This window comes from Micromonospora sp. NPDC049204 (genome assembly GCF_040647935.1).
GTDB lineage: Bacteria > Actinomycetota > Actinomycetes > Mycobacteriales > Micromonosporaceae > Micromonospora.
The window spans coordinates 166843-207382 of sequence record NZ_JBEZDC010000004.1 but is presented as its reverse complement, the minus strand read 5'-3'; the positions used below and the strand labels follow the sequence as shown (position 1 = coordinate 207382).

31 protein-coding genes and 1 pseudogene (1 of these 32 cut by a window edge) are annotated in these 40540 nt (G+C 71.3%); 6 read left to right on the top strand and 26 right to left on the bottom strand.

The genetic code is table 11. The annotated features are described in order from the left end of the window. Positions 1 to 167 precede the first annotated feature (167 nt). From AB0A90_RS10060 to AB0A90_RS09965, 20 genes are all read right to left on the bottom strand, one after another. Complete coding sequence (locus tag AB0A90_RS10060; RefSeq protein WP_357244694.1) at positions 168 to 2273, bottom strand: ThuA domain-containing protein; 2106 nt, start codon at positions 2271 to 2273, stop codon at positions 168 to 170. A 75-nt stretch (positions 2274 to 2348) separates the two neighbouring features. Continuing rightward, entirely contained in the window at positions 2349 to 5201 is a 2853-nt protein-coding gene (locus tag AB0A90_RS10055) for a PQQ-dependent sugar dehydrogenase (protein WP_357244691.1), read from the bottom strand. Between the two features lie 216 nt (positions 5202 to 5417). Continuing rightward, entirely contained in the window at positions 5418 to 6485 is a 1068-nt protein-coding gene (locus AB0A90_RS10050) for a polyprenyl synthetase family protein (protein ID WP_357244689.1), read from the bottom strand. Beyond that, positions 6482 to 7888, bottom strand: coding sequence for a nucleotide pyrophosphatase/phosphodiesterase family protein (locus AB0A90_RS10045; RefSeq protein WP_357244686.1), 1407 nt, complete (start codon positions 7886 to 7888; stop codon positions 6482 to 6484). The genes AB0A90_RS10050 and AB0A90_RS10045 overlap by 4 nt, the downstream gene beginning before the upstream one ends. Next, on the bottom strand, positions 7885 to 9084 hold the full coding sequence (gene eboE / locus AB0A90_RS10040) for a metabolite traffic protein EboE (RefSeq protein WP_357244683.1): 1200 nt from the start codon (positions 9082 to 9084) through the stop codon (positions 7885 to 7887). Before eboE ends, AB0A90_RS10045 begins: the two co-directional genes overlap by 4 nt. After that, positions 9084 to 9941 carry a TatD family hydrolase gene (locus AB0A90_RS10035; RefSeq protein ID WP_357244680.1) on the bottom strand — a complete coding sequence of 286 codons (858 nt, stop codon included), beginning with the start codon at positions 9939 to 9941 and terminating at the stop codon, positions 9084 to 9086. Before AB0A90_RS10035 ends, eboE begins: the two co-directional genes overlap by 1 nt. A 1-nt stretch (position 9942) precedes the next feature. After that, positions 9943 to 10551, bottom strand: a complete 609-nt coding sequence (locus AB0A90_RS10030; protein ID WP_357244677.1) for an EboA domain-containing protein — start codon at positions 10549 to 10551, stop codon at positions 9943 to 9945. Positions 10552 to 10615: 64 nt separating this feature from the next. After that, positions 10616 to 11593 (bottom strand): sugar phosphate isomerase/epimerase family protein, encoded by a 978-nt coding sequence (locus tag AB0A90_RS10025; RefSeq protein ID WP_357244674.1) that lies wholly within the window; start codon positions 11591 to 11593, stop codon positions 10616 to 10618. Beyond that, on the bottom strand, positions 11590 to 12543 hold the full coding sequence (locus AB0A90_RS10020; protein ID WP_357244671.1) for an SCO3242 family prenyltransferase: 954 nt from the start codon (positions 12541 to 12543) through the stop codon (positions 11590 to 11592). Before AB0A90_RS10020 ends, AB0A90_RS10025 begins: the two co-directional genes overlap by 4 nt. Continuing rightward, the gene (locus AB0A90_RS10015; RefSeq protein ID WP_357244668.1) at positions 12527 to 13693 is read right to left on the bottom strand and encodes an inositol-3-phosphate synthase; all 1167 of its coding nucleotides are present in this window, start codon (positions 13691 to 13693) and stop codon (positions 12527 to 12529) included. Before AB0A90_RS10015 ends, AB0A90_RS10020 begins: the two co-directional genes overlap by 17 nt. Positions 13694 to 14317: 624 nt before the next feature. Then, positions 14318 to 15526 carry a Gfo/Idh/MocA family oxidoreductase gene (locus AB0A90_RS10010; protein ID WP_357244665.1) on the bottom strand — a complete coding sequence of 403 codons (1209 nt, stop codon included), beginning with the start codon at positions 15524 to 15526 and terminating at the stop codon, positions 14318 to 14320. Positions 15527 to 15546: 20 nt separating this feature from the next. After that, positions 15547 to 16599, bottom strand: coding sequence for a substrate-binding domain-containing protein (locus AB0A90_RS10005; RefSeq protein ID WP_357244662.1), 1053 nt, complete (start codon positions 16597 to 16599; stop codon positions 15547 to 15549). 98 nt (positions 16600 to 16697) lie between these two features. Then, on the bottom strand, positions 16698 to 17825 hold the full coding sequence (locus tag AB0A90_RS10000) for an ABC transporter permease (protein WP_357244658.1): 1128 nt from the start codon (positions 17823 to 17825) through the stop codon (positions 16698 to 16700). Beyond that, entirely contained in the window at positions 17822 to 19330 is a 1509-nt protein-coding gene (locus AB0A90_RS09995) for a sugar ABC transporter ATP-binding protein (RefSeq protein ID WP_357245185.1), read from the bottom strand. The genes AB0A90_RS10000 and AB0A90_RS09995 overlap by 4 nt, the downstream gene beginning before the upstream one ends. 134 nt (positions 19331 to 19464) lie before the next feature. Further along, a complete protein-coding gene (locus AB0A90_RS09990; protein WP_357244655.1) occupies positions 19465 to 20643 on the bottom strand; it encodes an ROK family protein in 1179 nt (392 codons plus the stop codon). 271 nt (positions 20644 to 20914) lie between these two features. Beyond that, positions 20915 to 21934, bottom strand: coding sequence for a YihY/virulence factor BrkB family protein (locus AB0A90_RS09985; RefSeq protein WP_357244651.1), 1020 nt, complete (start codon positions 21932 to 21934; stop codon positions 20915 to 20917). 69 nt (positions 21935 to 22003) lie between these two features. Continuing rightward, complete coding sequence (locus tag AB0A90_RS09980; RefSeq protein ID WP_357244648.1) at positions 22004 to 22813, bottom strand: ABC transporter permease; 810 nt, start codon at positions 22811 to 22813, stop codon at positions 22004 to 22006. 9 nt (positions 22814 to 22822) lie between these two features. Beyond that, the gene (locus AB0A90_RS09975) at positions 22823 to 23620 is read right to left on the bottom strand and encodes an ABC transporter permease (protein ID WP_357244645.1); all 798 of its coding nucleotides are present in this window, start codon (positions 23618 to 23620) and stop codon (positions 22823 to 22825) included. A 405-nt stretch (positions 23621 to 24025) separates the two neighbouring features. Further along, positions 24026 to 24217, bottom strand: coding sequence for a DUF397 domain-containing protein (locus AB0A90_RS09970; RefSeq protein WP_357244642.1), 192 nt, complete (start codon positions 24215 to 24217; stop codon positions 24026 to 24028). After that, complete coding sequence (locus tag AB0A90_RS09965) at positions 24208 to 25011, bottom strand: helix-turn-helix transcriptional regulator (RefSeq protein WP_357244639.1); 804 nt, start codon at positions 25009 to 25011, stop codon at positions 24208 to 24210. Before AB0A90_RS09965 ends, AB0A90_RS09970 begins: the two co-directional genes overlap by 10 nt. 302 nt (positions 25012 to 25313) lie before the next feature. On the opposite strand from AB0A90_RS09965, the gene AB0A90_RS09960 reads away from it, so the two are divergent. Then, entirely contained in the window at positions 25314 to 25529 is a 216-nt protein-coding gene (locus tag AB0A90_RS09960) for a flavin reductase (protein WP_357244636.1), read from the top strand. Positions 25530 to 25592: 63 nt separating this feature from the next. Here AB0A90_RS09960 and AB0A90_RS09955 read toward each other — a convergent pair whose 3' ends face one another. Beyond that, entirely contained in the window at positions 25593 to 26132 is a 540-nt protein-coding gene (locus AB0A90_RS09955) for a hypothetical protein (protein ID WP_357244633.1), read from the bottom strand. Positions 26133 to 26315: 183 nt separating this feature from the next. Then, entirely contained in the window at positions 26316 to 27248 is a 933-nt protein-coding gene (locus AB0A90_RS09950; RefSeq protein ID WP_357244630.1) for an ABC transporter ATP-binding protein, read from the bottom strand. A 782-nt stretch (positions 27249 to 28030) separates the two neighbouring features. Between AB0A90_RS09950 and AB0A90_RS09945 the strand changes: the two genes are divergently transcribed. The 5 genes from AB0A90_RS09945 to AB0A90_RS09925 all read left to right on the top strand — a co-directional run bounded on the left by AB0A90_RS09945 (position 28031) and on the right by AB0A90_RS09925 (position 34909). Beyond that, positions 28031 to 30121 carry a TRAP transporter fused permease subunit gene (locus tag AB0A90_RS09945; protein WP_357245183.1) on the top strand — a complete coding sequence of 697 codons (2091 nt, stop codon included), beginning with the start codon at positions 28031 to 28033 and terminating at the stop codon, positions 30119 to 30121. After that, entirely contained in the window at positions 30118 to 31140 is a 1023-nt protein-coding gene (locus AB0A90_RS09940; protein WP_357244627.1) for a TAXI family TRAP transporter solute-binding subunit, read from the top strand. Before AB0A90_RS09945 ends, AB0A90_RS09940 begins: the two co-directional genes overlap by 4 nt. Before the next feature lie 63 nt (positions 31141 to 31203). Beyond that, on the top strand, positions 31204 to 33555 hold the full coding sequence (locus tag AB0A90_RS09935) for a nitrate- and nitrite sensing domain-containing protein (RefSeq protein WP_357244625.1): 2352 nt from the start codon (positions 31204 to 31206) through the stop codon (positions 33553 to 33555). Next, positions 33552 to 33944, top strand: coding sequence for a roadblock/LC7 domain-containing protein (locus AB0A90_RS09930; RefSeq protein ID WP_357244622.1), 393 nt, complete (start codon positions 33552 to 33554; stop codon positions 33942 to 33944). The genes AB0A90_RS09935 and AB0A90_RS09930 overlap by 4 nt, the downstream gene beginning before the upstream one ends. After that, a complete protein-coding gene (locus tag AB0A90_RS09925; protein ID WP_357244619.1) occupies positions 33941 to 34909 on the top strand; it encodes a TAXI family TRAP transporter solute-binding subunit in 969 nt (322 codons plus the stop codon). Before AB0A90_RS09930 ends, AB0A90_RS09925 begins: the two co-directional genes overlap by 4 nt. A gap of 16 nt (positions 34910 to 34925) precedes the next feature. On the opposite strand, the gene AB0A90_RS09920 is transcribed toward AB0A90_RS09925, so the two are convergent. The 4 genes and pseudogenes from AB0A90_RS09920 to AB0A90_RS09905 all read right to left on the bottom strand — a co-directional run. Beyond that, positions 34926 to 35462 (bottom strand): hypothetical protein, encoded by a 537-nt coding sequence (locus AB0A90_RS09920; protein WP_357244616.1) that lies wholly within the window; start codon positions 35460 to 35462, stop codon positions 34926 to 34928. Then, positions 35463 to 37386 (bottom strand): annotated as a pseudogene (dnaG, locus tag AB0A90_RS09915) (DNA primase). A 101-nt stretch (positions 37387 to 37487) separates the two neighbouring features. Then, a complete protein-coding gene (locus tag AB0A90_RS09910) occupies positions 37488 to 38087 on the bottom strand; it encodes a hypothetical protein (RefSeq protein ID WP_357244613.1) in 600 nt (199 codons plus the stop codon). Positions 38088 to 38204: 117 nt separating this feature from the next. After that, on the bottom strand, positions 38205 to 40540 hold the 3' portion of the coding sequence (locus AB0A90_RS09905) for a BTAD domain-containing putative transcriptional regulator (RefSeq protein ID WP_357244610.1). The gene runs 829 nt beyond the window's last position; the window shows 2336 of its 3165 coding nt (coding positions 830–3165); the start codon falls outside the window, past its right edge — the gene reads right to left on this strand; its stop codon occupies positions 38205 to 38207.

Below are 40540 nucleotides of genomic sequence, written 5' to 3'. Positions count from 1 at the left end.
CGGCTACGTGGTTCGTGTGGTAGGCCTGTAGTCGCTGCTGGTGGTGTTTGTCGGCCCGCTTACACACGACCGGGGGCCCGGGCGGGGGTGGGGGTGGGGGTGGGGGTGGGGGTGAGCCGGGAGGGGGCCGACGCCTGTGGGCGTCGGCCCCCTCCCGTTCTAGCTGGTTAGGGCAGGGTCCACTTCTGGTTGGCCGCGCCGAGGCAGGTCCAGAGGTGTACGGCGGTGCTGTCCGCCGAGTTGTTTCCGGAGACGTCGAGGCACTTGCCCGACGACGGGTTGCGCAGGCTGCTGTCGGAGGACTGGGCCGCCCAGTTCTGCGCGGCGCTGCCGTTGCAGGTCCAGAGCTGGATCTTGGTGCCGTTGGCGGTGGCACCACCGTTGACGTCCAGGCACTTGCCGAGCGCCTTGATGGTCGAGCCGGACACGGTCCAGTTCTGTGCCGTGCCGCCGTTGCAGGTGTAGAGCTGGATCTGGGTGCCGTCGGCGGTACCGCCGCCGCGCACGTCCAGGCACTTGCCCGCCAGGCCCTTGATCGGGCCGACGCCGGGGGTGCCGCCGCCCTTGACCAGGGTGAAGTCGTCCAGGTCGAAGAGCCCCGTGCCGCTACCGGTGAAGGTGAGGTAGAGGTTCTGGGTGCTGGACGGGACGTTGGCGAGCGCGGTGGTGACGTTGGCGTACGTGGACCAGCTGCCGGTGTTGGGCACCGCGACAGTGCCGAGCACCGGGCCGGTGGCCGAGCCGGTACGCACCTGGATGGCGCCACCCGCCCCGCCGGAGACGACCCGGGCCGTGAACGAGGTGACCCCGGTCAGGTTGACCCCGTTGTACGCGGCCCAGTCACCCGGCTCGATGTAGCCGAGGGTCTGCCCACCGTTGGCGCCCTCCTTGGTGAACGCGGAGACGCCGTTGGCCGAGCTGAACGCCTCGGCCTGGATCGTGCCGGTGGGCGTCGGGGTGGTGCCCAGCTCCTTGATCCGGATGTTGCGGAACGCGACGTCGTCACCGGTGCCGTGGTTCTGGATGCCGATGTGGCCGGCGAGGGAGCGGACCGGGTCGGTGTTGGTGAAGTCGTTGATCTTCACCCCGTTGAGCAGGACCTGTAGCCGCTCGCCCTCGACCAGCAGCTCGTAGGTGTTCCACTCCCCCGGCGCGTTCAGCGCCGCGTCACGGGCGGCGGTGTCGGCGGCCTTGTACGTGTAGACCGCGCCGGTGGTGCGGTCGACCGCGTCGGTGGCGTCGATCTGGACCTCGTAGCCGTTGTTGATCGCCGACTGCGGGTCACTCGACGGCGGGAAGCCGATGAAGATGCCGGAGTTGTCGTCCCCGGCCATCTTCCAGTCGAGCTTCAGCGAGTAGTTGGTGAACTGCTTCGCGTTGTACCAGAACAACCCCATGCCGCCCACCGAGGTCAGGGTGGCGTCGGAGTTGGCAAAGTTACCTGGGCCGGCCTGCGACCAGCCGGTCGTCGAGCCGTTGTAGAGCGGGGTGTAACCGGTCTCCGGCCGGCAGTCGGCCTTGCTCCGACCGGAGGCGTACCGGATGCCACCGAGCAGGTGGGTCCGGAACGCCGGCTCCGCGTACGACGCCTGGGTGTGCCCGGCCCCGGTGTAGAAGGACCGGCCGCCGTTGTAGCTCTTGCACCAGCTCAACGGGTGGTCGGCGCCCATGCCGCCGCCGGAGTACGAGGACTCGTCGAGCGTGGCGAGCACGTGGGCGGTCGAGCGGGCGTTGGTCCGGTAGTTGTACCACTCGTCGGTGCGGGTCCAGGTCTGCGGCAGGTGGCCGGTCGCGGCGTGCCCCCGGTCCTCCACCTTGACGTTGGCCTGCTGGATCGCCGGGTGCGAGGCGAACCACGCGCCCACCAGGTTGCCGTAGAACGGCCAGTCGTACTCGGTGTCCGAGGCCGCGTGCACGCCCACGTAACCGCGACCGGAGGCGATGTACGACTCGAAGGCGGTCTGCTGGCTGGCGTTCAGCACGTCGCCGGTGGTGTTGAGGAAGACGACCGCCTCGTACTGGGCGAGGTTGGCGGTGGTGAACGTGTTCGCGTCCTCCGTGGCGGTGACCGTGAAGTTGTTCGCCGCGCCCAGGTCCCGGATGGTCTGGATGCCGACCGGGATCGCGTCGTGCCGGAACCCGGCGGTCTTGGAGAAGACCAGCACGTCGTACGGGGCGTCGGCGGCGCTGGCCGGGCTGGCCGGGGTGGTGCAGGCGATGACGGCGAGTGCGGCCAGGGCCGCACCGAGGACGGGTCGCAGGCGTCTGCGCATATCGCTCTCCTAACTGTGGTTAGGAAGGGCCCCTCGCCCTACCGTAGGCGGTGACGAGGGGCCCCACCACTCAGCTCAGGGCAGGATCCACTTTTGGTTGGCCGCGCCGAGGCAGGTCCACAGGTGGACCGCCGTGCTGTCGGCGGAGCTGTTGCCGGAGACGTCGAGGCACTTGCCCGACGCCGCGTTGCGTAGCGTGCCGTCGGCCTGGGCGGCCCAGTTCTGCGCGCCGGTCCCGTTGCAGGTGTACAGCTGGATCTTGGTGCCGTCGGCGGTGCCGGCGCCGGCGACATCCAGGCACTTACCCAACGACTTGATCGTGGAGTTCGGCGTGACCGCCCAGGTCTGCGCCGCACTGCCGTTGCAGGTGTAGATCTGGATCTGCGTGCCGTCGGCGGAGGACGCGTTGCGGACGTCCAGGCACTTGCCACCCAGACCCTTGATCGGGCCACTGCCGCTGGTGGCGGTGCCGGTGACGAACGTGAACGCGTCCAGGTCGTAGAGCGCCCCGGTGCCCGACCCGGCGAAGGTCAGGTACAGCGTGGTCGTACCGGTCGGTGGGCTGGTGATCGTGCCGGTCACGGTGGCGAAGGTTTCCCAGCCGCCGGTCACCGGGACCGTGGCCGAGCCGAGCACCGTGCCGGTGGCCGAGCCGGCCCGGACCTGGAGGGTGCCACCGGCACCCGCCGAGGAGACCCGGGCGGTGAACGAGGTCACGTTGCCCAGCCGGTACGGCTGGAACGCGATCCAGTCGCCGTTGTTGATGTCACCGACGGTCTTGCCGCCCTCGGCCGTGGCCTTGCTGAACACGTTGACCCCGGACGAGGTGCCGAAGAACTCGGCCTGCCGGTGCCGCGGCGGCAGCGTGTGCTGGGTGTGCGTGGTCAGGCCACCGGCATCGGTGTACTCGGCGTCGAAGATCGCGAAGATGTTCGCCGCGTCGTCGTGCTCACCGTCGACCGGGATGGTGATCGAGCCGGAGCACCCGGTCTTCGAGGTGATCTGGTGCCCGTGCTGGTCGTGCCCGAGCACGTAGGTCATCTTGACCTTCGTGCAGTCGATCGTGCCGTCCTCCGGGTCGGTGACCGTGATGCTGTAGGGCACCGTGTCACCGAAGCTGAACAGTTGGCCGTTGCCGGGGTTGTTGATGGTGACCGTGGGCGCGGTGTTGCCGACACTGATCCGTACGCTGCTGCTGCCGGTGGCGCCCTGCGGGTCCCGCACGGTCAGCGTGGCGGTGTAGGTGCCGTTCGTGGAGTACGTCTTCGTCGGGTTGGCGGCGGTCGAGCTGGTCCCGTCACCGAAGGCCCACGAGTACGTCAGCGTGCCGCCCTCGGGGTCGGACGAGCCCGCCGAGGAGAACGTCACCGCGAGCGGTGCCGCACCGGAGGTCCGGTTGGCGTTGGCGACCGCGGTCGGTGCCCGGTTCCCGCTGCCGACGTAGTCGAAGCGGTAGAGCGCCGAGTTGGCGTCGCCGTTGAAGTAGCCGGTGCCGTAGTCGAGCACGTAGTACGCGCCGTCCGGGCCGAACGCCGAGTCCATCACCTGCTTGCCGACCCAGGGGAAGGTGTCGATGGCACCCCGGGAGCCGTCGGAGTTGACGTGGATCGGCTTGATCCAGCCCCGGCCGAACTCGGTGGCGAAGAACTGCCCGTCGAACGACTGCGGGAACTTGGTGGTGGAGGTCGACGAGGCGTTGTACCGGTAGACCGGGCCACCCATCGGCGACTCGGAGCCGCCGCCGAACTCGGTCGGGGTGCCGGCGTCGCCCGCGTACCGGATCCAGGCGGGCTGGGCCGGCGGCAGGGTGGTCAGGCCGGTGTTGCGGAACGAGTTGTTCGTCGGCCCGCTGGCGCAGTTGTACTTCGCCCCGCTGGCGTTGCTGGCGAAGTCCCACTCGTTGTACGTCTCGGTGGAGGTGTTGGTGCCGGTGCAGTACGGCCAGCCGTAGTTGCCCGGCGCGGCGACCCGGTTGAACTCCACCTGGCCGGACGGCCCGCGGGTGGAACTGGTGGTGCCGGCGTCCGGCCCGTAGTCACCGACGTAGACGACTCCGGTGGCCTTGTCCACGCTGATCCGGAACGGGTTGCGGAACCCCATCGCGTAGATCTCCGGCCGGGTCCTGGCCGTGCCGGGCGCGAACAGGTTGCCCGAGGGGATGGAGTACGAGCCGTTGGCGTTCACCTTGATCCGCAGGATCTTGCCGCGCAGGTCGTTGGTGTTGCCGGCGCTGCGCTGCGCGTCGTACCCCGGGTTGCGGTTGGTGCGCTCGTCCAGCGGCGAGTAGCCGGCGGACTCGAACGGGTTGGTGTCGTCACCCGTGGACAGGAAGAGGTTGCCGGCGGCGTCGAAGTCGATGTCCCCACCGACGTGGCAGCACAGCCCACGGTCGGCCGGCACGTCGAGCACGTCGACCTTGCTCGACTGGTTGATCGTGAAGTCGGCGTTGAGGGTGAACCGGGAGAGGCGGTTCACTCCCTGCCAGGCGGAGAAGTCGGTGCCGGTGGCCGGCGCGTCGCCGCCGGGGGTGGAGAGCGGCGGCGCGTAGTAGAGGAAGATCTGCCGGTTGCTGGCGAAGTTGGGGTCGACCCCGACGCCCTGCAACCCCTCCTCGTCGTGGTTGTAGACCGGCAGGGTGCCGACCACTGAGGTGGTGCCGCTCGCGTCGGTGCGGCGCAGGGTGCCGTTGCGGGCGGTGTGCAGGACCGAGCGGTCCGGCAGCACGGCCAGCGACATCGGCTCACCCATGTCGGTGACGCCGCGGGCGAGTTCGACCTGCTGGAAGTCGGTGGCGACGATCGTGTGCGCCTGCGCGGGGGCCGAGCCGGCGGCGAATGCGACAGTGCCGGCGGCGACCGCCAGCAGCAGCGCCGATCCGGCGGAGGACCATCGTCGAGATCGATGGTGTGGAGCGTCCTTGATGGACATGTGTGCTGCCCCTTCCTGACGAGTGACTGCCAGGCGGGCGCGCGCCGTCGCGCCGGATGCCGTAGCGGTGAGGGTGGTCGATGGGTTACCGCGCCGCCGGTTCACCTCGACGAAACATTGTCGTGTTGGTCACGACACTAAGTTGCGAGTGTCGATGTGTCCATACCTTCCGGTGGTTCTACGCCAACTTTCGTCGATCCGTTCGAAAGTCGGCGATCACGCGTGGCGGTCGATCGCCTGTCCGGCCAGCGCAATCAGCGCCGCGCGCGCCTCGTCCACCACCAGGGCGCTCTCCAGGGCACCGAGCGCGGCCTCGGTCCGGACCCGGATCATCTGCTCGATCCGGGTCCGGGCACCGGTCTCCTCGATGATCCCGCGCAGTTCCGCAGCACCCTCGGCGTCCAACGCCGGGTTGCCGAACAGCTCCCGCAGCCGGACGGTCTGCGAGCGGTCGGCCGCACTGCGGGCCAACGCCATCATCACGGTCGGCTTGCCCTCACGCAGGTCGTCCAGGATCGACTTGCCGGTGATCGCCGGGTCCCCGAAGACGCCCAGCACGTCGTCGCGGAGTTGGAAGGCGTCACCCAACGGGTCACCGAACTCACCCAGCGCGGCGATCAACTCCGGCCCCGCGCCGGCCAGGGCCGCCCCGATCTGCAACGGCCGGGTCACCGTGTAGCGGGCCGCCTTCATCCGGATCACGGTGAGCGCGCTGGCCACCGAGCCGTCACCCACACCCGAGACCAGGTCCAGGTACTCCCCCGCGATCACCTCGGTGCGCATCAGCGCGAACACGCCGTACCCGCGGTGCACCTGTTCGGTGCTCAGCCCGCACTCGTGGAACATCTGATCCGACCAGGCCGCACAGAGGTCCCCGCAGAGCAGGGCGGTGTTGCGCCCGTACGCCTCGGGGTCACCGCGCCACGCCGAGCGGGCGTGCAGGTCGGCGAAGAGCCGGTGCACCGACGGCTCGCCCCGGCGGCGGTCGCTGCCGTCCAGGATGTCGTCGTGGATCAGCGCGAACGCGTGGAACAGCTCCAGCGCGGCGGCGGCCACCACGATCGGGGTGCCGTCGGGCGCCCCCGCCCCGCGCCAGCCCCAGTAGCAGAACAGCGGGCGGATCCGCTTCCCGCCGGCCAGCACGAACCGTTGCAGGGCGGTGAACACCCCGCGGGGCGCGCCGTCGGGCCAGTCCGGACCCTGCCGTTCGAGGAACCCGGCCAGCTCGGCGTCGAAGCGTGCCCGCAGCCCGCTGGCGTCGGCGGGCGCGACGGTAACCGTCACGACCCCTCCCCCGGCCCGCCGTCACGCAGCCCGGCCAGCTCCAGCAGCAGCTCCTTGACCTCGGTCGCGGCGATCTTGTCCCGGGCCGCCGCCGGGTCGGAGCAGAGCAGCACCGGGGCGTCCGCCGGGTCGTCCGGCAACCGGCCGTGTGAGCCCTTCACCGCCCGCGCACCGGCGTCCAGGCCGACCGCGCTCATCAGGTACCGCATGCCGAGCTTCTTGCGGGCCAGGGCCACCCCGGCGCGGGCCTTCGCGGCACCGGGGTTGGCCGGGTCGAAGAACAACTCGGCCGGGTCGTAACCCGGCTTGCGGTGGATCTCCACCAGCCGGGCGAAGTCCGGTGCCCGGTCGTCGTCCAGCCAGTAGTAGTAGGTGAACCAGGCGTCCGGCTCGGCCACCAGCACCAGCTCACCGGCGCGCGGATGGTCCAGCCCGTGTGCGGCCTTGCCGTCGGCGTCGAGCACCTCGGCCACGCCGGGCAGGCCGGCGCAGAGCTTCGCCACCGCCGGCACGTCGGCCGGGTCCTTGACGTAGACGTGCGCGATCTGGTGGTCGGCGACCGCGAACGCCTTCGACGTCCACGGGTCGAGGTACTCCATGCCGGCCTGCGTGTGCACCCGCAGCAGCCCCTCGGAGCGCAGCAACCGGTTGACGTCCACCGGCCGGGACACGTCGGTGATGCCGTACTCGGACAGCACCACCACTGTGGCGTCCCGGGCGCGGGCGGCGTCCAGCAGGGGACCGAGCACCGCGTCCAGCTCGGCCGCGGCGGCGGCGGCCTGGGCCGACGACGGGCCGAACCGTTGCAGGTCGTAGTCCAGGTGCGGGACGTAGACCAGGGTCAGGTCGGGTGACACGTCGGCGAGGATCTGCTCGGCCGCCTGGCAGATCCACCGCGACGACGGCAGCCCGGCGGTCGGTCCCCAGTAGGTGAACAGCGGGAACGTGCCCAGCCGCCCGGTGAGCGCGTCGTGCAGCTCCGGCGGGTCGGTGTAGCAGTCCGGCTCCTTGCGCCCGTCGGCGTAGTAGACCGGTCGGGGCGTCACCGTCCAGTTGACGTCCGCGCCCATGGCGTACCACCAGCAGACGTTGGCCACGGTGTAGCCGGGCTCGGCCTTGCGGGCCGCCTGCCAGAGCTTCTCCCCGCCGACCAGCGCGTTGTGTTGCCGCCACAGCAGCACCTCGCCCAGCTCCCGGAAATACCACCCGTTGCCGACGATCCCGTGCCCGCTGGGCGGCTCGCCGGTGAGGAAGGTGGACTGCACCGAGCAGGTCACCGCGGGCAGCACGGTGCCCAGCTCGGCCCGGAAGCCGCCGTCGGCGACCCCGCGCAGCCGGGGCATGTGCGCCAGTAACCGTGGGGTCAACCCCACCACGTCGAGGACCACCAGTCGCCGGCTCATCGCGTCACCCCCATGCTCACGGTTCGCTCTGCGGTCAGGCCGAGGCCGACCAACTCGTCTCGGGCGAAGGCCAGCTCCGCGGCGATGCCGGCGGCCAGCTCCGCGTCGGTGCCGGGCCGTCGCGCGGCGGGCAGCACCCCCCAGGTGTACGTCTCGACGTCGAGGTGGTCACAGCCGGCGGTCGGCGCGTCGAAGAGCGCTCTCAGGGCCGTGCGGAGCACCGGCAGGGTCGAGCCGAGCGGCTCCTCGGGTGGGGCGTGCAGGGGCACGTGATAGTGCACCCGCCACGGGCCGGGCAACTCCCGGTCCAGTGCCTCGTCCAGGTCGTCGGCCGCGTACGCCGGGTCGGCCGGGTCGGCCCCGCCCGCGCAGCCGGCGCCCCGGGTCTGGTGCAGGAACCGCGGCTCCACCCAGCGGCGCAGCGCGTCGGCCCCGCCGGCCGGGTCGGCCGCCTCGACGGCGGCGGAGACCTGCACCTTCACCACCGGCAGCCCCGCCGCCCGCAGACGCTCCAGGGCCTCGGCCGGCTCCTCCCAGGCGCAGGCCAGGTGGGCCAGGTCGACGCAGACGCCCAACCGCTCGGTGTCCATCCCGGACAGCAACTCGGCGGCCTGGGCCGTGCTCTCCACCACGCAGCCCGGCTCCGGCTCGAAGGCGACCCGCACCTCGCGGCCGGTGTCGCGCTGCACGGCGGCCAGGCCGGCGGCCAACTGGTCCAGCCGGCCGCGGGCCGCGTCGGCCCGAGCGGTGTCCCAGGGTTGACGCCAGGCCAGTGGCAGCGTGGAGATCGAGCCCCGGGCCGCGTCGTCGGGCAACAGGTCGGCGAGCACCCGGGCCAGGTTCAGGGTGTACGTCAGGCGCTGCTCGGTGGTCCAGTCCGGGTGGTAGACGTCCTGCTTGACCACCGGGGCCTGGAAGGCCGCGTACGGGAAGCCGTTGAGGGTGACCACCTCCAGCCCGCGCGCGTCCAGCTCGGTGCGTAGCCGGCGGCGCAGCGTCGGGTCGGCGGCCAACTCGGCGGCGACCGGGGCGGCCAGCCACAGGCCGAGCCCGAGCAGGTCACTGCCGAGCGCCTCGCGCACCGGCACGGCGTAGGTGTCCAGTTGACCGAGGATGCCGGCGAGGTCCTCGGCGGGGTGCACGTTCGTGCAGTAACTGAGGTGGACCGTGTCGCCACCAGCGTGTCGCAGCCGCATCAGCTGCCGCCGCGCAGGATCGAGTTGCCCGTCTGCGGGTCCACCTTCTCGGCGACGTCCAGGTCGCTGAGGTCGAGCCGGCCGGACTGCCCGTAGAACTCCACCGGGTTGCGCCACAGCACCGCGTCGACCTCGTCGTCGCTGAACCCGGCCAACAGCATCGCCTCACCGGTGGCCCGGGTCAGCAGCGGGTCGGAGCGTCCCCAGTCGGCCGCCGAGTTGACCAGCATCCGGTCCGTGCCGTACTCGCGCAGCAGCTCGACCATCCGCTGCGGCGTCATCTTGGTGTCCGGGTAGATGGAGAAACCCAACCAGCAGCCGCTGTCCCGGACCAGCTTGACGGTCACCTCGTTGAGGTGGTCGACCACCACCCGACCGGGCTCGATGCCGGATTCGGCGACCACGGCGAGGGTCCGTTCGCATCCGCGCGCCTTGTCCCGGTGCGGGGTGTGCACGAGCGCCGGCAGGTCGTACGCCACCGCGAGGGCGAGCTGCGCGGCGAACGCCTCGTCCTCCTCCGGCGTCATCGAGTCGTACCCGATCTCACCGACCGCCACCACCGCGTCCTTATCCAGGTAACGGGGCAGCAGGTCGAGGACGGGACGGCAGCGCGGGTCGTTGGCCTCCTTGGGGTTCAGGGCCACGGTGGCGAAGTGCCGCACCCCGAACTGCCCGGCCCGGAACGGCTCCCAGCCGATCAGCGAGTCGAAGTAGTCGGTGAACGAGGCGGCGCTGGTGCGTGGCTGACCCAGCCAGAACGACGGCTCCACCACGGCGCGTACACCGGCGGCGGCCATCCGTTCGTAGTCGTCGGTGGTGCGCGAGGTCATGTGGATGTGCGGGTCGAAGATACGCATGTCACGCCTCTCGGGGCAGTGCGGCGGTGAGCCGGTCGAGCAGTTCGGTGGCGTCGGCGGGCAGGTCCCGGCCGGCGGCGTGCCGCTCGGCGGCGAGCGCCGCCAGCATCGCGGCCAACTCCCCGTCGGCTCGGGTCTCCAGGTCGGCGACCACCGCCAACGGCACACCGCTGAACACGCACTTGAGCACGGCCTGGCGCCAGGCGGCCGGGTCGAGGTGCCGGGCGTACGGGCCGAGGGCCGCACCCACCAGCCGGGTGTCGTTGGTGCGGATCGCGTCGTGCAGCAGCGGCACCCCGGCGGCGCCGATCGGCAGCAGCGGCAGGGCCCGCAGCACGGCTCGCCGTTCGGCCGCGTCACCGTGCTGGTAGAGGCTTTCGGCGTACGCCGCGTGGTCGCCGGGCAGGCTGGTGAGCAGCAGCACGCGGGCCGCGTCGTCGGCGGTCCAGCCGGGGGCGTCGGGCAGCGCGGCCCGACCGCAGCGTCGTCCGGCGGCGGGGAAGAGCCGGGTGATCGCGGTGGGCTCGGTCGTGACCCGGCGCAGCGCCGTGTCCAGCCAATCAGGATCCGGTACGCCTCGCAGCGCGGCCCGTAGTGAATCCGGTGTCATCCCGTCTCCTCCCTCGTGCTGCTGTGCAGCTCCGCAGGTGCCCGACCGCGTCCTTTGCTCTGCTTCACTCCACGCGACGGTCGGTGTCCGGATCTGTCGCGTCCGTTGGTGCAGAGCTGAGGGCCTTGGCAGGCACCTCCTGTCGCCGGCGGTCACCGCCTGTCGAGGTGGCCGCCGCGGCGCGCAGGAAATCGATGGACCGGGCGGCCACGTCCGGTGCGGCGTGCGAGTCGCGGGGCAACTCGACGGCGACCAGGCCGCGGTAGCCGGCCTCGGCCAGGGCGGCCAGCACCGGCGGGAAGTCGATCTCGCCGGTGCCGAACTCCAGGTGCTCGTGCACGCCCCGGCGCATGTCGTCGATCTGCACGTTGACCAGGTGGTCGGCCACCTCCGCGACGCACTGCGGCACGGGCCACGGCTCCAGGCAGCGGCAGTGGCCGATGTCGAGGGTGATGCCGAACCGGGCCGGGTCGCCGAGGGCCGCGCGCAGCCGACGCCAGTCGGCGATGTCCTGCACCAACATCCCCGGCTCGGGCTCGAAGCCGAGGGTGACGCCGGCGGTGTCGGCCGCGTCGACCACCGTGGCGCAGCCGGCGACCAACCGGTCCCAGGCGCACTGCGGCGACACCGTGTCGGGTCGGACGCCGGCCCAGAACGAGACCGCCTCCGCGCCCAGGTCGGCGCCGATCCGGACGGCCCGGCGCAGGAATTCGATCCGCCGGGTCGGGTCGTCGTGCAGCAACGTCGGGGCGTGTTTGTGCCACGGGTCGAGCAGGTACCGGGCTCCGGTCTCGATCACCACCGCCAGACCCAGCTCCTCCAACCGCCGACCGAGGACGGCGACCCGGCGTGCGAGCCCGGGCGCGAACGGGTCCAGGTGGTCGTGGTCGAGGGTGAGTGCCACCCCGTCGTACCCGAGCTCGGCGAGGACGGCGAGCGCGTCGTCGAGTCGGTGGTTGGCGAAGCCGTTCGTGCCGTACCCGAGGCGCAGCGTCGTGGCGTCGGCCGTCGGCGGTGCGGGTCGGGGGTGGGGAACGGTCATGTCGGGGAGACTTTCCGGGCCAGGCGTCGACCCAGCGGCGCGGCCGCCGCGACCGCCAACCCGAGCAGGCCGGCGCCGCCGCGGGCGGTGAGCGCTCCCTGGAGGGCGGGAAGTCCGGTGATCCCCGCGCCGACCGCGGCGCGAACCCGCCCGGCCGACGGGTCCCGGATCACCTCGGCCTGGGCCGCGCCGTAGCGGGCGGCATACCACCCGGCCAGCACGACGGGCAGCACGGCCGCGACCCCGGCCGATCGGGTGCGACTCACGCGCGCGCCGACCTCGTCGGTGGCCCGACCCTGGACGGTGGCACCGCTGTGGTCGGCGGCTCGGGCAGCCGCACGCCGGGCCTGCGGGATGGCGGCGCTGGCGGCGACGAGCGCGGTGCCCGCGAGGGTGCGCATCGGCAGGGCCGCGTCGGCGCCACTGACCTCCCGGCGGGACAGCGCGGTGACCGTCCAGGTGTGCGCGGCGACGGTGACCGCCGCCGGCAACGCCCTGGTCATCCGGCCGCCGGACGCGCCGAGCAGCACATCCAGCCCCCGGCAGGCGGCCATCACGGCCGGCCCGGCGGCGGTGTTCTTGGCCAGCAGGTCGTACCCCCAGATGGTGGCGGCCAGCGGCACGGCGAGCGCGGCGGCGCGGCGACCGCCCACGGCGGCGGCCAGGCCCACGCCGGCGGCCGTGAGGCCCGCCGCGAGACCGACCGCGGCGGCCGGGGTGACCCGCCCGCTGGGGATCGGCCGCTCGGGCCGCTCCACGGCGTCCAGGCCCCGGTCGGCCCAGTCGTTGGCGGCCATGCCGGCCCAGTAGAGCAGCACCGAAGCGCCGGCCAGGGCGGGGGTACGCGAACCCAACGCGCCGGCTGCCGCCGCTCCGGCGACCACGTCACCGGGTACGGAGAGCGCCGCCGGCGCCCGGACCAGCTCGGCGAGGTCAGCCAGCGTGGTCATCGGCACCGTCCGCGCCGGCGTGCAGCAGCCGCGTGAAGTCGGTCAGCCGGGCCCACTGCTCGCCCAGTGAGTGGCTGGGCGTGCCGAGCGGGTCCTTGAAGAAGAAGCCCAGCTCGGTCAGCGGACCCACGTGCCCGGCGGCGTGCGCGGCGGCGGTGAGCCGGGCCAGGTCGAGCACCAGCGGCGCGGCCAACGCGGAGTCGCAGCCGTGCCAGGTGAACTCCATCCGCATGCCGGTGCCGAGGAAGCCGGCGAAGGTGATCAGATCCCAGGCGGTCTTGAAGTCGCCGAGCTCTTCGACGTACTCGATGCGGGTGCCGCCCTGCGGGACGTAGCCCAGCGTCTCGCCGAGCACCCGCTGCTTGCTCTGCACCTTCGCGGCGTTCGCGGCCGGGTCGGCGAGGGTGGCGCCGTCGCCACCGCCGAGCAGGTTGAACCCGGACCAGGAGCGCACGTCCAGGTTGCGCATCGCGAACATCGGCGCGAGCACCGACTTGACCAGGGTCTCCCCGGTCTTGCCGTCGTGCCCGGCGTACGGCAGGCGAGCCTCGTCGGCCAGCGCGGCGAGCGCCGGCAGGCGCAGCCCGGTGGACGGGGTGAAGTCGACGTACGAGCAGCCGGCCAGCAGTGCCGCGTACGCGTAGAGGGAGCTGGGTGGCAGCACCTCGTCCGGACCGGTGAGCGCGGCGCGCAGCGCGTCGGGGTCGGCGTGCCCGGGATGCGGTGGCGGGGTGGCTTCGGTGGCGGAGACGTTGACGACCACCACCCGGTCCAGCCCGTGCCGCTCGCGGAAGCTGGTGAGGTCGCGGACCACGGCTTCGGCCCGGTCGGCCTGGGTGTCGCCGACCGGGGCGGGGCGCAGCTCCTGCTCGACCACGCCCAGCTCGTCGCGGAGCGCGGCGACCAACCGCCAGGGGATGACGCCGCTGTCGGCCAGCGCCTCGGCGCGCTTGCCCAACGGGGTGGTGGCCAGGTCGTGTCCGCCGAAGACCAGATCGGCGAAGGCCGGCAGGGCCGGGCCGCGCAGCTCGGGAAGCTCGGTGACGCAGCCGGTGGGTCCGGCCAGACCTGCTCGCAGCGCGAGCCCTCCGACGATGCTGGTGGTCGCGACTGAACCACGCGCTCCTATCAGCCAGACACCTGTTCGCATGGTGCTCCTTCCCCGTTCTCGAGGAATCGTCGGTACCGCTAAATATAGGGATATCAGAATATTGTTCGGAAAGATATGGGCCGTGGCTGGATGGGCCCCGCCCGCCCGCCCCGCACCGGAACGACACCGGTTTCCGACGTCGGCGTCGGCGGCGACGACGCCGGACCGGCTCCCGGTACGGGTGCGGGCAGACGGGGCTGGTAGGCAGGGTCGGGTCGGCGTCTCGACCCTGCCTCCCCCGCATCCGACCGACCGGGGCGTTGGCAAGCCCCGACCGGGCGTCTCAGGCCGCCGTGCCCACCTGGTGACCGACCGCGGCACGACCCGCCGGAGACCGGCGAGCGGATGCGGTACGGGTGGGGGCAGCAGCGGGCGGTGCGATCAGGTTCTGGATTTCCACAAATGGTGGCGGTCCTCCGGTGCGGCCGGGGAATCCCGGTCCGGCCACACCGGACGACCGTCCTGCTCGTGCGCCACCGGGCCGTACGGTCCGGCTGCACGCTCTCCGTTGCCAACCTCGTCCCGGCCGCGGGGCGCAATCCGCGGTCGGTCCCTCGCCGGTCGGCGTCGGAAAGCCGGTTGGGCGACGGCGGTGCGAACACCGCCATCGCGGATGGTCAACTGTCAGGCGGCGGCTGTGACCAGCGCCGTTTCCACCTCGGTCCAGGAGGAGCCGAGCTCCGCCGAGCGGGTCACCGCGTCCAGCACCAACTGGACCTGCAACGCGTCGGCGAAGGAGGGAGTCGGGTCGACGCCGGTGGCGACCGCCTCGATGAAGTCGCGCATCTCGTGGGTGAACGAGTGCTCGTAGCCGATGATGTGGCCCGGAGGCCACCACGCCGACATGTACGGGTGGTCGCCCTCGGTCACCAGGATGCGGGTGAAACCCTGTTCCACGCTGGGCCGGGTGGCGTCGTAGAACTCCAGCTCGTTGAGCCGCTCCAGATCGAAGATCACACTGCCCAGCGAGCCGTTGATCTCGACGCGCAGCGCGTTCTTGCGACCGGTGGCGAACCGGCTCGCCTCGTACGTGGCCAGGGCGCCACCGTCGAGCCGGGCCACGAAGACCGCGGCGTCGTCGACGGTGACCAGTCCGGTGGGCGCCGAACCGCCGTCCACACTGGCCGCCAGCCCGCTCGACTCGGCCGGCAACGGCCGCTCCTTGACGAAGGTCTCGGTGACCGCGCTGACCCCACTGATCCGCTGACCGGTGACGAACTGGGTCAGATCGATGATGTGCGCACCGATGTCACCGAGCGCGCCGGAGCCCGCCCTGTCCTTCTGCAACCGCCAGACCAGCGGGAACTGCGGGTCCACGATCCAGTCCTGCAGGTACGTCGCACGGACGTGTCGAATCACCCCGAGTCGTCCGTCGGCGACCATCTGACGCATCATCGTGACCGCGGGGACCCGGCGGTAGTTGAACCCGCACATCGATCGCACTCCGGAGGCCCGGGCCGCGTCCGCCGCAGCGGTCATCGCCCGTGCCTCCGCCACCGTGTTGGCCAACGGCTTCTCGCACAGGACGTGCTTGCCGGCGGCCAGTGCGGCGAGGGCGATCTCGGCGTGACTGTCACCCGGTGTGCAGATGTCGACGACGTCGATGTCGTCCCGGCTGATCAGGTCTCGCCAGTCCGTGGTGGACGCGTCCCAGCCGAGACGATCGGCGGCTTCCGCCACCTTCGTTGTGTCTCGACCGCAGATCAGCGCCATCCGGGCCCGCGCCGGCAGGTCGAAGACGCGGTTCACGGTGCGCCACGCCTGTGAGTGCGCGGCGCCCATGAACGCGTAGCCGACCATGCCGACCCGCAGTTCTTTGTCTGTCGTGGACAAGGTGGGTCTCCCCCCGTATGTCAGAACCCGAGCTTGTCGTAGCTGCTCGCGTTCTCCTTGGTGATCGTCTCCGAGGCCAGCGTCACTTCCTTGGGCACCTGCAGCTCCGTCAGGTCGCCCAGGCCCCGACCCTGCGCGATGAGCCGCGCGAGCGAGATCGCCGAGGAGGCCATCGACGGGTTGTAGGTGACCGTGGCCTTCAGCACGCTGTTGTCGGCCTTGATGGCGTCGATCGCGAGCTTGGAGCCCGCGCCGCCGACCATGAAGAACTCCGACCGGTTGGCCTGCTTGATGGCCGCGAGCACACCGATGCCCTGGTCGTCGTCGTGGTTCCAGATCGCGTCGATCTTCGGCAGCGCCTGGAGCAGCTGGGCCGCCTCGCGCTGACCGCTGTCCGAGGTGAACTCGGCCGAGCGGCGGTTCTTCACGGTGAAGCCGTAGGTCGCCAGGGCGGCCTTGAAGCCGTTGCTGCGCTCGACGGTCAGCGGGATCTCCAGGCCGGCGATCTCACCGATGACCGGGTTGGTGACGCCCTTGTCCTTGAGAATCTTGCCGATGTAGTGCCCGGCCGACACGCCCATGCCGTAGTTGTCGCCCTTGATCACCAGCCGGGAGGCCAGCGCGTCGGGGAACGCCCGGTCGAGGTTGACGATCGGGATGCCCGCCTGCATCGCCTGGAGGGCAACGGCGTTGACCTCCTTGCCGTCGTGCGGCAGCACGACGATGATGTCCGGCTTCTGGGCGATCAGCGTGCCGAGCGTGGAGCGCTGGGCCTCCGAGTTCGAGCCGCCGTCGACCTCCTTGAACTCCACGTCGGAGTACGCGGCGGCCTGCGCCTTGGCGTTGGCGTGGATCGCGCCCATCCAACCGTGGTCGGCGGCCGGGGCGGAGAAGCCGATGACGACCCTCTTGCCCGGGGCGTTGTTGCCTTCGGCGTTGCCGGCGGCCTTGGTCTGGGTGCTGGCCGCCGGGGTCTCGTTGCTGGTGCAGGCGGTCAACAGGGTGGCGGCGCCAACTGCGGCTCCACCGAAGAGCAACCGGCGGCGCGACACGTCGCGACTGTGCTGGGTCATGAACGACCTCCTGGGAGCGGGATTTGAGTGAGTAAGGGTGTGCGGGGTCCGGCCGGTGTCGAATTTCTCGACCTGGCCAGGGACATCGGTGCGGTGCGTCAGGTTGCGGTGGTGACCCTGTTCCGCGCGAAGAGCCGGGTGACGGACTTGAACTGGAACTGCTGGATCAGGACGGCGGCGACGATGATGCCGCCCTTGACCATGTTCTGCGCCTCGATGGAGAGGCCGTTGATGGCGAAGAGGTTGGTGATCGTGGCGAAGATGATGACGCCGAGCAGCGAGCCGACGATCGTGCCCCGGCCACCGCTGAGCAACGTCCCGCCGATGATCGCCGCGGCGATCGCGTCCAGCTCGTACAGGTTGGCCATCGCCGCCTGCGCCGAGGTGGCCTGCGAGGTGAGCATGATCGCCGCGATGCCGCAGCAGAGACCGGAGAGCGCGTAGAGCAGCATGGTGTGCCGCCGGACGTTGATGCCGGCCAGCCGGGCCGCTTCCGGGTTGCCGCCGACGGCGATGGTCCGCCGGCCGAAGGTCGTGCGGTTGAGCAGGACCCAGCCGGCCAGCACCACCGCGCCCAGGATGTAGACGAGGATCGGGATACCGATGATCTTGCGGGCCGCGATGTCGTTGATGACGGTGCTGGTCGACACCTGGGTCTGCTTGTTGGAGATCGACGCCGCGAGACCGCGGGCCGCCACCAGCATCGCGAGCGTCGCGATGAAGGGGACCAACTTTCCGTACGAGATGAGCACACCGTTGACCAGGCCGACGCAGATGCCGACCACGAGGGCGGTGAAGATCATGCCGCCGGCGCCGTAGCTCTGGGTGGCCACCGTGGTGCACCAGACCCCGGCCAGCGCGACGATCGCACCGACCGACAGGTCGATGCCACCGCCGATGATCACGAAGGTCATCCCGACCGTGACCACGCCGACGACCGAGGCGAGTTGCAGGATCGCCAGCACGTTGTTCCAGACCCAGGTCGGGTCGCCGTACAGGTCCGGCTTGGTGATCGCGCCGACCAGGATCAGCGCGGCCAGCACTCCGATCAGACCGAGGTTGCGCTTCGCGCCGTCACCGCCGTCGCCGCGCCACCAGGAAAGGCGGCCCGCCGACCCTGCCTTCTTGCTGGCCACCGCCGTCTCCGCCGGGTCCACCGGCGGCGACTGGGCCGGAAGCTGCGGGCGCTCCGGTGTCGCGGTGGGAGTGGGAGTCGCGTCGCTCATGCCGGTGCGCCTTCCATCAAGGACCCCGCCATCACGAGGTCGAGCACAGTGTTCTCGTCGAGTTCGCCGGCCGCTGCTTCACGCACGACCCGCCCTTCCCGCATCACCAGCACCCGGTCGGCCAGACCCAGCACCTCGGGCACCTCGCTGGAGACCAGCAGCACCCCGACGCCCTGCGCGGCCAAACCCCGGATGACCTGGTAGAGCTCAGCCCGGGCGCCCACGTCCACGCCCCGGGTGGGCTCGTCGAGCAGCAACAGCTTGGTGCCGCCGAGCAGCCACCGCCCGACCACCACCTTCTGCTGGTTGCCGCCGGACAGCGTGCGTACCGGCCGGTCGACGTCCCGGGGCCGCAGCTCCAGGCTCTCCGCGATCCGGTCCGCCTCGGCGCGCTCCTTGGCGGCGTTGGTGAAGCCGAGCCGCGCGTACCGGCCGAAGGTGGCCAGCGTGACGTTGCGGTAGATCGGTTCGCCGAGCAGCAGCGCCTGACTCTTGCGTTCCTCCGGGGCCATCCCCATGCCCGCCCGCACGGCGGCGCCGACGCCGGGACGCAGCGCCTTGCCGTTCATCCGGACCGAGCCGGCCTCCGCGAGACGGGCGCCGTAGATGGTCTCCAGCAGCTCGGAGCGGCCGGAGCCGACCAGCCCCGCAATGCCGACGATCTCCCCGGCCCGCACGTTCAACGAGACGTCGGCGAACTCACCGGTGCGGGTCAACCCCTCCACCTGGAGCAGGTCGGCGCCGGCGGGGTCCTCGGCCGGCCGGTCCGGGAAGACGTACTCGATGGTGCGGCCGGTCATCCGGCTGACCAGATCGCGGGTCGGGGTTTCGCGCGCCGGCAGGTTCGCCGCCGTGGTCCGACCGTCCTTGAGTACGGTGACCCGGTCACCGATCTCGCGGATCTCCTCCATGCGGTGGGAGATGTAGATGACGGCGATGCCCTGCGCGGTCAGCTCGCGGATGATCCGGAACAGGTTGCCGACCTCGTCGTGGGCCAGCACCGCGCTCGGCTCGTCCATGATGATCAGTCGGGCCTCGTGCGAGAGCGCTCGGGCCATGCTGACGATCTGCTTGCCGGCGGCCGGCAGCGACCGGACCATCCGGCCGGGCGGGATCTCACCGTGGCCGAGCCTGCTGAGGATCTGCCGGGTGTGCCGGGCCATCCGGCCGCGTCGGACGAACCCGAAGCTGCGGTACTCGTGCCCGAGGAAGGCATTCTCCGCCACCGACAGGTCCTCGACGAGGTCGAGCTCCTGGTAGATGGTGGCGATTCCGGCCTTCATCGCGGCCTGCGGGTTGGTGAACGTGGCCGGCTCGCCGCGCCACTCCACCTGCCCGGAATCCGGTTGGTGCACGCCGGAGAGCACCTTGATCAGGGTCGACTTGCCGGCGCCGTTCTGCCCGAGCAGGCAGTGCACCTCGCCGGCACGCACCTCAAGCTGCACACCGTCGAGTGCGCGTACGCCGGGGAACGTCTTGACGACATCGGTGAGGCGCAGGACCACCTCGCCCGCGACGGTGTCGGCGGGAGCCTCGACCAGCGGTGCCTCGGCGACGGCCTCGGCCGACGCGGTGGCGGGGTCATCCTCGGGCAGAGCCACAGTCTCCTCCTCGCTCACGACAGGATTTCGGTCAGGGTTCATGCGGCTTCCCCGAAGGCGACGTCGCCGGCGAGCACCGCCGCGCCGGTGACACCGGCACGTCCACCCAGCTCGGACAGCACGACCGGCAGGTTGCCGGTGGCCAGCGGCAGCGACCGGCGGTAGACCACACTGCGGATCTCGGCGAGCAGGATGTGCCCCAGTTGGGCCAGCCCGCCGCCGATCACGATCATCGAAGGGTTGGTGAAGCTGACCAGGCCGGCGAGCACCCCACCGACCCGTCGTCCGCCGTCCCGGATGAGCTGGATGCAGGTCACGTCGCCCTCGACGGCGCCCTCGGCGACGTCCAGCGCGGTCACGATCCCCCGCAGGGCCAGCCGCTCGGCCAGCGCCGGCGACGTCCCACTGCGGGCGGCGGTCGCGGCGTCCTTGGCCAGCGCGGCGCCGCTGAACAGCGCCTCCAGGCAGCCGACGTTGCCGCAGGAGCACATCGGGCCGTGCGAGTCGACCTGGATGTGGCCGATGTCGCCGGCGCAGCCGTCGGTGCCCCGGTAGACCTCGCCGGCGAGGTAGATGCCGCACCCGATGCCGGTGCCGATCTTGATGAACAGGAAGTCGTCCACCGAGTGGGCGACCCCGCCGTGCCGCTCACCGATCGCCATGATGTTGACGTCGTTGTCGACCACCGCCGGGCAACCGTGCTCCCGGCTGAGCAGCTCGCGCACCGGATACCGGTCCCAGCCGGGCATGATCGGCGGCGAGACCGGAACGCCGTCGCGGAAGCTGACCGGACCGGGTACGCCGATGCCCACCGCGTCCAACCGCTCGTACGCGCCGTCGACCCGGGCCTTGTGCAGCAGCTCGTTGACCCGTTGCAGGGTCACCTTCGGTCCGTTGCGGATGTCGGCCGGCTCGGTGTAGTGGGCGACCGGTTCGAGGCGGCCGTTGACCACCTCGATGTCCATCGAGCTGGCACCGAGGTCGACCGCGGCGAAGCGCAGCTTCGGGTTCAACTCGACCAGGGTGGAGCGTCGTCCACCCCGGGAGGCGGCGAGCCCCGCCTCGGCGACGTAACCCAGTGCGACCAGACGATCCAGCTCGGCCAGCATGCGCGGGCGAGGCATCTGGAGTCGGTCGCCCAACTCGGCGCGGGAGACGGCCCCCTCGTCGCGGAGCAACCGCAACAGCCGTACGTGCAGGGGGTCGACGGTGCGCACCGGGGGTCACCTCTTCATTGGCATCGTTCACATCGACGCAATGTCGAAGTGTTGTGTCCGACACAGTAGGAGCGCTCTGCACCGCGTGTCCAGAGCTTCAACCGTTCCGAGATGAACTTTTGTCCGAAAGAACAAAAGCTACTAGTCGATCAAGAAAAGGATCACGGGCCGCCCGCGTCCGCTCGCCCGCAGTTGCATCGACACACACGAAAATGCCCCGCCGACCAATGGCTGGTGGCGGGGCGGTTTCGGGTTTGCGGTGCGGGAACCGTCAGCGGCGGCCGGCGGCGTTGCGCTTCTTGCGGAGCTTGCGGTCGTCGCGCAGCTCGACGTACGGCTCGTCGTCGACTCCATGGCCGGCCGCGATGGCACGGCCCCGCTCCAACTCGGCGTCGAACTCGGCACCCAGCAGGATCGCGATGTTGCTCAGCCACAGCCAGACCAAGAAGATGATCACACCGGCCAGCGCCCCGTACGTCTTGTCGTACGAGCCGAAGTTGCTCACGTAGAGGGCGAACAGACCGGAGATCACCAGCCAGATCACCACGGCCAGCACCCCACCCGGGCTGACCCAGCGGAAACCGCCGTGCCGGGCGTTCGGTGAGGCCCAGTAGAGGATCGCGAACATCAGGCTGACCAGGATCAACAGCACCGGCCACTTGGCGACGTCCCACACCGTGACCGCGGTCGCGCCGAGGCCGACGACGTCCCCCACCGCCTCGGCGAGGCGGCCGGTGAAAACCACGATCACCGCGCTGACCAGCAACAGCGCCCCGACCACCGCGGTCACGCCGAGACGGATCGGCAGCGTCTTCCAGATCGGCCGCCCCTCCGGCACGTCGTAGATGCTGTTCGAGGCGCGCATGAACGCGCCGATGTAGCCGGACGCAGACCAGAACGCGGCCACCACACCGATGATCGCCGCGACGCTGGCCAGACCGCCGTTCTTGTCCGCCGTGGTGATCGCGTCGGTGATGATCTGCTGGATGTTGCCCTCCGGCACCGCCTGGTCGACGGTGTCCTTGACCCCCTCGGTGGCACCCGTGCCCAGCAGGCCGAGGATCGAGATCAGCACCAGCAGGCCGGGGAAGATGGACAGCACCCCGTAGTAGGTGAGCGCCGCCGCCCAGTCGGTCAGGCTGTCGTCCTGGAATTCGCTGACCGTGCGCCGCAACGCCGCCTTCCAGCCGCTGCCGGGCAGATCGGTGGGGCTGTCCGGCCCCGCGTCGGGTCCGACCGGCGCACTGGCGTCGGCAGGCGTCCGGCGGGCGGCAGACTCGTCCGAGGCCATCGCCCCTCCTCATCGTCGGTGGTGGTGGTGTCACCTCCGACATGCCCCGTGGACCGGCGCCGATAACCCCTACTGGTAGAGCAACCTGCCCATCCGGCGCGACGCCACCAGCAGGCCGGCCGCCAGCACCGCCAGCAGGTAGAGCACGTCGAGCAGCCAGAGCCAACCCCCGGTGCCCAGCGCGAGGCCACGGATGAGGTGCACCGACCGGTACAGCGGGGTGATCTCGACCAGCCAGTGCAGCAGGGTCGGGTACGCCTGCGCCGGCACGAACGTGCCGGAGAAGAGGAACAGGGTGAACTGCGCGGAGGCCACCAGGTCGAAATCCTGCCAGCTGCGCATGAAGGTGGAGACCGCCATGCCGAGCGCCCCGAACGTGAACCCGACAAGCACCGCGGCCGGCAGGGCGGTTAACGCATGGGTGACGCTGGTCAGATCCAAGGCGATCATCACGCCGAGGAACGCGGCCGAGTAGGCGCTGCCCCGCAGCATCGCCCAGCCCAGCTCACCGAGGGCGATCTCGAACGGCCGTACCGGGGTGGCGATCATCCCGTCGTACAGCTTCATGTACTTCATCTTGCCGAAGAAGTTGAAGGTGGTCTCGGAGAGCGCCCCGGTCATCGCCGAGGAGGCCAGCATCGCCGGAGCCACGAACTCGGCGTACGGCACCAGCCGCCCGTCGGGCAGCGGCAGGTCGCCGATCAGCGTCCCGACGCCCACGCCGATGGAGAGCAGATAGAGCAGCGGTTCCAGGAAGCCGGAGAGCAGGAGCAGCCAGTAGACCGACTTCAGCGCCGCGACGTTGCGCCCCACCACCGACGCGGACCGCCGGGAGGCCGAGGAGACGTCCACCAGCCGGGGCAGGAGCAGCGTGACCACGGGATCTCCCTAGACGACGAGCTTGCGGCGGAAGGCGCGCAGCGCCAACAGCCAGCCGACACCGGCCCACGCGGCCAGGTAGAGCAGGTGCCCGGCGATCGACCACTGGGGGACGACCCCGAGCGTGGCCGCGCGGCAGAGGTCGACGGCGTGCCACAGCGGCGTCGCGTACGCCAGCCACCGCAGCGCGTCGGGCAGCGACTCCACCGGGAAGAACACCCCGGCGAAGAGCGTCATCGGGATGACCGCGAACCGGAACAGCATCGCCAGCCAGTTGTCGGTGGACACCCAGGCGGTGTACGCGAAGACCGGCGCGGCAACGGCCAGCCCCAGCAACGCCACCACCGGCAGGGTGGCCACCGCCCACGGCGAGCGCAACGCCCCGAACAGCCCGGTGACCAGCAGGAACGCCGCGATGGTGGTGAGCACCCGGAACAGCACGAAAGCCAGGTGCCCCAACACGATGTCGCCCACCCGCAGGGGCGAGGCGCTCTGCGCGAAGTAGGTCTTGACCCACTGGAAGTTGCTGAACACCGGCCAGGTCGAGTCACCGACCGCCACCTGCAGCGCGGTCGAGGCGATCAGCCCGGGGACCAGCCAGTCGAGGTAGCGCACCCCGTCGACGCCCTGGTCGACGTAGGCGCCGACGCCCATCCCGAAGCCGACAACTGTCAGCACCGGCAGCAGGAACGAGGAGAACACCCCGGCCCGCCAGGTGCGACGAAGACCGACCAGGTAGTGCTCGAACACCGCCCAGGCCGGCACCCACGGCAACCGCGCCCGCCCCGCCACACGCACCACGACCACCCCCGTCCCCGACCTTCCTACCCCCGGGGTACGACAGGCCGCCGGCCACCCTACGACGAGCACGTCGCCGTGTCGCCCGGGTTTCGGCCGGCTCGTCGCTGATGATCCACTCGGGTTCACGGAAACCGCGGCGTCCGCGGCCGGCTCGCGCTGGTGAGCGGCACGGGTTCACGCAAACCGGGGCGTCCCGGCCCGCTCGCGCCCATGATCCACTCGGGTTTCACGGAAACCGGGGGGTCCACAGCGCTGCGACACCCAGGTTTGCAGGAAACCGAGTGGATCTAGCGGTCCGAAGCGCCGGAAACGGGCGACCGGCGACCGGCGACCGGCGACCCGCCGCGACCGCCGCGACTGCCGCGACCGCCGCGATCGGCGCGACTGCCGCGACCGCCGCGATCGGCGCAGCTACCCGCGAAGGGCACCGAGCCCGACGAACGCACGCCACGCGTCCGGCGCGAAGACCAGCACCGGGCCGGTCGGGTCCTTGGAGTCACGGACGGCCACCACCCCGGGCAGGTTGTCGGCCACCTCCACGCAGTTACCGCCATCTGGGCCGCTACGGATGCTCTTGCGCCACCGGGCACCGGTCAAATCCATGTCTCTGCTACTTCCGCCAGGAGATCGAGGGACTGCCTGTGCGATAGTGCCTCACCCCGGATCGACTCCCACACCTCGACCATCTGACGGACGTACTCTGCCCGGTCGATGACCTGCCCATGGCGCTGGCCGGCGAGGTAGACGAGGTCCTCCCCCTGCCGCGACGTAGCAATCACAAAGGGTCCACCGAGCCCAACGTAAGCACCGGCAGCGGACGGCACGACCTGGATTCGGACCCTGGGGAGCGCGGAGCCAAGTTTCACCAGGTGCTGAATCTGCTCGCGCATCACTTCCGACCCGCCGACGGAGCGGCGGAGCACGTGCTCGTCGATCACGGCAGTGAGCAGCGGAGGCCGGTCGCGGGTGAGCAGTCCCTGACGGTCCAGCCGGGTTGCCACCTGCTGCTCGATCTCGTCCGGCGCGAACAGCCCGCCGCCGGTCAGTAGCGCGCGGGCGTACCCCTCGGTCTGCAACAGACCTGGCACACACAGCGGCTCGAAGGAGCGCAGCGCGGTGGTCTCCTGCTCGACGCCGGCCCAGTCGCGGAACCACGGCACCACGGCCTCGCGGCTGATCCGCCGCTGGATGCGTTCGAAGCGCCCGTCGGCCGCGAACACGGCGTCGCACCGTCGCGCGAAGTCCAGGCTCGGCCGCCGCTCGGACGTCTCCACCTTGGCGACCAGGGCTCCTGAATAGCTCAGGGCCTCGGCAAGCGTCGCCTGGGACAGGCCACTCGTGGCCCGGGCCAGGCGCAGCTCCTCGGCGAAGTGCTCCAGCATGGACGAACTCTCCACGGACAGCCTCCGTACATCCTCGTACCGTGCCGGGCCGATCACCGCACGCGCTGGTCGTCGGCGCGCGCAATCTCCCACGGTAGTCGGATCCTCAGCAGACTGTCACGCAGCGGAACCGCTCACGGGCAAAGGACGGCGGGCGGAACCAGGCCGGGAGCGTCCCGTGACCACGGTCCGGGGCGCTCCCCTCCCACCCGACGGAGGTTCCCCGTGCGACTCAGGTGCCGGCGACGCGCCCGCCCGAACGGCAGCCACTGGTTGCGGGATCGGGACAGCCACTGATGCCCCGCTACCGCCCACACGTGGCAGCGCGCCCCTCTTGGCGCTGCCGGGTCTGCGGTGCGGCGTGGCCGTGTTCCCCGGCCCGGCTGGCGCTGCTCGGCGAATACCGCGAGGACCGGATCGGCCTGCTCGTCTACCTCGCCACGTTGCTGTGCGAGGCGACCGGGGATCTGCCCGGCCAGGCCGTCGACGATCGGCTGAGCGACCGCTTTCTCACCTGGGCCAGAGCCCGCTGATTGTTGGCAGCTCGATCACGCGGGAGACGATCGGACCACCTCGCTCGCGGGGGCCTCCGCCGGTCAGGCCGGTCGGTGGGCGCGGACCAGCGCCTGCACGGCGTAACCGAGCAGCAGCACTCCCGCGCCGACGCCGACCACCAGACCCGCGGACACCGCCGAGGCAAGGCCGGTGACCAGCCCCGCCACTGCCACCAGGCACAACGCGACGCCGAGCGGACGCAGCAGCGGGTCCCGCAGGAGCGGGGCGAGCGGGAAGAAGTGCAGCCCCACCACCAGGCAGACCAGCACCGGCACGTACTCGGACCAGCCGGCGGCGACAAGCACGGCGGCACCCAGCCCGGCGGCGGCGAATTCGGCGACGACGATGAGCAGGTACGGGCGGTCGGCTGCCCGGCCCCGAGGGCTGCCGGCGCCTCGGAGTCGGGCCGCCAGTACGCCACCCAGTGCGGCGGTGAGCAGTGCGACGATGCTGCCCACCACCAGCAGGGCGCGCAGCGGTTGCTCCGCCGCCGGCACACTGAACCAGACCATCGCGAAGATGCCCAGGTAGAGGGCGGTCAGCCCGGCCTGACGTCGGTTGGTGGTCACCAGATCGGACATGAAGCTCCTTCGGGGTACGACAGGCCGCCGGTCACCTTAACGGCGGCCCGGCCGCCGTTAACCGTCGCCCGCCCGCAACCCGGCGCGCCCGTGCCCGGCCCCCGCCTCGTGGTCGACTCGACGTCCGGAAAGTCGGGGCGTCAGCGCCACGCCGACACCCCGATCTCCGGACAGCCGAGTGGGTCAGTCGACCAGGGTGCGGCCGGTCAGGTGCAGGAAGACGTCCTCCAGGCCGCTGCGCCGCACCAGCACGTTGGCCGGGTCGAGCCCGAGCGCGGCGACGTCGGCGACCGCCGCGTCGCCGTCGGGCACGTAGAGCAGGACCCGGTCGGGCAGCACCTCGACCCGCTCCCCCAGGCCGTCGAGCTTGCGGGCGAACGGCTCCTGCGACTCGGCGGCGAAGCGCAGCTCGACCACCTCCCGGGTGGAGTGTCGCTCGATGAGCGCCCGGGGCGAGCCCTCGGCGACGATCCGCCCGCCGTCCATCACCACCAGCCGGTCGCAGAGCTGCTCGGCCTCGTCCATGTAGTGCGTGGTGAGCACCAGCGTGACGCCCTGCTGCTTGAGCCGGAACAGCCGCTCCCACACCAGGTGCCGGGCCTGCGGGTCGAGCCCGGTGGTCGGCTCGTCGAGCAGCACGATCTCCGGATCGTTGACCAGCGCGCGGGCGATGGTCAACCGGCGCTTCATCCCGCCGGACAGCGGATCGACCTTGCTGTCGGCCCGCTCGGTGAGCCGGACGAAGTCGAGCAACTCGTCGGCCCGTTCCCGGGCCGCTCGGCGGGCGATGCCGAAGTAGCGTGCGTAGACCGTCAGATTTTCCCGAACGGTCAGCTCCGGGTCGAGATTGTCCAACTGTGGGCACACGCCCAGCCGGGCTCGGATCGCCGGACCGTCGGCGACCGGGTCCATGCCGAGGATGCGCAGCTCACCACCGCTGGGTGGGGACGTGCACCCGACCATCCGCATGGTGGAGGACTTGCCCGCGCCGTTGGGGCCGAGGAAACCGAACGCCTCACCCGAGCGCACCTCGACGTCGATGCCATCCACGGCGGTGAAGTCACCGAAGCGCTTCACCAACCCTCGCGCCTGAATCAGTGGCCGCCCCGAAGTCACCGCCAGACCCTATCCGCCGGGTCCGACAACCCTCCACGCAAATTCGACGCCAGACCCCACCCCCCACCGCGTCGATCTTGCCGTTGAGCCCAATCCGAGCCGGAATGAGTGGTCGCCCGAAGGCACCACCGGCCCCGAACCGACACCGCGGACAGCACCACCCCAATAGCGCGTCGACCGGATCAAGATCACCATGGATGGCCCGGACCGTCAGCAGTGCCGGGTCTTTGCAATTTGTCGGCGGCAAAGAGGCTCCGGGATTCAGCAACACCCGGATGGCCGACGCGATAACAAGAAGGTCACACCGGCAAGTTTTTTCGCCTCGCGACGGGGCAAGACCGAACCGGACGAAGATGGGCAAAGCAGCGCGAAGCCGGCGTGCCGCGACGAATGATGTGACTTTTAGTGATCACATGTTGGGGATGCGTATCCGTTGGTTCCCACCACTCACCGACCCCGCGAGCGGGACCACGCAGCCTGCACCACCTGCCGAATCGCCGACTGTCCGCGACTGCCGCAGACACGAATCCCATTCTAGAATCGACATTCTCGGGGATTCCCCTCAGCAAACAATAGTCACCCACAGCAATCACGATCAACAATATTCCCAGACAGCGCAGTCCCCCGTAGTGTCCCCCAGCGTGTCATCCGCCCAACCTGTTCAGGACTCCGTCCCCTCGCCCCGAAACGACGACGCCCCCGCACCGGCCGACATCGACGAACAGCCGCTGACGCCAGCCGCCGAGAAGGGGCCAGCCGCCGAACCCGGTGGGACCGATCCCGTGCCCGTGGGCGGGCAGCCCGACCGCGAGCTGACCGCACAGTTCGAGGACGAGAAACCGGGCCGGGTTTTCACCGGGCCACTCGGCTTCTTCTTCGCGGGCGTCACCCTTGCCGTCGCGCTCCTCGCCATCTACCAGGTCTTCTTTCCGCTGGCTCAGGGCAGCAAGTTCTACCTGATCATCTTCCTCGCCGGCGTCCTGCCGATGGTCTTCCTGGCGTATCCGTCGGGAGTGCGCCTGCCCCGACGAGGCACCCCGGCAGCGCGGACCGACCCGGCGAGCAGACCGACGAGCCGGATGCGCCCCACCCCGGTCGACTGGGTGCTCGCCGTGGCCGCGTTGCTGAGCTGCCTCTACCCGGTGTTGCCGGTGGCCGTCGGTACGGGAGGCGGCGGATACGACGCCTTCCTCGACCGACAGGGGCTGCTCGACCCGGTCGACCTGATGCTGGGCACCGTGCTGCTGCTCCTGCTGCTGGAGGCGTGCCGCCGAACCACCGGGTGGATCCTGCCGGCGGTCTGTCTGCTCTTCCTGGCCTTCGGCTACTACGGCGGGCTGCTGCCGCAGTCCTGGCCGGTGGCCCATGCCGGTCTCGACTTCGGGCAGCTCATCGACGCGTTCTACAACTCCGACAGCGGCTTCTACGGGACCCCACTGGACGTGGCCGCCTCGTACATCGTGCTCTTCACCATCTATGGCGCGGTGCTGGACCTCTCCGGCGCCGGTCGGTTCTTCGTGGAACTCTCCGCCGCCGCGTTCCGCCGCTCCCGCACCGCACCGGGACGCACCGCGGTGGCCGCCGGCTTCCTCCTCGGAACCGTCTCGGGTTCGGGTGCGGCCACCACGGTCAGCATCGGCTCGGTCACCTGGCCGATCCTGCGCCGAGCCGGCTATCCGCCGGAGCGGGCCGGCGGCATGCTCGCCGCCGCCGGCGTCGGCGCGATCCTGTCACCGCCGACGCTGGGGGCCGCCGCGTTCATCATCGCCGAGTACCTCGGCGTCTCGTACCTCCAGGTGCTCGGCTGGGCCACCGTGCCGACCCTGCTCTACTACCTGGGCATCCTGCTCGCGGTCGAGATCGACGCCCGCCGCTCCGGAGTACGTCGGGTCACGATCGACGCCGGGTCGGCCTGGTCGCTACTGGCCCGTTTCGGCTACCACTTCCTCTCGCTGATCGTGATCGTCGTGATGCTCGCCCTCGGCGCCTCGGCGACCAGGGCGGTGGTGCTGGCCACCGCGTTGGCGGCCGTGCTCTCCTTCCTGGACCGGCGGCACCGACTCACCGCCGCACGCCTGATCGAGGCGCTCAGCAACGGAGTGCGCGGAGTGTTGGCGGTCACCGCGGTCTGCGCCGCCGCCGGCATCATCACCGCCACCACCACCAAGACCGGGCTCGGCCCGCAGGCTGCGGCGCTGCTGCTCAGCGGCGCCCAGGCGATCAGCTCCGACCCATTCGTCGTGCTCCTGCTCACCGCCCTGCTCGCCGCGCTCGCGCTCACGCTGCTCGGCCTGGCCGTGCCGGTCACCGCCTCGTTCGTGATCGGCTGGGTGATCATCGGCCCCGCGCTGCTCAACCTGGGCGTCGCCGCACCCGCCGCGGCGATGTTCGTCTTCTACTTCGCGGTGCTCTCCGAGGCCTCGCCGCCAACCGCGCTCGCCGCGGTGGCCGCCGCCGCCGTCACCGGCGGACGACTGGTCCCGACCATGTGGCAGACCCTGCGGTACGCGCTACCCGCGTACCTCATCCCGATCGCCTTCGTGCTCACGCCAACCGGGCTCGGGCTGCTCGGTATCGGCGGGGTGGACCGCATCCTGCTGGCCGGTCTGACCACCGCGCTCGGGGTCGCGGTGCTCGCGGTGGCGGCCGGTGGATGGCTGCCCGGCATCGGCCCGGCCGGAAGGCCCGAGCGGATCGTCGGCGCGCTCGCCGGGCTGGTTCTGCTGTGGCTCGAACCTGTCCCCGTCATGGTCGGCGCCGCCCTGGTCGCGCTCACCGTGGCGGGTGTTCTGCTCCGTCGCGGAACGGCCAACCGGACGGCCGCCGCCGGCAGGGGCGTCAACCAGAAAGACCATCAGAAGGAGAACAGGTGAGACGGATCAACGTGCGAATCGCCGCGAGTCTCGGGGCAGTCACCCTGCTCACGGCCGGCGTCGCCGGATGCGGAGGCCGTCAGAAGAATGCGGCCACCGACGACACCTCCAGCGCGGTCGGCTGCGAGGTCACCAAGGACACCCGGGTCGGCATCGCCACCGGCAACGCCACCGGGGTCTACTACGTCGTCGGCAACGCGCTCGCCGGGCAACTCGCCACGGCCAGCGGCGGCAAGCTCACCGGCACCGCCGCCGAGACCGGCGCCTCGGTGCAGAACATCGAGCAACTCGTCGCCGGACAGTACGACGTCGCCTTCTCGCTCTTCGACACCGCGGTCAACGCGACGCAGGGCAAGGGGAGCTTCAAGGGGCCGCAGCCGGTGAAGGCGCTCGCGCGCATCTACGACAACTACACCCAGGTCGTCGTCCGGGCCGACGCGGGAATCACCTCGGTCGCCGAGATGAAGGGCAAGAAGATCTCCACCGGATCGCCCAAGTCGGGTACCGAGGTCATCGCGCAGCGGCTACTCACCGCGGCCGGCCTCGACCCGGCAAAGGACATCCAGGCACAGCGACTCGATCTGACCAAGACCGTCGACGGCATGAAGGACGGCAGCATCGACGGCTTCTTCTGGTCCGGCGGCACCCCGACCGGCGGCGTCACCGACCTCTTCACCACCGCGGCCGACAAGGTGAAGTTCATCGACATCAGCCCGCTGCTGCCGAAGATGGCAGAGCTGAACCCCGCGTACCAGGCCGGCACGATCGCCAAGGACGTCTACCAGACCCCCGCCGACGTCCCGACCATCGTGGTGCCGAATGTGCTGCTGGTCCGCGACGACCTCGACGCCAACGTCGCCTGCGTCATCACGAGGACCGTGTTCGAGAAGAAGGACGCCCTCAGCCAGGCCAACCCGGCGGCCAAGGGCATCGACCTGACGAACGCGCGCAAGACCGACCCGGTGCAGCTGCACCGTGGGGCGGACACGGCGCTGACGAAGCTGAACGCCGCAAGCTGATCCGATCGTCCCGGCCCGGGCTCACCGCCCGGGCCGGGCACCATCCCGACCCGGGAGGCCCCCGTGCCGCTCCCCGCCCACGTACGCCAGCATCGCACCGGCGGTGTTCTCGAGAACCTTCGCTCGATCCGCACCCAGCTACTCGCGCCGATCCTGGTGACGATCATCAGTCTGACCGTGCTCGGTGCCGCGCAGACCAAGGCCGCCCTGGACGCCAGCGCGGACGCCGACCGGGCCCGTGTCCTCTCCGGCACCGCCACCGTCACCGTCCAGCTGGTTCACGAACTGGAGCGGGAACTCGGCGAGACGGCGGCGCTGCGCCAACGCGGCGGCACCGCCGGACGGCCACTCGTGGACGCCCAACGGCGCCGCGTCGATGCTGCCGTCGAGCGGTTCCGCTCCGCCGATGAGCAGGCCCGGGAGTCGGTGCCCGAGCTGACGTCGGTGCTCGGCAGGGCCAGAGGTCAACTCGATGGGCTCTCCCCCAACCGCGCCCTGGCGCTGATCGGCACTGAGGCGGACACGGCGTACGCCCGTACCGTCGAGTCCCTGCTGGCCGTCGCGGACGCGCTGCCGGCTCAGTTGCGTGACCCGGAGTTGGCCAACGCCGCCCGGGAGGTCGCCTCCGTCGCCACCCAGGAGCACCTGGCCTCCGTCGAACGTGACCTGCTGCGCGCCGTCTTCGTCCGGGGGCGCCTCGACGCCGGCGAGCTTGCCTCGCTGGGTTCGCTCAACGGTGCTCAGGAGCAGCGCGAGGCCGAGTTCCTCCGGATCGCGACCGACACGGCGAGCAGGTCCTGGGCCCGGCTGCTGACCGGCGGTGACGTGGAGACGGCCCGCACCATGCGGAACGCGGTGCTGGAGACCGACGGTGGCGCCGAGGCGATGAAGACCGATGGCGACGCCTGGTTCGTGGCGCAGAGTGGCACCCTGCGCCGATACAACCTGCTCGGCCGTGAACTCTCCGAGGACCTCGACCGCGACGCGGCGGCGCTGGCCCAGGACACGCTGAGGAAGGCCCTGCTCACCGGTGGGGTGACCGGCGCCGTGGCGCTCGGCTCGCTGATCACGGCCGTGGTGCTGGCGATCCGGATCAGCCGGCGGTTGAGCCGCCTGCGGGCCGCGGCGTTGGCCATGGCGAACCACGAGCTACCGGAGCGGATCACCGCCATCGCCGCCGGGGCGGAACGCCCGGACGAGAGCGCCGCTGGCGCGGCCACCGCCGCGATAGCGCGTGGTCACGACGAGGTCGCCCAGGTCGCCGCGGCTTTCGGCACGGTCAGCCAGGCCACGCTGCGCCTTGCCGGCGCGCAGGCCGAGTTGCGCCTGGACATGACGCGGATGGCCGAGGCGCTGGCCCGGCGGATCCGCACCCTGATCACCCGCCAGCTACGGCTGCTGGACGACTTCGAGCGCGAGGAAACCGATCCCCGGATCCTCGAACGCCTCTTCGCACTGGATCACCTCGCCGCACGCCTGCGTCGCAACGGGGAGAACCTGCTGGTCCTCTCCGGCGGGGAGCCGAGCCGGGGGCACGAGGCTCCGCTGCACCTGGAGGACGTGGTCCGGGCGGCGGCCTCGGAGATCGAGCACTATCCCCGGGTGGAGCTGAACCTGCCGGCGGCCGGGGTGCACGGCGCGGCGGTCGGCAGCCTGGTGCACCTGCTCGCCGAACTGCTGGAGAACGCCACCGTCTACTCACCGCCGCACACGCCCGTGCTGGTCGACGGCCGGCAGACGGTGGACGGGCTGCTGCTGCGGGTCCACGACCACGGAATCGGCATCCGGCCGGGCCGACTGGCGTCGATCAACGACCGGCTCGCGAGGCCAGCCATGATCAGCAGTGCGGCGGCCGGCAGCATGGGACTGCACGTCGTGGCTCACCTGGCCGTCCGGTACGGGATTCGGGTGCAGCTCTACAGCACCGACAGCGGCACCATCGCCCAGGTGCAACTCCCCGACCAGCTGTTGACCCGGATCGAGACGGTCGCCCATCACCAGCCCGTGGCGGGTCGGCCACTGGCCGGACGGCCGGCGGCCTGGTTCCGACCGGCCAGCAACGCTGCCGCCGGGGCACGGCCACTTGTCGCCGCCCAGGGCGCGGCGGGCGGGCAGGCTCGCGGCGTCGCCACGGTACCGCCGCCCACCGGGCCGATTCCCAGCGCTGCTCCCGCGCCGCCGCCGGCCGCCCCACCGACCCCGCAGTTCACCGCCGGCGGGCTGCCTCGTCGGAGCCGCGGTGACCAACTGCCCGCGCAGCTACCCGAGCACCTGTCCCCACCACCGTCCCCCGTCAGCGAGTCGGATCTGCTCGACCCCGAGGTGGTCCGGCGTCGCCTCACCGCCCTCGCCGAAGGCGTCGCGAGCGCCGCCCGCTCCAACCCGTACACGACACCCAACGGGAGAATCCGATGACCACACCCGCGCCAACAGGTCTGGACTGGCTGCTCGCGAACTTCGTGGACCAGGTTCCGGACGTGTCGCACGCCCTCGCGGTCTCCGAGGACGGGCTTCGACTGGCCGCCTCCCCACACCTCTCGATCGACCAGGTCGATCAACTCGCCGCCGTGATCAGCGGACTGGCGAGTCTGACCGTCGGCGCGGCCCGACTGATGTCCGCCGGCCGCGTACGCCAGCAGATCGTCGACATGGACGGCGGTGTGCTGCTGGTGATGGCGGTCGGCTCACGCGCGCTGCTCGGCGTGCTCGCGGCACCCGGCTGTGACCTCGGCCAGATCGGCTACGAGACCGCAACCCTGGTACAGCGAGTGGCCGAGGCCCTGGAGCCGGCGGTACGCCGGTGACCACACGAGTGCGGCGGCTGGTGGCGGCGCTGCTGCTGGCCGTGCTCGTCGCCGGTTGCGGTGGCGAGTCGCCCCCGTCGGACGCCTGGCACGGCGGGCGCATCTTCCTGGCCACCGGCAACACCACAGGCGTCTACTACCAACTCGGCGGCGGTTACGCGGACCTGATCAATCGGAATCTGCCCGGCTACGAGGCACGGGCCGAACCGACCGGCGCCTCGGTGGAGAACATCAACCGCCTGACCACCGGCGACATGGAGATCGCGTTCAGTCTCGCCGACACCGCTGCCGACGCCATCGCCGGAAAGGGCGCGTTCGACGGGAAGCCGCAGCCGGTTCGCGCGCTGGCCCGCATCTACAGCAACTACACGCATCTGATCGTGCGCGCCGACAGCAAGATCGAGAACGTCGCCGACCTCCGCGGCAAGCGGGTCTCCACCGGCTCGCCGAAGTCCGGCACCGACATCATCGCCGGCCGGCTGCTCACCGCGGCCAGCCTCGATCCGGACCGCGACGTCCGACGGCTCACCCTGTCGCTGCCCGAGACGGTGAAACAGATGCGGGCCGGAAGGCTGGACGCCCTGTTCTTCTCCGGTGGTCTGCCCACCCCCGGCATCAAGGACCTGCTCACCAGTTCACCGGGGGCGTTCCGGCTACTGCCGCTGGACAACCTCCTCCAGCCGTTACAGAAGGGCTACGGCCCCGTCTACACCACCGCGACGCTGACCGCCAACGTCTACAACACGGCGAGTGACGCGCCCACCATCACCGTGGCGAACGTGATCCTGGTCAGCGCCGACATGCCCGACGGCCTGGCGTACGACCTCACCCGGACGCTCTTCGACCACCAGAGAGAGCTGATCGCCGTCCATCCCGAGGCGGCGAACTTCACCCGGGCCAGCGCCGCGCTGAGCGAGCCGATCCCGCTGCATCCCGGCGCCAGCCGCTACTACCAGGGGAGTTGAGCAACCGAGCGTTCGCTCAGAGGTCGCCCGGAGCCGTGGCGGCGCGGGCCACGCCGACCAGGCGGTCGGTCTCGGCGAGCAGGGCCTCGTCGTCCGCCGGGGTGCCGGGATCGAGGCGGACCGTCCAGGTGAGACCGTCGGCCCCCGCCACGCGGCGGGCCGCGACCCGCGCCGCGCCGCCGGGCACCGGCTGGTGCTCGGTGTACGCGACCGAACGCGTCACCCGCGCCCGCACCTGGTGTGGCAGCTCCTGCGGATCGAGGAGGAAGTAGGTCTCGGCCGGGCCGTCGGCGACGAGCGTGTAACCGTCGCGTTCGGCAACTGTCTCGGCCGGTGTGACGGTCAGCTCCCGGCCGGACCAGACCGCCTTGAGGATGGTGTGCCAGCCGAGCCGGTGCCCTCGACCGGGCAGCCACAGCCCGAGGTTGCTGGCGACCACCACCCCGTCGCCCTCGCCGTTGCCGACGGCCGCCCAGGCCAGCACCCGTTCGTCCGGGGCCAGCGGCGGCCGGTCGGCCGGTGGCAGCTTCGGCTTGCGGCTGAACAGTCCCATCTAGAGGCCTCCCGCAGCCTGCTCACGCAACGCCCGGGCATGCTGCTCCAGGGACAGCAGCTCACCGAAGGCGGCGAAGTACTCGTCCTTGTTGTTGACCGGGTTGATCCGCTGGATGCGCGACTTGAGGTCCCGGACGCGGGCGGTCACCGACCCGAACTGCACCCGCGCCATCGTGATCGACACGTAGCGCGGGTCCGGTTCGCCGTCGATGCGCAGCGGCTCCACCGCCAACTCACCGACGAGGGCCGCCGCGGCCAGATCCTCGCAGGCGTCCCGGACCGACTCGATCCAGACCGCGCCGCCAGTCGCCGACGCGGCCCCACCGGCGGTCGCGATGGCGGTACGCACCGCGACGTGCACCGGGTGGCGGTATTCGGGCGCCTCGACCGCGTCGAACATCGGCCCCGCCAGGACCGGTTGCTGGAGGGCGAGCTTCAGCGCCTCCCGCTCGACCATCGACTGCGGGCTGTCCAGGGCCGGTTCGGGGCGAGCCGGGGCGGGCCGGGCGCCGGAGGCGGCGGCGCGGTTGCCGGGGGCGGCGTCGCGCGTGCCGGGCGGCGGGGTGTTGGCGGCGGCGAGCACCGCCCGCTGCACCGGCTCGATCTCCATCCCGAGGTCCATGGCGAGCTTGCGGACGTACTCGGGGCGCTTTTCCCGGTCCTTGAGTCGCGCGACAAGCGGCGCGGCGTGACGCATGGCCTCGACCCGGCCGTCGACGGTGTCCAGGTCGAAGCGGCTGATCACGTGACGCAGCGCGAAGTCGACGAGCGGCTCCCGGCGGGCGACCAGATCCCGCACGGCCAGGTCACCCTTGGCCAGCCGCAGGTCGCACGGGTCCATGTTGTCCGGGCTGACCGCGATGAACGTGCGCCCGACGAACCGCTGGTCGTCCTCGAAGGCCCGCAGTGCGGCCTTCTGGCCGGCGGCGTCACCGTCGAAGGTGAAGATGATCTCGCCGGCCACCTCGTCGCTGTCGAACAGGAGCCGCCGCAGCACGGAGATGTGGTCCGCGGCGAACGCGGTGCCGCAGGTCGCCACCGCCGTGGTCACCCCGGCCAGGTGGCAGGCCATCACGTCGGTGTAACCCTCGACGATGACCGCCCGGCCCTGCTTGGCGATCTCTCGTTTGGCCTGGTCGATGCCGTAGAGCACGTGCGACTTCTTGTAGATCGGCGTCTCGGGGGTGTTCAGGTACTTCGGGCCGTCGTCGTCGTCGAAGAGCTTGCGCGCGCCGAAGCCGATCACGTCGCCGGCGAGGTCGCGGATCGGCCAGAGCAGCCGACGGCGGAACCTGTCGATCAGGGTGCCGGAGCGGGACTCCCGGGACAGCCCGGCCGTGACCAGCTCCTGGTGGGTGAAGCCCTGCTGGCGCAGGTGCTTGGTGAGCGGGTCCCAGCCCTCCGGCGCGAAGCCACAGCCGTAGCGCTCGGCGGCGGCCCGGTCGAAGCCCCGTTTGGCCAGGAACTCCCGGGCCGGCCGGGCGCCCGCCGTGCTGAGCTGCGCCCGGTAGAACTCGACGGCGGCGGCGTGCGCGGCGACCAGGCGCTGCCGTTGACCCTGCTGCGGGCGGGGGCGCGGGGTGCCCTTGTCGTCCTCGATGTAGCGCAGTTGGATGCCGGCACGGCCGGCCAACCGCTCGACGGACTCCACGAAACTGAGGTGGTCGGCGTCCATCAGGAACTTGATGGCGTCGCCGCCGGCCCCGCAACCGAAGCAGTACCAGACGTTGCGGGCCGGGGACACGTTGAACGACGGGCTCTTCTCGTCGTGGAACGGGCACAGGCCCTTCAGGTTGCCGCCGCCGGCGGACTTCAGGGTGACGGTCTCGGAGATCACATCCCCGATCGAGGTGCGTTCCCGGACCAGTGCGATGTCCTCGTCCCGGATCCGCCCAGCCATGCGCCACCCCCTCGGCGTACATCCTGCCCTGCCGGACCGACGACACGCCGGCCGGGGGATGCCGGTGTGGCGGCCACCGCTGCCGGCTGGGCGGTTCCGGCCCGCGGGCCGGTCCGCGCAGGGTCAGGCCAGGCCGGCGCACGCCGTCTGGACGGCGGCGTTGAGGCCCGTGTCACCGCAGTCGGTGGCTGCCGAGGTACGCGCGACGACCCGCCAGCCCTTGGCCTCCTGGTGGAGGAACATCTGGCCGTCGGGGATCTCGGCCGGCTGCGGGGCGACAGCCATCAGCCGGGCGTAGCCGTTGCGGCAGGCGAAGACCGCCACGTCCTGCACAGTCTGCCCGCTTACTGCCGCTCTGGCGGCCGCGAGCAGGACCTCGGGGCGGCAGGACGGCGTGTCGGTGACGTGTTGCTCGTCGTCGAGACGGATCGGCCGGGTGGTGGTCGGGGCCGGGTCGACCGCCCGACCGGCGCCCGCACCGGGCCGAGCCGAGGCGGAAGCCGGTGGCGCGGGGACGCCGGAGGTCGGGACGGTCGCCTGCGGTCCGGGAGCGGTCGGCTCCGGCGCGGGAGCGGTCGGCTCCGCCGCGGCGACCGGCGCCGACGAGGTCGGGGCGGGAGCACTCGCCGCCCCGCCGGTGCGCTCGTCGTGCGCACATCCGGCCGCCGGCAGGGCCAGCGCCACCGCCGCCACCAGGCACGCGCCACTGCGTCGAATCGTCATGATCATTTCTCCTTCTCGTCGGGCTGCCGTCCGGGGCGATGCCCGGTGCTGGTCCGACGCTAGGGAGGTGGCCTGCGGTTGGTCTTGACGAAACCTGGAAGCCAAGGTCACCGGCAGTCAGACCAGGTGCGCACCGGTCACGGTCCGGCCCGCCAGGGCTGTCGCGGCGCACCCGCACCGCCACCGCTCGTGCCAGTCCGGCACCTCGCGGGCTTCCCGGGTGCCGAGCCGCTCGAAGGTCAACGCGGCGGTCTCCCACACCCGGTGCGCCGACGCGACGTCACCCAACGCGGCGTGCGCCGCACCAAGATCGCGCAATGTCCGTGCCGCACCGAGATCATGGTGCAGTTCGGCCCAACCGTCGTGGGCCAGCCCGAGGGCCTCCAGGGCGGCCCCCGGCCGCCCAGCCGCCAGGTGCAGCTCACCGACGGTCCGCTGGACCAGCGCACTGCCGAACCTGTCATTCAGCCGGCGGCACGTCGCCAGGCTGCGCTCCAACGGCGCCAGTGCCCGACCCACGTCACCCTGCCGCAGCCACACCTTCGCCAGCGCCTGCTCGGTGTAGCAGGCGAGCAGCTCGTCACCGCTCGCCACGATCAGCTCGTGGGCCTGAGCGCACCAGCGCTGCGCGTCGTCCAGCTCACCCCGGGCCCGGTGCACGAGGCCGATCCCCCGGGCGGCGATGGCTTCCCCCCGGACGTGACCGAGCGCCCGGTACGCGTCCATGGCCCGGCCGATGAACAGCACCGCCTCCTCGTCGTCGCCGAGCTCCCGCAGGCAGTGTCCGATCCCGTAGGTGGCGTGCGCGGCCGCGTTGTCGCCGCCGATCCGGTTCAGCACCTCGGCCGCCGCGGTCAGCAACGGGACAGCCTCCCGATGCCGGCCCACCTCGCGCAGCACGGCGCCGAGCCCGCTGCGCGCTGCCGCCGACCCGTGCTCGTGATCGGACGCCTCGAACAGCTCGATGGCGCTGCGGAAATTCTGTTCGGCCTCGACGAACCGGTCCTCCTTGTAACGCAGCAGCGCGATGCCGCACGCGATCACCGCCTCGCCGACGGCGTTCCCGGCGGCACGTGCCGCCGCGGACGCCGCCGCGTGGGTGCGCCCCCAGCCGACGAAGTCGTTCCGGACGGCGAAGGACGCATAGACCAGCGCGTCCGCCAGCGCGCAGGCCGCCACGTCCATGCCAAGGTCCGCGGCCCGCTCCACCGCGACGATGAGTGTCGACGCCTCGACCTCCAGCCAGCCGGGTAGCTGATGGTCCGCCGGGAGCGGGACCGTCGGCACGTCGACCGGCTGCGGGGTCTGCCGGTAGAGCGGCGGAACGGCGTACGGCTGCCGTTGGTTGAGCCGTTCCCCCAGGTCGGTGGCCGTCGCCAGGACTCGGGCCACCGCGGCGCGCAGCGCGACGTCGGCGTCCTCGTCGACGGCGCGTTCCCAGGCGAACAGCCGGACCAGGTCGTGGATGTGGTAGCGGAGCAGCCCGTGCGTCGGGTCGGGTAGGGCGGTCACCAGCCGGGCGTCGGCGAGTTGCTCCAACAGCTCTTCGGCATCGTCCACCGACCCTCCGATGAGCGCCGCCACCAGCCACTCGGCGAAGCTCGGCACCCCGAGAAAGCCGAGCAGCCGGAACGCCCGTCGGGCCGCCGGATCGAGCGCCTGGTAGCCGACCCCGACGCTGACCCGCACGGCCAACCCGTCCGCGGTCATCTCGTCGAGCCGCCCGCGTTCGTCCCGCATGCGCTCGGCGAGGCGGGCGATCCGGCGGTGCGGGCGCGCCGCGATCCGCGCGCCGACGATCCGCAGGGCGAGTGGCAGGCCCGCGCACATCTCCACAAGCGCGTCGGCCGCCTCCGGTTCCGCCGCCACCCGGTCCGGCCCGATGACGCGATCCAACAGGTGGATCGAGTCGGCCTGGTCGAGCAGTGGCACCTCGATGTGTTCGGCACCGGGAACGGTGGTCAGCAGTGCCCGGCTGGACACGATCAGGGCGCTGCCCGGGCCGCCGGGCACCAGGGGCCGAACCTCCTCGGCGCTGACCGCCGAGTCGAGCACGATGAGGAAGCGCCGCCCGCTCAGCATGGCCCGGTACTGCCCGAGCTTGTCCGCCAGCGTGGGGAGCTGGTGGATGTTCGTGGCGCCGAGGGCCCGCAACACCCGGTCGACCGCCTCCCCCGGGTCACGGCCGCGACCACTGAGCGTGACGAAGATCTGACCATCCGGGTACGCGTGCCGCAGCAGATACGCCAGTCGGATGCTGAGGGCAGTCTTCCCGACCCCACCCAGACCGGAGAGGATCAGCACGGGTGCGGCGGTGCCCTCGGCAGGCCGACCATCCGGTTGCAGCACCGTCAGCGCGCGGGAGATCTGCGCTTCGCACCCGACGTGATCGGGCAGGTCGGCCGGGAGCTGACACCCGGGTCCGGCGCCGGTGCGGTGCGGCGGCTCCGGGT

Bases quoted from the DNA above. Each gene is read 5' to 3' on its own strand.
- AB0A90_RS10060 (WP_357244694.1), bottom strand. From the start codon at position 2,273: ATGCGCAGACGCCTGCGACCCGTCCTCGGTGCGGCCCTGGCCGCACTC.
- AB0A90_RS10055 (WP_357244691.1), bottom strand. From the start codon at position 5,201: ATGTCCATCAAGGACGCTCCACACCATCGATCTCGACGATGGTCCTCC.
- AB0A90_RS10045 (WP_357244686.1), bottom strand. From the start codon at position 7,888: ATGAGCCGGCGACTGGTGGTCCTCGACGTGGTGGGGTTGACCCCACGG.
- eboE (WP_357244683.1), bottom strand. From the start codon at position 9,084: ATGCGGCTGCGACACGCTGGTGGCGACACGGTCCACCTCAGTTACTGC.
- AB0A90_RS10035 (WP_357244680.1), bottom strand. From the start codon at position 9,941: ATGCGTATCTTCGACCCGCACATCCACATGACCTCGCGCACCACCGAC.
- AB0A90_RS10030 (WP_357244677.1), bottom strand. From the start codon at position 10,551: ATGACACCGGATTCACTACGGGCCGCGCTGCGAGGCGTACCGGATCCT.
- AB0A90_RS10025 (WP_357244674.1), bottom strand. From the start codon at position 11,593: ATGACCGTTCCCCACCCCCGACCCGCACCGCCGACGGCCGACGCCACG.
- AB0A90_RS10020 (WP_357244671.1), bottom strand. From the start codon at position 12,543: ATGACCACGCTGGCTGACCTCGCCGAGCTGGTCCGGGCGCCGGCGGCG.
- AB0A90_RS10015 (WP_357244668.1), bottom strand. From the start codon at position 13,693: ATGCGAACAGGTGTCTGGCTGATAGGAGCGCGTGGTTCAGTCGCGACC.
- AB0A90_RS10005 (WP_357244662.1), bottom strand. From the start codon at position 16,599: ATGACCCAGCACAGTCGCGACGTGTCGCGCCGCCGGTTGCTCTTCGGT.
- AB0A90_RS10000 (WP_357244658.1), bottom strand. From the start codon at position 17,825: ATGAGCGACGCGACTCCCACTCCCACCGCGACACCGGAGCGCCCGCAG.
- AB0A90_RS09985 (WP_357244651.1), bottom strand. From the start codon at position 21,934: ATGGCCTCGGACGAGTCTGCCGCCCGCCGGACGCCTGCCGACGCCAGT.
- AB0A90_RS09970 (WP_357244642.1), bottom strand. From the start codon at position 24,217: ATGGATTTGACCGGTGCCCGGTGGCGCAAGAGCATCCGTAGCGGCCCA.
- AB0A90_RS09955 (WP_357244633.1), bottom strand. From the start codon at position 26,132: ATGTCCGATCTGGTGACCACCAACCGACGTCAGGCCGGGCTGACCGCC.
- AB0A90_RS09930 (WP_357244622.1), top strand. From the start codon at position 33,552: ATGACCACACCCGCGCCAACAGGTCTGGACTGGCTGCTCGCGAACTTC.
- AB0A90_RS09920 (WP_357244616.1), bottom strand. From the start codon at position 35,462: ATGGGACTGTTCAGCCGCAAGCCGAAGCTGCCACCGGCCGACCGGCCG.
- AB0A90_RS09910 (WP_357244613.1), bottom strand. From the start codon at position 38,087: ATGACGATTCGACGCAGTGGCGCGTGCCTGGTGGCGGCGGTGGCGCTG.